Raw genomic sequence first — 57,671 nt, forward strand, 5'->3', positions numbered from 1 at the left:
CTGCTGCTGCCGCCGCCGCTGCTGCTGCCGCCGCCGCTGCTGCTGCCGCTGCTGCCGCTGCCGCTGCTGCCGCTGCCGCTGCTGCTGCTCGAACCCACTGTAGGAGCTGCCGCAGGCTGCGATCTTTTGATCTTGATCTTGGGCAATTGAAGATCAAAAGATCGCAGCCTGCGGCAGCTCCTACGGGTTAGGTTAGTCAGGGTTCGAGGTTGTTTGCGCTATCGGTCCGCCGCCCGCCGTTACCACCTGCACGCTCATCCGCGGCGTTGCCAGATCCATTCCTGCCTCATCCAGATGGCGTTTGAGCGACAGGTTGAACGCCCGCGACACTTCCCACTGCTTGATCGGTGCCGTCTTGAACCGGGCGCGCAGGATCGCGTTGCCTGACTCGAAACTCTCGACGCCCTGGATCTCCAGCGGAGACCAGATGTTGCGCCGCTGCAGCGGGTCGGTGCGCATTTTCTGGCCGACATCACGCATCAGCTTGATCGCTTCGTCGATGTCCATGCTGGACGGCACCGCCACCCGGAAAATCGCGTAGCCGAACTCCCGGGAGTAGTTCTTGATGCTTTTGATTTCGCTGAACGGGATGGTGTGCACGATACCGTCGATGTCCCGCAGGCGTACCGTGCGGATCGTCAGGCCTTCGACGGTCCCCAAGTGCCCGCCGACGTCCACGTAGTCGTCAATGGCCAGTGAGTCTTCAATGATGATGAACAGGCCGGTGATCAGGTCGGCGACCAGGGACTGTGCGCCAAAACCGATGGCCAGGCCGATTACGCCGGCACCCGCCAGCAGCGGCGTGACGTTCATGCCCATGTTGGCCAGGGCGACGATCAGCGCGATGATGAAAATGGCCACGAACAGCACGTTGCGAATCAGCGGCATCATCGTCTGCGCCCGGGCGTTGGCCAGGCCTTTGCGCGAGCGGGTCAGGGCGTGGTGCACCGCGGTGTCGCTGAGAATCCAGATCAGCCAGGCGAACATCAGCGTGCCGGCCACGCTTAACAGCTTGACGCTGATTTCATGGCCTTCACCCTCGGTGAAGGCTATCAACGACATGCCCCAGACGCGCAGGCCCAATTCGATGAACGCCAGCCAGACCACCAGGTGGGCCAGGGTGTAGAAGAAGCTTTTCAGACGATCCGAATACAGTGCATGGCGCTTCACCCCGCGTTGCGGCCTGAGCGAGTGACGCCGCACCAGGCCGTTGATCACCATGCACAACACCAGCAGCACGGTGCAGATCAGCGACTGGCGCAGTGCGGTGCTGGTATCACCGGCGGATACGAACGTGGCAAACAGCGAGATCGCTACCAGCACCAGCGCCGGTACATACCAGAAGGTGCCCAGGATATCGATGCTGTCGCTGAGTGCGCGGCGGGTCAGGCGGCGCGACAGTGGCTGGTTGCGGATCAGGTGGGCGATCGGGCGGCGGAAACGCAAGATGAACAGTCCCGTGGACAGCGCTGCCAGGACATTGGCTATGGTCGCGGCGGTGTGCGCCAGGTGGCTGCCAAGACTTTCCACCAGGCGCGGGTCGCTCAGTGCCTCACCAAACGCGGCAAAACTGCCGATCAGCCACAGTGGCCGGAAGGCCTGGTGCCGCAAGATGAACAAGGCGCGGTGCCGGTGCGGGCCGTCCAGAACGGAAAAGGCGATCACGCAGATAGCCGAGAAACAGGTGCCCACCACCAGCGCATAGGCAAGGACCATGGCCAGGCTTTTGCCCAGTGACGAGGGCAGGGCGTAGGTCATGTACACGGTCATGACCAGGGCGATCAACCAGGGCCCGAGTTTGCGCAGGGCGAAGCGCAACATATCGAGGGCCTTGGGGTGTTGGGGCAGCTCTTCGGTCAGGCCGAAGCGCATGCGCACGCGGTGGCCGAGCCAGATCAGCACGGCAGCAAGCAGGCTCCAGACCATCAGGATCATGGCGAAGGCGAAGATGATCGGCAGCCATTCGTTGGCCGGCAGAATCAGCGCTTGCAGCTCGTCCTTGGCCAGGTCGTACTCTTGGGACCAGCGGGTAATCGGGCTGTCCTCCCCGGAAAACTGTTTCTCGAAACTGGCCAGCGTGCCGCCGATCAAACCAAGCACACCTTGTTCGGCGGCTGGCTGGACTTGCTTGGTGGCATCGCGGAGTTTTTTCAGGTCGGCCAGCAGTTTGCTGCGCTGCTGGTCGTTTTCCAGCGACTTGATGACATCGTCCAGGGACTGCCCGAGAGGCGCTTGCGCCTCCGGCTGGGGTTTCTCCGAGCCATTGAGCAGCCCGGGCAGGCCGACCGCCTCGGCAGACGCCAGCGGTAGCAGCGTCATGAGGCAGACGAAGAGGAAATACGGCAGGGCAAAAAGACGAACAAACACTAGGCGGTCAACCTTGGGAGATCAGATTGCCCGAGTGTACGAGCCCGCCAAAATCAATGCGAGTCGGGGCGAGTATTTATTCGTTGAGTTTGGCGAGGATCTTGAACACCACGGTGCCAAGGATCGTCAGCATGCCAATCCACATTGCGAACACGCCGGCATTCTTGTCGCGGAAATTGAATCCGATGGCCAGCAGGATCATCCCGGTGAGGATCGGGATCAGCATGGCGTGGAAGGATTGCATGGTGATCATGGCGACGGCCTTGTCGAAAGGGATTACTTGAATTCTAGGCGGGTTTGGTGGGTCGAGCACAGGCCGTGGGAGCCCGGCTTGCCGGCGATGGAGTCATTGAAACCGCCATCGCCGGCAAGCCAGGCTCCTACACGGGTGTCATGGCAATTCGTGACTGGCGTAGAACGCGCTCAGTACTTTCACAAGGTGCGCCAGGTCATGGCTGCCGCACAACTCGCGGATCGAGTGCATGGCGAACGTCGGCAAGCCGATGTCGACCGTGCGCACGCCCAGGTGGCTGGCGGTGATCGGGCCGATGGTCGAGCCGCAGCCCATGTCGCTACGCACCACGAAGCTTTGCACCGGCACTTCTTCAGCCATGCACAAGTGACGGAAGAACCCGGCGGTTTCGCTATTGGTGGCGTAGCGCTGGTTGCTGTTGACCTTGATGACGGGGCCGGCGTTGAGTTTCGGGCCGTGGTTGGCATCGTGCTTGTCGGCGTAGTTGGGGTGCACGCCATGGGCGTTGTCGGCCGATACCAGCAGGGATTTCTGGATGGTGCGGACAAACTCGTCACCCTCCGGCAGCAAGCGGCGCAAGGTTTGCTCAAGCATTGGGCCGTCGGCACCGCAGGCCGAGCAGGAGCCGACTTCTTCGTGGTCGTTGGCCACCAGCACGCAGGTTTCATCGGTCTCGGCGGTGAGCAATGCCTGCAAGCCGGCATAACACGACAGCAGGTTGTCCAGGCGCGCACCGGCAATGAAGTCGCCATGCAGGCCGATGATCGCAGCGGCCTGGGTGTCGTAGAAGCTCAGCTCGTAGTCGAGCACCACGTCGGCATTCAAACCATGTTCCAGGGCCAGCTGGTTGGTGAGCACAGCACGAAAATCCACGCGCTCGTCGCCGGCAAACTGCGCGAGGATCGGCGGCAGTTCGGTTTGGGCATTGATCGCCCAGCCCATGTTGGCTTCACGATTGAGGTGAATGGCCAGGTTGGGAATGATGGCAATCGGAAGCTTGAAATCGATCAGCTGGCTTTCGACCTTGCCGTCGCGGCGGAAAGTGACCCGGCCGGCCAGCGACAGGTCGCGGTCGAACCAGGGTGCCAGCAAGGCGCCGCCGTAGACTTCCACGCCCAGCTGCCAGAAACCCTGGCGCTGCAACTCCGGCTGCGGCTTGACCCGCAGGCACGGGCTGTCGGTGTGGGCGCCCACCAGGCGGATGCCGCTGTTGAGTGGGGAGTGGCGGCCCATCTTGATCGCGACAATTGAAGAGTCATTGCGGGTGACGTAGTAGCGACCGTTCGCTTCGGTGTTCCAGGACTCGCGCTCGTCAAGACGCTGGTAGCCCGCCGCTTCCAGGCGCTGTACAAGGCTGGCAGTGGCATGAAAGGGGGTAGGGGAGGCCTTGAGAAAGTCGATCAGGCCTTGGTTCAACTCTTCGCGCATAAAAAGCTCCAGACAGCAGTGGCGCCAGTTTAACGTATTGGGCGGCTAATGTGCCTATCGGGCCGATCCCTGTGGGAGCGGGCTTGCTCGCGAATACGGATTGCCAGCCGGCATAGATGTCGACTGACGCACCGCCATCGCGGGCAAGCCTCGCTCCCACAGGTTTGTGTGGTTCGCACAAGCTATGAACTGGCCAACTGTGGGAGCAAGGCTTGTCCGCGATTGGCGGGGGAAGGCAGTAGCCTAGAACGGTGCGGGACACTCGAAGCGCAGGCGTTCGCCGGATTGCGGATGGGTGAAGCTCAGCATGCTGGCGTGCAGGCACAGCCTTGGCCAGGCGGCCAGTGCCTGTTCGTGGGCATAGAGCCCGTCGCCCAGCAGTGGATGACCAATGGACAGCATATGAACGCGCAGTTGATGGGAGCGGCCAGTGATGGGCGTCAGTTCGACCCGGCACCAGTCACCGCAACGCTCCAGCACTCGCCAAAATGTCAGCGCGTGCTTGCCAAATTCGTGATCCACCACGTGGCGGGGTTTGGTCGGCGGGTCGTAGCGCAGGGGCAAGTCAATGCTGCCACTGTCCAGTTCCGGCTGGCCCCAGCACAGGGCGGTGTAGGCTTTCTCCGTTTCGCGGTCGTGAAACTGCCGGGACAACTCGCGATGAGTATCCGGGTCACGCGCCAGCAGGATGATGCCGGACGTCTCCCAATCCAGCCGGTGGACGATGCGCGCCTCAGGGTAGCCATTTTCCTGCAGGCGGGTGATCAGGCAGTCCTTGTTGTCATCGGCCCGGCCAGGGACGGAGAGCAGCAAGGTCGGTTTGTTCACCACCAGGACGCCGGCGTCCTGGTGGATGATCTGGATGTTGGACAGCGGCATTAAAACAGCCTCGTAACAAACGCCAACGGCGACTCACGCCCTTCATTGTCCCCGTAGGAGCTGCCGCAGGCTGCGATCTTTTGATTTTGCCTTTAAAAACAAGATCAAGAGATCGCAGCCTGCGGCAGCTCCTACACGGTCCCGAAGGGCCTGAGCCGCCGTGGCTCCAGCCGGATCGACTCAGCGATCAGGCAGAGTGATATTGAGTTCCAGAATCGAGCAGCTGCCCTGGTTTTCCAGAGCGACATGCACGTCATCGGACCCGATATTGACGTACTTGCGGATCACCTCCACCAGTTCCTTCTGCAAGGCTGGCAGGTAGTCCGGTGTACTGCGTTGGCCGCGTTCATGCGCCACGATGATCTGTAGACGCTCTTTCGCTACCGAGGCTGTGCTTGGCTTCTTGTTGGCTCGAAAGAAGTCAAAAATGTTCATTACCTACCTCCAAACAGGCGCTCGAAGAATCCCTTCTTCGTGACATCGAGGAAACGATGCTCCACGGTTTTGCCCAGCAGACGATCGACGGCATCGCTGTATGCCTGGCCGGCATCGCTCTGGTCGTCGAGAATCACGGGCACACCCGAGTTGGAGGCCTTGAGTACAGCCTGGGATTCCGGAATCACGCCAAGCAGGGTGACAGACAGGATTTCCTTGACGTCTTCCACGCCGAGCATCTCACCGTCATTCACGCGTTGCGGGTTGTAGCGGGTCAGCAGCAGGTGTTCCTTGATCGGATCCTCGCCCTTTTCAGCGCGGCGCGACTTGCTGGCCAACAGGCCCAGCATGCGATCCGAGTCACGTACCGAGGACACTTCCGGGTTGGTCACGATGATCGCTTCATCAGCGAAGTACATCGCCAGGTGAGCGCCCTTCTCGATACCTGCCGGGGAGTCGCAGACCACGAACTCGAAGTCTTCCTTCAACGCCATCAGGACTTTTTCCACGCCTTCGACGGTCAGCGCGTCTTTGTCGCGGGTCTGGCTGGCGGCCAGTACGTAAAGGTTTTCCAGGCGCTTGTCTTTGATCAGGGCCTGTTGCAGGTTGGCTTCGCCGTTGACCACGTTGACGAAGTCGTACACCACGCGGCGTTCGCAACCCATGATCAGGTCGAGGTTACGCAGGCCTACGTCGAAGTCGACGATAACTGTCTTGTGGCCGCGCAGTGCGAGGCCGGTACCGATAGCGGCACTGGTGGTGGTCTTACCCACACCACCCTTGCCGGATGTAACCACGAGAATCTTGGCCAAGGTGTTTCACCCCTAAGGAAAAAGGACATTTAGCCCCTGAAAAAACATCTCTGGAAAACTACTGCAGTCGGACAGCCTTGGCTGGAATCCGGCCCTGAACGGCGCTTACCTTCGGTAAACACTGCTTTCTGGCCATTTTCCCACTTCGTTCAAGCCGTTTTCGCTACGTTTTAGAGATGCTTGGAAAATGCGGCAGTATCCGTTAAAGCCGAATGATGTTCAACACATCGCCCGACAGGCTGACCTGAACGCCTGAACCCCATAAAGGGTCGCGTCGCAGGTCCTCCGAAACCTTGTAGTGGCCTGCAATGGAGACCAGTTCAGCGCTCATCTGCTGACAGAAAATCCTGGCCTTGGTGTCGCCTTTGACCCCGGCCAGCACGCGACCGCGCATCGGGCCGTATACATGGATGTTGCCATCGGCGAGAAGTTCCGCCCCCGGGCTGACGGAGGAGATCACCACCAGGTCGCAACCCTGGGCGTAAATCTGCTGGCCGCCGCGCACGGGGGAGGTGATGATTTTGGTCGGCTTGATCGTCGGCTCCGGTGGTTTCTCCGGTTTTTTCACGACAACGCCTTCATTCGGGTCCAGGGCTCGCTCACGGGCACCGGACGGTGGCAGCACCGGCAGGTCGACCGCAATGGCCGCAGCAATGTCCTCGATGCGACTGGCACGGATTGCCAGGGTGCGCAGGCCATGCTGGCGGCACACGCGCATCAGGCCCGGCAGATCAACGGCGCCTTCACCCGGTGGAAGTTTGTCCAGGGCCAACACCAGTGGCGCGTTGCTGAAGAAGTTAGGCGCCTGGGCGACCTTGGCGGCCAGTTGTCGATCGAGGTTCTCGAGGTCGTTACGGGCCAGTTCCAGCACCGTAATGGCGAGCATGCTGCCCTTCAACTGGAACACGGGATCTTTGTCTAGCGGTTCGGTTTGGCTCATGGTCGGCATACAACGACTTGTCACTAAAAGTGCCGAGACTTATAACGAGAACGCCCGCAGGCCGCAAGCCGGGTCTAACGATGTAGAATGCGCGGCCATTGTCTTGACGGAACCTTTAATGGATCGCCCGCGTTTTCGAAGAGCATTTCTTTACCCGCGTTTCTGGCCGCTGTGGTGTGGTCTGGGGCTATTGTGGCTGATTGTCCAACTGCCTTATCCGGCGTTGCTGTCCATCGGTCGGCTCCTGGGCGCCGTCATGTATCGCCTGGCGGGCGACAGACGGCGCATCGCCAAGCGCAATCTCGAATTGTGTTTTCCGGAAAAATCCGCCGCCGAGCGCAAACACCTGCTCAAGGAAAATTTCGCTTCCACCGGCATCGCCTTCTTTGAAATGGCCATGAGCTGGTGGTGGTCGCGCGAGCGGCTGGCGAAGCTGGCGCATGTCGAAGGCCTGGAGCATCTGCAAAAAGCCCAACGCGAAGGCAAGGGGGTGATCCTGATGGCCGTGCATTTCACCACCCTGGAAATCGGGGCAGCGTTGCTCGGCCAGCAGCACACCATTGATGGCATGTACCGCGAGCACAAGAACCCGCTGTTCGATTACATCCAGCGCCGCGGCCGCGAGCGCCACAATCTCGACTCGCTGGCCGTGGAGCGTGACGACGTGCGCGGCATGCTCAAGCTGCTGCGGGCCGGACGCGCGATCTGGTATGCACCGGACCAGGACTACGGCGCCAAGCAAAGTATCTTCGTGCCGCTGTTTGGCATTCAGGCCGCTACTGTGACGGCCACCAGCAAGTTCGCACGGCTGGGCAAGGCGCTGGTGGTGCCGTTCACTCAGGAGCGCCTGGCGGACGGCAGCGGCTATCGACTGATGATCCATGCGCCGCTCGAAGGCTTCCCGGGGGAAACCGAGGAAGCCGACTGCATTCGCATCAATCAGTGGGTCGAAGGCGTGCTGCGCGATTGTCCGCAGCAATACCTGTGGGCGCATCGGCGTTTCAAAAGCCGCCCACCCGGTGAACCCAAGCTGTACGCCAAGCGCGGTTGAGACATGATCCCCTGCAGGAGCGGACTACCAACAAGTACCATGGAGCGTTGCGATGAGTCCCGTTGAACCGGTTACAGGCTTGATTCTTTCCGGCGGTGGGGCTCGGGCGGCCTATCAGGTGGGAGTGCTGGCGGCGATTGCCGAGTTGCTGCCGCAGGGTGCACGTAATCCGTTTCCGGTCATTGTCGGTACCTCGGCGGGTGCGATCAATGCGGTCAGCCTGGCCAGTGGCGCGCTGGATTTTCGTGCCGCCATCGAGCGCCTGACGGCGTTCTGGCAAGGCTTTCGCAGTCATCTGGTGTTGCGCAGCGACTGGCCAGGGGTGATCCATCAGGCCAGCCGCTTTGTCGGTCACAGCCTGCTCGGGATTGGTGCCCAGGTGCCGGTGGCCTTGCTTGACAGTTCGCCATTGCGCGGGCTGCTCGACGACAAGCTGCAGTTGTCCGGGATCGCTGAGGCGATCGCGCAGAAACAGTTACAGGCCGTGGCGGTCACTGCGTTTGGCTATGAGTCGGGTCAGGCCGTCACGTTCTACCAGGGCGGCGGCACCATCGACGCCTGGTTACGCCATCGTCGCATCGGCGTGCCTACGCAATTGACGATTGAGCACCTGCTCGCCAGTTCCGCGATTCCGCTGCTGTTCGCGCCGGTGAAAATCGGTGAAGAGTATTTCGGCGACGGCGCGGTACGCCAATCGGCCCCGATCAGTCCGGCCCTGCATCTTGGTGCCAGCCGCGTGCTGGTGGTGGGGGTCAGCGGCAACCCGCGCGGGGTCGATCCCGAGCAGCCGCTGCAACGCGCCTATACCGGCCAGCAGCCGACCCTCGCGCAAATTGGCGGGCACATGCTCAACAGCACGTTCATCGACAGCCTGGAAAGCGACATCGAGCTGCTGCAGCGTCTGAACCAGTTCAGTCACCTGATGCCAGATGGCACGCCCACCCGAGCGCTTGGCGTGGCGCCGGTGGAGGTGCTGGTGATCTCACCGAGCCAGCCGATCGATGAGATCGCTGCGCGGCATCGGCAGGAATTACCAGCGGCGCTACGCCTGTTCCTGCGCGGACCGGGGGCGACCAAGACAAGTGGAGCGGGGGTGTTGAGTTATCTGTTGTTCGAGGCGGGGTATTGCAGCGAGTTGATTGATTTGGGGCGGCGCGATGCGCTGGCCAAGCGCGGGGAGTTGTCCCGGTTTCTGGGGTTGCTGTAGGAGCGAGCTGGCTCGCGATGGACGTTAACGATGACGCTGGGAGCCTGACACCCCGTGGCGCTCTCTGGTCCTTCGCGAGCAAGCTCGCTCCTACAAAATCATGGCGCTCTCTGGTCCTTCGCGAGCAAGCTCGCTCCTACAAAATCATGGCGCTCTCTGGTCCTTCGCGAGCAAGCTCACTCTTACAAAATCAGAAGTGAACCTTGACCAGGAAGCTGGTCACGCTCTGATCGGTTTTGAAGCCCTGGCTGTCTTCGATACCGTACTTGTTTTTCCAGTAGTCATACTCGACACCGACGTACAACTGCTTGGCACCCAGACTCAGGGCCTTGCCCAGGTCGTATTTGACTTGCGGATTGAAGTGCAGGTTGGCGTGGTATTCGCCTTTGTCGTTCACGTCGTTGTCGACCACCCAGTCCATGAAGCCGTCGATCAGCACGTCCGAGTCACCCACCGGGATGGTGTAGGACCAGGCCGGCGTGATCTGCCAGACATCGTCACCCGCACGGTCGCCTTCGGTGTGACGGTTATAGAAGTTCAACTGGAAGTAGTCGAAGCCGGGGATGGCCAGGTCAAAACCCGGACCGATCAGGTACGACTCGGTGTCGTCTTCGCCGAACTCATAGGTCATGGCCAGCAGCACGTCCTTGATCGGGCCGAACTCCAGCTTCTGGTTGAAAATCTTGTTGAACGACAAGCGCGGGCTGAATTCGCCGTAGTGAGTGTTCTTGCCGGCGAAAGAGTCTTCCTTGCCGTTGTAGAAAATCTTGTCGATGAAGAAGAAGTTGTCCCCGTATTTCCAGCCGTCGGCGTGTTCGAATGTCACGGTCTGCTGGATGCGCGGGTTGACCTGGAAGTCTTTGCCATACAGGTAAGTCAGGCTGTTGTCCTGCCACTGCAGCAAGTCGCCGGCCATGGCCTGGCCCCCGGCCAGCAACGATCCTGCCAGCATCAGGCTAGTGCACGTACGTTTCATTCGGTTGCTCCCAAAAAGTAGTGGTATCACGTTATTTTTTTAAGGTCGGCGCTCTGGTGTGGCGCCTTTTTCTTTAGCTGCAAAAAAATCATCCATTCGGTCAGCTTTATTGCTGTTAGCAAAAGCTGCGCCAAGGCTTTGCGAAAACCAAAAAACTCCCGCTCGGCTGCTCGAAAACAGTCGATTGAGAGTGGTTCGGGGATGCCTTGATACCGTCCAGAGCCGGGATAAGTTGGCTTTCTGGTCAGGATTTAAATCCGGGCTTTTTTTTAAAGTGGATTCAGGCGGCCGCGGAGAATACTGACTCCTTGGCCAGGTCTCAAGTGCCCCGCAACAGCGCACCGACGACAGGTTTGGGGCACGGTTGCGGGTCATCTTAGAAGTGCACCTTCACCAGCAGGCTGGTGGTGTTTTCATTGGTGTCGAAATTGGCGCTGTTTTCGATGCCGTACTTGTCTTTCCAGTAGCTGTATTCGATGCCGACGTACACCTGTTTCTCCCGCCAACCCATGGACTTGCCCAGGTCGTACTTGATCTGCGGGTTGAAGTGCACGTTGGCGTGATAAGTGCCACGGGCGTTCTGGTCGTTATCCACCACCCAGTCCAGGTAGCCGTCGATCAGTACACTCGAATTGCCGAGTGGAAGGGTGTAGGACCAGGCCGGGCTGACTTGCCAGACATCGCTGCCGGGGCGCGAGCCTTCGGTCTGGCGATAATACAAATTCAAGGTGAAGAAGTTGAAGCCCGGTATTGCGAGGTTAAAACCGGGGCCGATCAGGTAGGCCTCGCTGTCGTCTTCGCCATTCTCGTAGGTCATGGCCAGCAACACGTCCTTGATCGGGCCGAATTCGAAGCGTCGGTCAAGGATCTTGCCCAGGGACAGTCGCGGGCTGAACTCGCCGTAATAGGCGTGAACGCCTTTGTTGCGGTCTTGCTCGCCGTTGTAGTAGGTGCTGTCGATGAACATGAAGTTGTCGCCGTACTTCCAGCCATCGGCGTGCTCGAATGTCACCGTCTGCTGGATCGACGGGTTGACCGCAAAGTCCTTGCCATAGAGATAGCTCAGGCTGTTGGTCTGCCACAGCAACAAGTCGCCGGCCATGACCTGGCCAGTGGTCAGCAGGGCGGCGCCCAGCAGCAGGTTTTTCTGAGTCCGGATCATCTGGTGCTCCTTCTTGTTTTTATTGTTCAAGGCACGGGGGCTCCAACCCTGTGGGAGTGAGCCTGCTCGCGATGGCGGTGTATCAGTCAATGAAGTGTTGATTCCGATAACGTCATCGCGAGCAGGCTCGCTTCCACCTGGCGGGGCGTGTACTTATTTGTCAGTGCGCGTGGCAGTCGTTGATGGCGGCGCGTTCCTTGCCGCCGAGGATGTTGAACAGCAGGTTCAGCGACAGCGCGCTCAACGTCGCCATCGCGATTCCGCTGTGGGTGATCGGGCTCATCCACAAGGGCAGGTGGGCGAAAAACTCCGGCCGCACCACCGGGATCAACCCCATGCCGATGCTCACCGCCACCAGCAACTGGTTGCGACGGTCACCGATGTCGGCTTCCTGCAGAATCTTGATCCCGGTGGCCGCAACCATGCCGAACATGGCAATGGCTGCACCGCCCAATACCGCCGGTGGAATCGACGCCACCAGAAACGCCGCTTTGGGCAGCAGGCTCAGCACGATCAGCAAGCCGCCGGCGACGATGGTGACCGAGCGGCAGCGTACGCCGGTCATCTGCACCAGGCCGATGTTCTGGGCGAACGAGGAGTGGGTGAAGGTGTTGAAGAAACCGGCAAAGAATGAAGCACCGGCGTCACATAACAGGCCGCGGCGCAGCATCCGCGGGCAAACTTCCTGCCCGGTGATCTTGCCCAGGGCGAGAAACATGCCGGTGGACTCGACGAAGATGATCACCACCACCAGGCACATGGACAGGATCGGTGCGAGCTCGAATTTCGGCATGCCGAAATGCAGCGGGGTGACGATCTGTACCCAGGGCGCCTGGGCCATGCCGCTGAGGTCGACCATGCCGATCAGGCCGCAGATCACATAACCCAGGCACATGCCGATCAGCACCGAGATATTGACCCAGAAGCCGCGCATGAAACGGTGCACCAGCAAAATGGTGCCCAGCACCAGGGCGGCGATGGCCAGGTAGATCGGTGAGCCGAATTGCGCCGCGCCGGCGCCACCGCCGGCCCAATTGACGGCCACGGGGAACAGCGACAAACCGATTGAGGTGATGACCGTGCCGGTTACCAGGGGCGGGAAAAAACGTACGACCCTGGACATGAACGGCGCGATGATCATGCCGAAGAAGCCCGCGGCAATGGTCGCGCCGAAAATGCCTTGCAGGCCGATGCCAGGCATTCCTGCCATGGCAACCATGCTGCCCACGGCGGCAAAGCTGGCGCCCATCATCACCGGCATGCGGATGCCCATCGGGCCGATGCCCAGGGACTGCACGATGGTGGCGATGCCGGCAACCAGCAGGTCGGCGTTGATCAGGAAAGCGATTTCTTCGCGACTCAGGCCTGCGGCCTGTCCGATGATCAGCGGCACCGCAATGGCGCCACCGTACATCAGCAGAACGTGCTGCAGTCCAACCAGGATCAGTTGCAACAGGGGCAAACGCTGAATAGCGGGTGCGTCGGGGATGCGCGCTTCGGATAGCTCGGACATGCAACACCTCGGATCTTTTTTATTCTTGTGATTTTGTGCATCAGGTCGACCGTGCGGCGGCCAATCGCGGGCAAGCCTTGCTCCTACAGAATTCCTGGGAATCCAGTGGGAGCAAGGCTTGCTCGCGATGCTTTTCAGCGGTTAATTGGTCTGGGCTCCCTGCACGATCCAAGCACCAATCAGGTCACGTTCCTGCTGGGTCATCTGGGTGATGTTGCCCAGTGGCATGATCTGGCTGGCGACCGCTTGCGCCTGGATACGCGAGGCGTTCTGGCGGATCTGGTCGGGGGTGTCGAACATCACGCCAGCCGGTGCGGCACTGAACAGCGGGCTGGTCGGCTTGGCGGAATGGCAAACCGTGCAGCGTTCCTGGATCACGTTGTGCACCTTGTCAAAACCCGGGCCGGCATTCGCTGCCTGGGTCGGTGCCGTTGCAGGAGCCGTCGCGGGTGCAGCTTCAACCGGCTTCTTGTCACCGCCCAGGGCGGTTTCCGGCAGTGGCTGGTACTCGATGGCGGCCTTGGCGACTTCAGGCGCGCTGGACATCGGCTTCGGACCGGACACATAGGCCAGGCAAATCATGCCCACCGCTGCCACCGGCAGGGTCCAGGCAAATTTGTGGCTGTCGTGACGGGTGTTGAAGTAGTGACGCACCAGCACTGCCAGTACCGCGATCCCGGCCAGGATCAGCCAGTTGTACTGGCTGCCATAGGTGCTCGGGAAGTGGTTGCTGATCATGATGAACAGCACGGGCAAGGTGAAGTAGTTGTTGTGCCGTGAGCGCAGCAGGCCTTTGGCCGGCAGTGCCGGATCGGGCGTGCGGTTCTCGGCAATCGCCGCCACCAGCGCACGTTGTGCTGGCATGATGATGCGGAACACGTTGCCGACCATGATGGTGCCGATGATCGCGCCGACGTGCAGGTAAGCACCACGACCGCTGAACACTTTACTGAAGCCGTAGGCGGCGCCAATGATCAGCACGAACAGAATGAAACCCAGCAGCGCAGGGCGCTTGCCCAGGGCCGAGTCGCAGAGGAAGGAGTAGACGAACCAGCCAACGAACAGCGAGCCGATGCCCAACAGAACGCCTTCAGGACCGGTCAGGCTGCTGCCGGGAGCCAGCAGGTAGAGCGTCGGGTTGGAGTAGAACACCACGCACAGCAGCGCGATCCCCGACATCCAGGTGAAGTAGGCTTCCCATTTGAACCAGTGCAGGTTGTCCGGCATGGTTGGTGGAGCCAGTTTGTATTTTTCCAGGTGGTAGATACCGCCGCCATGGATCGCCCACAAATCACCGGCCAGACCACTTTTTGGGTTGACCCGATTGAGGTTGTTCTCCAGCCAGACGAAATAGAACGACGCACCGATCCAGGCCACGCCAGTAATCATGTGAACCCAGCGCACGCTCAGGTTCAGCCATTCCAACAGATGTGCTTCCACAGTCTTTACCTCTCGCCTGTCACTCTGTATTCGAGTGATCAGACCTTCTCTTATTGGTGGGGGGCGAGGATCAAACGCTCATCCTCTTTGAAAAAATGCTCATCGCAGTTATTGCCTGTGCCACTGCGATCAACCACCAGGAAGTCATCCCGCTTTTCGATCGTCAGCACCGGATGGTGCCAAACGCCGCGATGGTAATTAATGCCCTGCCTGCCGTTGGTGACGAAGGCGCGGACCAAGCCTGATACAGGTTCATCGCCAACTGGCGCGACCACGATCAGAAAGGGGTTGCCGAGCAGCGGAATGAAAGCCTGGCTGCCCAGCGGATGGCGCTCCAGCATGCAAACGGTCAGTGGCATGTCCTGCGCGTCGGCGCGGAAGATGCTGATGATGGCGTTGTCCTCAGGCGTAGCGGTTTCAACCGTCGCCAGTTTATGGAAGCGCATGGTCGAACCGTTGTTGATCATGAAGTGATCGCTGCCGTCGGTTTCAATGACGTCACCGAAAGGGGCGAAGGCTTCTTTGGTCAGCGGTTCAATCGTCAGTGTGCGCATGCTGTTCTTTTCCGAATTCTGTGTTGTTGGTTCTGTTGCTATCGCCAGCAGGCTGGCTCCCACAGGGGAATGCATTGCCAATGTGGGAGCCAGCCTGCTGGCGATTGGGTTCAGCGCTTATTTAGCGACCTTGCCCAATACTCGCAGGCGGCTCACACCACCGTCCGGGAACACGTTCAGGCGGATGTGGGTGATTGGCCCCAGTGCCTTGATCTGCTCGGCGAAGGTGTGCTCGGCGTGCATTTCCAGCTTCTGCGCCGGCAACAGCTCACGCCAGAACAGCGACTGGGTTTCGATCTGGCTGTCGGTACCGCCTTTCACGAACGCGCCCTGGATGGAGCAGGTGTCCGGGTAGTTGCCCTTGAAGTGCAGGGTGTCGACGATGATTTTTTCGATCTCGCCCGGATGACCCAGCGCGACGATGACCCAGTCATTGCCCGGGGTACGACGACGTGCGGTTTCCCAGCCGTCGCCCATGTTGATGCCACGGCCCGGGTTCAGGATGTTGCTCATGCGACCGAAGTGTTCGTCGGAGCAGGCGAGGGCGCGGCCGCCGTTCAGGGCTGCAGCCAGGTCAACTTGCTCGTTGTCGCCCACGGCCGACCAGTCGCGGAACGGAATGCCGTACACGCGCAGTCGAGCCACACCACCGTCCGGGTAGATGTTGAAACGCAGGTGGCTGAACGACTGGTCGTTGCTGATTTCGTGGTAGTGATGGCTGTTGCCCTGCAGCTCGACGGCCGACAGCACTTCAGTCCACTGGGTGTTGTCGTCTGGTTCGCCCGAGGCCAGGAAGCAGGCTTCCAGGGACGCCGATGGCGGGAAGTTGCCGGTGAAGAATGAAGTGTCGATGTCCACGCCCTTGATCGAACCTGGTACACCCAGGCGGATCACAGCGCTGTCGTAACCTTCGAAACGCTTGCGGCGCGACTCCCAGCCGTCCATCCACTTGCCGTTGTCATCGAACACGCCCTCCTTCCATACGGCCGGGGTCGGTTGGAACAGACGATTGGCGTCTGCGAACCAGTCATCGGTGACCGAGATGATCTTGGTGCCCAGGCGGGCATCGGCCAGGTTGACGAACTTCTCGAAAGGTACGGCGTAAGCTTTCATTCTTCTTGTCTGCCTTTAATAAGTTGGCTTGGGATGCTTGCAAGGCCCCGGGTGTCATTTGCGTTTGAGAACACCTGGGCCAGGCTCGCTTATAGGGTCAGTAATCGGAACAGGGCGATCTTGTTGATCTCCGCCAGCGCGCACTTGAATTCGGTGTCGACCGAGTTGTTGATGCGCGTTTCGAACGCCGCGAGGATCTGATGCCGGTTGCTGCCTTTTACCGCCATGATGAAGGGAAACTTGAACTTGGCTTTGTAGGCGTCGTTCAGCTCGGTGAAGCGAGAAAACTCTTCTGCCGTGCATTGGTGAATACCGGCGCCAGCCTGTTCATTGGTGCTGGCTTCGGTCAGCTGGCCCTGGACGGCAGCTTTGCCGGCCAGGTCCGGGTGAGCGTTGATCAATGCCAGCTGGCTGGCGTGATCGGCGCTCAACAGGATGTCGCTCATGCGCTGGTGCAGGGTTTCGATCTGGTCGATCGAGGCGTCCTGGCCCAGGTCAAAGGCCTTCTCGGCCACCCATGGCGAATGTTCGTAGATGTCGGCAAAGGCTTTGACGAAGGCGTCGCGGCTCAGGGTCGAGGGTTTGAGAGTTTGAAAAGTGCTCATTTTGCAGGCCCTTGGTACGGGTGGGTTTCGTGCCAGTGGCGAGCGATGTCGACGCGACGGCTGAACCACACCTGTTCATGACTTTTAGCGTATTCGATAAAGCGTTTGAGCGAAGCCAGACGCGCTGGACGGCCGATCAAGCGGCAGTGCAGGCCGATGGAGAGCATTTTCGGTGCTTCGGCGCCTTCGGCGTACAGCACATCGAACGCGTCTTTGAGGTATTCGAAGAAATCATCGCCCTTGTTGAAGCCCTGGACCTGGGTGAAGCGCATGTCGTTGGTGTCCAGGGTGTAAGGGATCACCAGGTGCGGCTTGCCGGTCGGATTGTTCGGTTCCCAGTAGGGCAGGTCATCGTCGTAGGTGTCACAGTCGTAAAGGAAACCACCTTCTTCCATGACCAGGCGCCGGGTGTTCGGGCCGGTGCGGCCGGTGTACCAGCCCAGTGGGCGTTCACCGGTGATCTCGGTGAGCACGCGGATCGCTTCGAGCATGTGCTCGCGTTCCTGGGCCTCATCCATGTACTGGTAGTCGATCCAGCGATAGCCGTGACTGCAGATTTCGTGGCCGGCATCGACCATGGCGCGGATCACGTCCGGGTGACGCTGGGCGGCCATGGCCACCGCGAAGATCGTCAGCGGAATGTCGAATTCCTTGAACAGTTTCAGGATCCGCCAGACGCCGGCGCGGCTGCCATACTCGTAAAGCGATTCCATGCTCATGTTGCGCTCGCCTTGCAGCGGCTGCGCCGAGACCATTTCCGAGAGGAACGCTTCAGACTCTTTATCGCCATGCAGAATGTTGCGCTCGCCACCTTCTTCGTAGTTGAGTACGAAGGACAAGGCGATGCGGGCATTGCCCGGCCAGTGTGGGTGCGGAGGGTTACTGCCGTAACCGACCAGGTCGCGTGGGTAGTCAGCGCTCACTGCAGTCTTCCTTCTTGTTCGTTGACAGGTTGTGTGGCGGCCTGGCGATGGAATCACAGGCTGGCGTCACAGCGATGGGATGATTGTATACAACTTTATATCCACATTGTAAGTCTGAATTTTCGCATTTTTCACTCGCTGTCATCTTGCAGTGGTAGTGCAAGAAACCTGCCTGAATGGTCAGCTAATGGATCGAAGGTCCTGAGGTGGCCTGCCGAGCAGGCAGATACAGCACTGATCGGCAGTGGGCAGGAGTGACACGAAAAATGTCGTTTTTATTGTGTACAATTTTTTTGAAAAGTGTCTTAATCAGTTCCTCGCCGCAGCGTTTCGTGCTCCGAATCGGTGCGGTCTCCTTTTTAACTGACTTCGGGAGGCGCGAGGCCTGACGGTTCGATACCGCAGGCGCGCAGAATCAATGGGACGTTTGACTACTCACGTTTTGGACGCAGCACACGGTTGCCCGGGCAGCTCGATCAAGGTCGAGCTCTACCGCGTTGAAGGCTCGCAGCTGGAATTGGTCGCCAGCGCGATAACCAACAGCGACGGGCGGGTCGATGCACCGCTGCTGCAAGGCGATGACTACCGTACCGGGGTTTATCAGGTGCAATTTCATGCAGGCGACTACTACCGCGCCCGTGGCGTGCAGTTGCCGGAGCCAGCGTTTCTGGACGTCGTGGTGTTGCGGTTTGGCATCTCTGCCGAGCAGGATCACTACCACGTACCGCTGCTGATCTCGCCGTACAGCTATTCCACGTATCGCGGCAGCTGATCCCCCAAGCAGCTGCCCCAACCGGGAAGCGACTGCGCATATAGCTTCTTTGGTCTTTCGCCCGCTCACACTGCGGGCTTTTTTTTGCCTGCTGGAAAGTCAAAAGAGCACCACAATCCACTGTGGGAGCGGGGTTGCCCGCGATGAGGCCCCAACAGGCAACATCACCTCCAGATCGTCCGAAGGCTCGGGCCGCGTTCGGACGATCTTTTGATTTTGCCTTGCTAACGGCTCAACAGCGACGCAGCACCCGCACCACTGAACAGGCCGGCACTGATCCGGTTAAACCAACTCTGCCCCTTGCCGCTTCGCATATACCGCGCCGCGCCGTGCGCACCCAGCCCATAAGCCAACTTGCACAGCAGATCCAGCACCGTCCACGTCGCAATCATCACCAGTAATTGCGGCAGGAACGGTTGTTCGGCGCTCAAAAACTGTGGCAGAAACGCAGCGAAGAAAAGAATGTCCTTCGGATTACTTGCGCCCAATACAAATGCGCGCCCGAACAGTGCGCGAAAGCGCGGAACAGCGGCCGTCTGGGGCACTTCAGCGCCCACCGACGGTTGGCGCGATTGCTGCCAGCTCTGCCAGGCGAGGTAGAACAGGTACAGCGCACCGACGATCTTCAGCGCGCTGAACAGCTGTTCCGAAGCCAGCAGCAGGGCGCCCAGGCCCAGTGCAGAAGCGCTGAGCAGGCAGATCGAGGCAATCACTCCCCCGAGGAAGGCGGGGTAAGACCGTCGCAGACCGTAATTCAGGCTGTTGCTGATCATCAGCAACGACAGCGGTCCCGGGATCAGGATCACCACCAGTGCAGCGCCGCTGAACAGCAGCCAGGTTTCCAGACTCATCACTTTCCTCCATTTGCGCAAAAGCCCCACCCGACGGGGTGAGGCTGGTTCGTAACGCTTACTGCGTAACGCTTACAAGAAAACGAACTTGGCGATGAAGATCGCGCACAACACCCACAGGCTGACGGAAATTTCCTTGTACTTGCCCGTGCCGGCCTTCAGTGCCACGTAGGTGATGAAACCCAAGGCGATACCGTCGGCAACCGAGAACGTCAGGGGCATCATGATCGCGGTGACAATCGCCGGGATACTATCGGTCGCTTCATCCCATTCGATGTGAGCCATGCCGCCCATCATCAACATGGCGACATAGATCAGCGCGCCGGCTGTGGCGTAGGCGGGAATCATCCCGGCCAGCGGTGCGAAGAACATCGCGGCAATAAATAGCACACCTACGGTGACTGCGGTAAGACCAGTCCGACCACCTGCGGCAACGCCAGCGGCACTTTCGACGTAGCTGGTGACGGGCGGCACACCCACCACCGCACCGAATACACTGGAAGCACTGTCGGCCTTGAGGGCACGGGAGAGGTTTTCGATCTTGCCGTCGGCATTTACCAGGCCGGCGCGCTGGGCCACGCCCATGAGGGTGCCGGCGGTGTCGAACATGTGCACGAAGAGAAAGGCGAGTACCACGCTGATCATGCTGACATTGAACACGCCGGCGACGTCCATGGCCATCCAGGTCGGGGCCAGGCTCGGCGGGGCCGACATGATGCCTTCATAATGCACAAGGCCCAGGCCCCAGCCTGCCAGTGTCACGGTGATGATGCTGATCAGAATCGCGCCAAATACCCTGTGGTAGCTGAGAACAGCAATCATCAGGAAGCAGATGGCTGCCAGCAGCGGGCCAGGTTCGCGCAGGGAGCCCAGTTTGATCAGGGTAGCCGGGCTATCGACGACGATGCCCGCGGTTTTCAGGCCGATCAGCCCCAGGAACAACCCAACGCCGGCGCCCATGGCGTAGCGCAAACTCACTGGAATGCTGTTGAGCAGCCATTCGCGGATCCGCGAGAAGGTCAGGAACATGAACAGCACGCCAGACACGAAGACCGCGCCAAGGGCCGTTTCCCAGTTGTAGCCCATGGTGCCGACCACGGTGTAGGTGAAGAACGCGTTAAGCCCCATGCCCGGCGCCAGGCCGACCGGCCAGTTGGCATAAAGGCCCATCAGCAGGCAGCCCAGCGCAGCGGCGATGCAGGTGGCGACAAAAGCCGCACCGTGATCAATCCCGGCATCGGCCATGATGTTGGGGTTGACGAAAATGATGTAAGCCATGGTGATGAAGGTTGTCAGACCGGCAATCAACTCGGTCTTCACCGTGGTGCCATGCAAGCTGAGTTTAAACAGACGCTCCAGCCAGCCGGTGGGGGCGGGCGGCGAGAGGTCCAGCGTCGATGCTTCGGATTTGCGGCTTTCCACAGCGAGTACTCCTCAAGAGTTTTATTGTTATTTCCAGGACCGGACCCATGAGGGCGGCAGCGGTCCTTTGAGGCACTTGCGAATTTGTTGACCGCTTGGTCAGGAACTCGCACGAGGTGGATTATGCTTTTGTGTACAAATAAAGCAAATATTGTTTTTGCTCTTGTAGACGAAAACTTTGCAGATCGGAGTATATCGCCTGGCATGCCGCCTTCGCGAGCAAGCCCGATCCCACAGTGATATCCGCCGAACGCAAATGCTGCGTCCATCACCAACACCCTGTGGGAGGGGGCTTGCGATGGCAATCTCCCTGCCACATCAATGTCGAATGTGCAGACGCCATCGCGGGCAAGCCCGGCTCCCACAGTGATATCCGTCGAACATAAATATGGCGTCCACCACCCAAATCCTGTGGGAGCGGGCCTGCCCGGGTAGAAACCGGGGACTTCCTTTACGTTTTAAACCAGAGGCATCGTTTACAGGTGCAAAAATGCGGTCAGGAGGTGCTTGACCATGCCCTGGAATCGAGAGTCCCCGATGGATCAACGAATCAAACTCATAGGCGTCTGGCGGCGGTCGTGCGTCAGGCCGGAGTCGCCCAGGTGGCCTGAAGGTAGAACTAATAAACCGGCCAATTGTACGGTTTATTTTAATCCTGGTTTTGTTCTGAAAATGGATTGCGTATGGCGACATGAGTTTGCCAGCCAAACCGCGGCAATACGTAGTAGCACTCTAATAGGGTCAGGTTTTGGAGGGTAGGCGCACTCGGGAGCGGAATATCTCCACCTGCTGCTTACGAGCACGCGATAGCGTTCAAACCACCTGGGGAATGGAGTTAACTGACCATGATGGCGCTCAGAATGATAAAGAGCGTATTTTGCAAGATACCCTTATCCATTACATCGTATATTTATTTAAGATTTTTATGTAATTGCTTATAAAAAATTTCAAGGGTGGGGTAATTATGCAGTCTTCAGGTTTGTCCGGTCCAGCGCAAGGACCACTCAGTCGTAAATTAGATGAACTGCACGCAGCCGATAAAGTTTCAAAAAAGAACTTGGGCAAGCTCGATAAAATAGTCGGTGAGCTTGATAACACCAAAAATAATCCCGCATTGATGAATGCAATTAAATCAATGGGAAAAAGTACAGGTGATCTGAAGGGGCTGTTTATTTCGCTGCGTGTAAAACTCGTCGATCAGAACTCTCGTATGTTCGATAAAAAACAGGGGCAGTTAATATCTATCGAGGAAAAAATTATACCGATCGCCAAGAAAGTTGATGAGAAAAACATACGGCTTAGAATGCGTAGTATTGACGCTGAGATTGACGACAAAGAAGGAGAAATTAAAAGGCTTGATGGTAAAAATCGCAGAAACGCAGAAAGAAAAGCACCCCTTGAAAGAAAGATTGAATGGGCAAAAGCCAGTGATAGCGACTTGGAATCTATTCGCAACAACCTTCGGAAGAAAACCGCTAAGCTCATTGCTAATGTTCAGAAACCACATGAAAAGAAAATTTCCACGATAGACAGTCAAATTCAGAGTCTGAAAAATAGCAAAGATCTAGCTTTGGAGCACGCGTCAAGGAATGGCGTCGCGGTAAGTCATCGTCTGGATCGGGCCGTCGAGGGCGAGATCTATGATCATACAAATACTGGTTTTGGAACAGAAACGTGGTCCTCTTACATACAAAGAGATGAATTTGTTATCAAGACATTCGGTTCTGTGGAAAAAGAGGGCGATGGGAAATATCCACAATACATTAAAGTCCCAAATGCTGCGGGTGAGGAGTGGAAAAGACTTGTGAAAGACTTTTTGGATTCTCCAGCTAAACTAGAGAAGTTGCAGTTGGATAAAGACAAGCTTGAAAAAGACCATAGGCAACTAGTTGAATTAATGACGAGCGAAGCGGAAAGTCCGGATAACAAAATTTCTGAGCAAGAAATTACTGAAATAAATAATTCTATCTCTACTTTCAAGAAAGAAAATGAAAACCGTGAGAAAAAAATTAAAGAATTTAAGGACTCTATTTCCAAGCTTAAGCAGGAGCGAACGAGATTGGTTGAAGAGTTTATGTTTTTGCAACGCATGAGCCCCGCATCCTGAAGCCGAATTTATTTTCGTGCCGCATGCAAGTAAAGCCCACAATCTGGTGGGCTTTACTTGTGTGCGGCATGCATGTCGTGTTGCGCGCGAGCGCAACCAGGCTTGGCTGTGCTGGCCCACTTACGAGTACGCGAAGGCGCCAGATCAAACATCCAAATGGATCAAGCCGCTGCAAACCGCTTATCCAGATAATCAATGATCACCTTGGACTCATACATCCAGGTGGTCTGCCCATTCTCTTCGATGCGCAGGCACGGCACCTTGATTTTGCCGCCTTGATCCAGCAGCGTCTTGCGATCCTGTTCGTTGTTCTTCGCATCGCGCAACGCAACCGGCACATTCAGGCGGCGCAGGGCGCGGCGGGTTTTGACGCAGAACGGGCAGGCGTGGAATTGATACAGGGTCAGGTCCCTGGCGGCGGAGTTGACCTTGGCCTGAACCTCGGCCGGGCGCTGCTTCTTGCCCGGGCGGGTGATGAAGTCGATGAAGATGATCAGTTGGCCAAGGCCGACACGAAGCGCTTTTACGAACACGGTACAAGCCTCACGGTGGGAATTGATAAAGGCGCGCAGCTTACCTGATTTTTGCCGGACGAAAAAAAACCGGCGATGAATGCCGGTTTTCTCCGTGTTGCGAATTACTTGATGAGGCTGAGGAATTCGCTGCGGGTCGCGGCGTTCTCACGGAACTCACCGAGCATCACAGACGTGATCATCGACGAATTCTGCTTCTCCACACCGCGCATCATCATGCACATGTGCTTGGCCTCGATCACCACTGCAACGCCCAGGGCGCCGGTGACTTCCATCACCGCGTCGGCGATCTGGCGGCTGAGGTTTTCCTGGATCTGCAGGCGGCGGGCGTACATATCGACGATCCGCGCGACTTTCGACAGCCCCAGCACCTTGCCACTCGGAATATAGGCAACATGGGCCTTGCCGATGAACGGCAGCAGGTGATGCTCACACAACGAGTAGAGCTCGATGTCCTTCACCAGCACCATTTCGCTGTTGTCGGAGCTGAACAAGGCACCATTGGTGACTTCTTCCAGCGTCTGTTCATAGCCGCGGCAGAGATACTGCATGGCTTTGGCGGCACGCTTTGGCGTGTCGAGCAGGCCCTCGCGGGATACGTCCTCGCCCAATTGGCCGAGAATCGCGGTGTAATTCTGTTCCAGGGACATGAAACTACCTGTGGGATTCTACGCAAAGGGCAAGGGTACGGTGGCGGACACGGCGCTGCAAGCGTGAAGCGACAGGTTTAATCGTCGCGACCTTCCATCATGGTGCGCTTGAGCATCACATAAACCGCTCCGGCACCGCCGTGTCGGGCCTGGCACGAGGTGAAGCCGAGCACTTGGGAATGCTGGCGCAGCCAGGTGTTGACGTGGCTTTTGATCATCGGGCGCTTGCCGTCCAGGCGCACGGCTTTGCCATGGGTGACGCGCACGCAGCGGATTTCGAATTTGGTGGCTTCGGCGAGGAAGGCCCACAGGGTTTCCCGGGCTTTTTCCACGGTCATGCCGTGCAGGTCGAGGCTGCCTTCAAAAGGGATCTGGCCGACCTTGAGCTTGCGCATCTGGCTTTCCTGCACCCCGTCACGGGCCCACATCAGCTCGTCTTCGGGGCCGACGTCGATCACGAACTGGTCGGACAGGCCGTCAACGGTGGTGGCATCGGTGCGCACGGTGGCGGCCTGGCGCAGCGTGGCTATCTGCGCGCGGTCAGCCTTGGGTTTGCCGGTTTCGGCGCGATCGTGCTTGATCGGCTTGACGCCTTGGATCGCACTTTTGAACAGGGAAAAATCGTCGTCTTGCATGTCAGCCTCCGCGAAGGGCGGCCAGTTTACCCAAGTCGGGGCTTGAGCCATAACAATTGAGGCCCGTCAGCAGGCGGGCCTTTGCATCAATCGTGTTTTTTCATCAGGTGCGGCGACATGTTCAGTTCCCGTGATTGCCGCGCGCGACGACGGCAGCGGCGCCACAACCATACGCCCAGGTACAAAACGAACAGCCCGACAGCCAGGATGATCGTCGAGCCCAATGGGCTTGCATTCAGTTCGCCGAGTGCGGGCGGGCGGCCGAGCAGGCTGGCAGCGCCGGCCATCGCGAGCAGCACGCCGCAGGTGGCCAGCAGCGCAGCGAATGCGGCACCAAAACGAAAACGCCAGTTGCTCTGGCCTTTGGGGCGCAGGCGCCGAGCGTCAAAACCATCGGATAACTTCATTCCGACCTTCCTCAATGGGTATCGGCCCTTCGACCGGGAGTTGACCGGGATGTTCCTGAGGCTAAGACAATTACAGCAAATGAGAGGCTTTTGCGGATGAGCGGCGATATGCACCGCTCGTCAGGCATCGGTCAAATCAGTTCGTGAGTCAGGGCGAGGGTGGCGAAGTTGTCCGCCATGATCGCCATTTCTGTCTGCTGCACGTGTTCGGCGCTGAGGACTGTGCCCTTGTAAGGCAGGTCGCGGGTGGCACAGGCGTCTTCGACGAGGGTGCAGCGAAAGCCCAGGTTTTTCGCCGCGCGTACGGTGGTGCTGACACTGGAATGGCTCATGAAGCCGCATACGATCAGGTCCAGCGAGCCCAGATTCTGCAAGCGCTCCAGCAATTCGGTGCCGTGAAACGCGCTCGGCAGCAGTTTGCCGATGATGGTTTCGTCGGCCAGGGGCTCCAGGCCTGGAATGAATTCACCGCGTTCGCCCTGGGGGTCAAACAGACCACCCACGGTGCCAAGGTGACGCACATGCACGATCGGCCGGCCGGCGGCGCGGGCAGCGCTTACCAGTTGCTTGATGTTCGCGACGGCAGCATCCATGCCGTTCAGGGCCAGGGGACCACTGAGGTATTCCTTCTGGGCATCGATGATGACAAGGGTCGCATGACTCAGATTGGCTGCTGCATAACCGCGGCCGCTGAGTTGAAACATCGTTTTTGGAACGGACATTCTGGGGCTCCTTCGGGTGGGGCTTTTGCGACATTGTCCTCTGGCTGAGCGATTCTGTGAATCGCTACCATCGCAGATGCCGTCTTTACTGGCTTGCAGCCTTGTCATTACTCACAATTTGTTCATCGGCCTGGCGAAAAAACAGAAAAGTCCTACATTTGCCGGGATGTTTTTACGGCGTCGTCGCCAGGCGTTTTGGCTGGTAGAATCGCCAGTCGTTTTTTCAGAGAGTTTGCCCCCGTGATCACTTCCCGACTTCGTACCCTGCGCGACCATATCCGTTGGGCCGTCAGCCGCTTCCATGGGGAGGATCTGTTCTTCGGCCATGGGACCGACAACGCCTGGGACGAAGCTCGTCAACTGGTGTTGGGTGCATTGCACCTGCCGTGGGAAATGGCGGACAGCTACCTCGACTGCAACCTGGAAGAGGACGAGTTGGTCAACCTCCAGCGATTGCTCAAGCGGCGCATCGAAGAACGTATTCCCACCGCCTATTTGCTCGGTGAGGCCTGGTTCTGCGGCATGTCGTTCATCGTGGACGAACGCGTGCTGATCCCGCGCTCGCCGATCGGCGAGCTGATCGAAAAACGTTTCGAGCCATGGCTGGGCAGCGAGCCTGCACGAATCCTCGACCTGTGCACCGGTTCCGGCTGCATCGGGATTGCCTGCGCCTACGAATTCCAGAACGCCGAGGTGGTGCTGGCCGACCTGTCCTTCGAAGCGCTGGAAGTGGCCAACCAGAACATCGAGCGCCATGGCGTCGATGAGCGCGTGTACACGGTGCAGGGCGATGGGTTCGATGGGTTGCCAGGACAGCGCTTCGACCTGATCGTGTCGAACCCGCCTTATGTCGATGCCGAAGATTTTGCCGACATGCCGGACGAGTACCAGCATGAGCCGGAACTTGGCCTGGCGTGCGGCGACGATGGCTTGAACCTGGTGCGCCGCATGCTCGCACAAGCCGGCGAGCATTTGACCGAGAAGGGTTTGCTGATTGTCGAAGTAGGCAACAGCCAGGTGCACGTCGAGGGGTTGTACCCGGAGGTCGATTTCGCCTGGCTGGACTTAGAGCGCGGTGGACACGGGGTGTTCATGTTGACGGCGCAGCAGTGCCGGGAGCATCAGGCGCTATTCGCGTCCCGCGTCTGACCCGAGGAAGCCATCGCTGGCAAGCCAGGCTCCCACAGGTTTTTGTGTCGTTCAGCCATTATCGCAACGACAGTAATCCTGTTGGAGCCTGGCTTGCCAGCGATGGCGGCACCATAGCCCCCAAGCCCTACCTGTGCGTAGCAATCCAGATCAACAACCCCGCCTGAAACACCGCAAATGCCACCAGGCATGAGATGGTAAAGCGCAGCGCCGTGTCCTCGCGCCGGTACTTGCTGACCTTTTCCTCGTGTTGCTTGAGTTTGACCTCCTGCTCGGCCAGGTTCTGCTCGGCCTGCTGGAGCATCTGCGCCGCCTCGAGAATCTCCACCACCTGCACCTTCTCGCTGTTCCACTGCGCCTTCAGGTCGCCGACGGGCACGTCCTTGACGCTGCCCTTGAGATGCTGGGCATCGGCATAGACCACTTCAAAACCGTGCCCCTTGAGGAAGTCATCACGACGCAGGCGGGTGTCTTCGTTCAGCGCGTCCTTGTTATTGAGATCGCGGCCGTTGACCCTGTACCCGGGCCAGCGTTGCTTCAGCCAGGTGATGCCGTGGGTCGCCATGAAGCGACCGACGCCACGATTCATCGGTTCGATCTGCAAGCCGCTGTCGGGGCCGAAGTGCACGCTTTTGTCCTGGTGATCGACCCACACATCCAGCAGGTTCTGTTCCTTGCGCACTCGCTGGCCGGGCAGGGTGATGCTCATGCGCATCAGGCTGCGTTCCTTGTCATGACGTTCGGCGTAGCCGAATTCGACAAAGCGCAGCGGTCGCCCACCGGTGTTGCGATCAGTCTGCAGGGGAGCCAGGCGCAGCATCTGGCGATGCTCGGCGTGCACGTCCGCCCACGGCAGCTCGACCGCTGGGGGCGCGTCCTGTTCAGCTGCGGTGGCGGGTGAAGTCGGGGTGTCAGTCATAACGGCAAGGTCCTGTCCAAGCTCGGCGTGTCGCCAGGCTTATTGCTGGCGACACCGGCTTATCGGCCGTTTTTTGCAGGACTGGAGGGTCAATAGCGCTTAACTGGCACGAAGTCCGTCAATAAACCCGATGATGCGTGAGCCCAGCTCGGCGGCTAGCGGCAAATTCGGATCCTTGTACGACGCCAACTGGCGCTTCACGTCGTTGGGCACGATGCGCATCACGTGGTTCATGCCTTCAATCAGTGCCAGTTCGGCGTCCGGCTTGGCCGCCTTGAGCAGCTTGGCGTCACCGACGCCGACCTGGATGTCGTTACTGCCCTGGATGATCAGCGCCGGCATCGCAAGCTTGGCGAACGCCGCTGCCGGATCCTGGCGAAACAGTGAGATCAGGTACGGCTGCACGCTCGGGCGGAAAATCACCTGCAGTTGCGGCGGCACGTTGTCGTCGGTGTGGCCGGCCTTGAGGCTGTCGAGCAATTCATTAGCGCGCAACATCAAGGGCGCAGGCAGACGGTTGCTCAATTGCTGGCGCAGTACCTGGTCAATTGGGCGAGCGCTGCCGGACATGGAAATCACGGCTGCGGCATCGACATCGGGCGCGGCGAGGCTGGCGATCAAGGCACCTTCGCTGTGCCCCAGCAGAATCAACTGGCCGAATCGCGGGTCAGCCTTGAGCTTGCGCCCCCACGCCTGGGCGTCGGACACGTAGCCCTCCACTGACAGATTGCGCTCGTCCGGGGTGGCGGGCAGGCTCGCGGCAACGCCGCGCTTGTCGTAGCGCACGCTGGCGATGTTGTGTTTGGCCAGCACCCAGGCCAGGCGCTTGAGGCTGTCATTGCGCCCGCCGTCGGGGTTATTGCCGTCGCGATCGGTCGGGCCGGAGCCGGAAATGATCAGCACCACGGGCACGGGGGTGTCGGACTTTGGCAGCAACAACGAACCAAACAGTTCGCCGCTGCCGGTGTCCAGCGAAATGGGACGTTGCAGGACAGTGGCCTGCACAAATCCGGTAAACAAGGTAAGGCTCAAGGCTAGAACTCGCAGCATCATCACGCCATCATTCACAAAGGTGCCGGTTGGACTCGCGGGCACCCATAAGGTTCGAGGATGAACTACTTGGGTAGCCTGCGTATACTGGCGCGCATTACGTATTCACGTTCAATTCACGGAGCGTCCTGCATGTCCGGCAATACCTACGGCAAGCTGTTCACTGTCACCACCGCTGGCGAAAGCCATGGTCCGGCGTTGGTCGCCATTGTCGACGGCTGCCCGCCGGGCCTGGAAATTTCCCTGGAGGATTTGCAGCGCGACCTCGATCGCCGCAAACCCGGCACCAGCCGTCACACCACGCAACGTCAGGAAGCCGATGAGGTGGAAATCCTTGCTGGCGTGTTCGAAGGCCGCACCACCGGGTGTGCCATCGGCTTGTTGATTCGCAACACTGACCAGAAGTCCAAGGACTACTCGGCGATCAAGGATCTGTTCCGTCCGGCCCACGCCGACTACACCTATCACCACAAATACGGCGAGCGCGATTACCGCGGTGGCGGCCGCAGTTCGGCTCGTGAAACCGCGATGCGCGTAGCGGCCGGCGCGATCGCAAAAAAATACCTGGCGACCCAGGGCATCGTCATTCGGGGCTACATGAGCCAGCTGGGCCCGATCGAGATCCCGTTCAAGACCTGGGATTCGGTGGAAGACAACGCCTTTTTCAGCCCGGACCCGGACAAGGTGCCCGAGCTTGAGGCCTACATGGACCAGTTGCGCCGCGACCAGGATTCGGTCGGCGCGAAGATCACCGTGGTTGCTGAAGGGGTGATGCCAGGCCTGGGCGAGCCGATTTTCGACCGTCTCGACGCCGAGCTGGCCCATGCGCTGATGAGCATCAACGCGGTCAAGGGTGTGGAAATCGGCGCCGGCTTCGCCAGCGTCGCCCAGCGTGGCACCGAACACCGCGACGAGATGACCCCCGAAGGTTTCCTCAGCAATAACGCCGGGGGCATTTTGGGCGGCATTTCCTCCGGCCAGCCGATCGTTGCGCACCTGGCGTTGAAGCCGACGTCCAGCATTACCACGCCAGGCCGTTCGATCGACGTCCACGGCAACGCGGCGGATGTGATCACCAAGGGCCGTCACGACCCGTGCGTGGGCATCCGCGCCACGCCGATTGCCGAAGCGATGATGGCCATCGTGCTCATGGATCACCTGCTGCGCCACCGTGGGCAGAACGCCGATGTGCAAGTAAGCACGCCGGTGCTGGGTCAGCTTTAATGGCTGGCCTCAAGGCCGCTGCTGTCTGATGACGACAGCGGCACTCCCGTACTGGCGGCTTTCCAGTTTTTATCTGTTCTATTTCGCCTTGCTCGGTTCGACGGCGCCGTTTCTGGCGCTGTACTTCGATCACCTGGGGTTTTCCAGCGCGCGCATCGGCGAGCTGGTGGCCATCCCGATGCTGATGCGGTGCGTGGCGCCCAATATCTGGGGCTGGCTGGGTGACTACAGCGGCCGACGCCTGGCGATCGTGCGCTTCGGTGCGGTCTGCACGCTGCTTTCATTCTCGCTTATTTTCGTCAGCAAGACCTACGCCTGGCTGGCCATGGTCATGGCCTTGCACGCGTTCTTCTGGCACGCGGTGCTGCCGCAGTTCGAAGTCATCACCTTGGCGCACTTGAAAGGCCAGACCTCGCGCTACAGCCAGGTCCGTTTGTGGGGCTCCATCGGTTTTATCATCACCGTCGTCGCGCTGGGGCGCTTGTTCGAGTGGTTGAGCCTGGACATTTATCCGTTGGCGCTGGTGCTGATCATGGCCGGGATCGTGATCAGCAGCCTGTGGGTGCCCAATGCCGAGCCGGTGCAAAGTGAACGCATCGCCGGCGACGGTTTTCTGCAACAGCTGCGCAGCCCGGGCGTCCTGGCGTTTTACGCCTGCGTGGGCCTGATGCAACTGAGCCATGGCCCTTATTACACCTTCCTCACCCTGCACCTTGAGCAGTTGGGCTACAGTCGTGGACTGATCGGCATGCTCTGGGCATTGGGGGTGGTGGCCGAAGTCCTGATGTTCCTGGGCATGAGCAAGATTCTTGCGCGGTTCTCCGTGCGCCGGGTGCTGCTGGCGAGTTTCCTGCTGGCGGCGCTGCGATGGGTGCTGCTGGGCTCGTTCGCCGAATATGTGTGGGTGCTGCTGTTTGCCCAGGTGCTGCACGCGGCTACCTTCGGCAGTTTTCATGCCGCTGCCATCCAATTCGTGCAACGTAGTTTCGGTGCGCGCCAGCAAGGGCAGGGCCAGGCGTTGTACGCAGCCCTGGCTGGCACTGGCGGCGCATTGGGTGCGCTGTACTCCGGCTACAGCTGGAATGCCCTCGGGGCCACGTTCACCTTTAGTATCGCCAGTCTCGCAGCCTTCGCCGCTGCCGTTATCATAGCCACACGCATGCAAGAGGACCGGCCATGAGCCTTACCCGTGAACACCTCGCCCAGGAAATCATTGATGCCGGGCGTTTTCTGTATGGCCGCGGCTGGTCGCCGGCCACCAGCAGCAACTATTCGACCCGTCTGTCGCCCACCGAGGCGCTGCTGACCGTGTCCGGCAAGCACAAAGGCCAGTTGAGCCTGAACGATGTACTGGCCACCGACCTGTCGGGCAACAGCCTGGAACCGGGCAAGAAACCCTCCGCCGAAACCCTGCTGCACACCCAGCTGTATAGCTGGCGCGGGGACATCGGCGCGGTGCTGCACACCCATTCGGTGAACGCCACGGTGCTGTCGCGCCTGACGCCGCAAGCCTTCATCGAGTTCGAAGATTACGAACTGCAAAAAGCCTTCAGTGGCGTATCGACCCACGAATCCCGGGTGCGCGTGCCTGTCTTCGACAATGACCAGGACATTGCGCGCCTCGCCGCCAAGGTTCAGCCTTGGCTGGAGGCGCACCCTGATTGCGTGGGTTACCTGATTCGCGGCCACGGCCTCTACACCTGGGGCGCGCGCATGAGCGATGCGTTGCGGCAGATCGAGGCCTTCGAATTTTTGTTTGAGTGCGAGTTGAAGATGCGCTCGCTCTCCAACCGTAACGCATGAACCGTTAAGGAGTTGCCCTGATGAGCAGCCTGTCCGTTTACCACGTCTCAAGCCCTGACATTCCGAACAAGGTGCTGACCCATTTCGAAGACATCGCTTCGACCCTGGCCGAGCAGGGCGTGCGCTTCGACCGCTGGCAAGCGGCGGCGAAGATCCAGCCCGGCGCCAGCCAGGAAGAAGTTATCGCGGCGTACCAGGAGCAGATCGACAAGCTGATGACCGAACGAGGCTACGTGACGGTCGACGTTATCAGCCTCAACAGCGATCACCCGCAGAAGGCCGAATTGCGCGCCAAGTTCCTCGACGAACACCGGCATGGCGAAGACGAAGTAAGATTTTTCGTCGCCGGCCGTGGATTGTTTACCCTGCACATCGACGATTACGTCTACGCCGTGCTGTGCGAGAAGAACGACCTGATCTCGGTGCCGGCCGGTACCCCGCATTGGTTCGACATGGGCGAACATCCGCACTTCGTGGCAATCCGCCTGTTCAATAACCCTGAAGGCTGGGTGGCCAACTTCACCGGCGAAGACATCGCCAATCGCTTCCCGCGACTCGAGGACTGAGCCGATGCCGATCAAAGCAATCCTCACCGACATCGAAGGCACCACCAGCGCCGTGAGCTTTGTGTTCGACGTACTGTTTCCCTATGCGGCCAGGCACCTGCCGGATTTCGTACGGCAACAGGCCGGGCGCGCCGATGTGGCCGAGCAATTGGACGCAGTGCGCCAGGACAGCCATGAGCCGCAGGCGGATGTCGAGCGTGTCATCGAGATACTCCTGGGCTGGATTGCCGAAGACCGCAAGGCCACGCCGTTGAAGGCGTTGCAAGGGATGGTCTGGGAGCAGGGGTACAAGGCAGGGCAGTTGCAGGGGCATGTGTACCCGGATGCTGTTGAAGCGCTCAAGGCGTGGCATCAGGCGGGTTTTCAACTTTTTGTTTATTCGTCAGGCTCGATTCAGGCGCAGAAGCTGATTTTCGGCTGCTCGGAGGCAGGGGATTTGTCGCCGTTATTCAGCGGTTACTTCGATACGACCTCGGGGCCAAAGCGTGAGGCGCAGTCTTACCAGCGCATCACTCAGGCGATTGGCCTTGAAGCGGCGCAAATTCTGTTTCTGTCGGATATCGTCGAAGAACTGGACGCGGCGCGGGAAGCCGGCATGGCCACCTGCGGCCTGGCACGTGAAGGCGGGACGCTGACTGGTCACCAGACTGTCGACAGCTTCGCGAGCATCGATCCGACCAGATACTAAACAGTCTCCGAATAGACTATGGACTGTAGGAGCGAGCTTGCTCGCGATGGTCGTCAACGATGACGCGGGAAGCCTGAGTGGCCAAGGCGCCTGGTAGTTTTTCGCGAGCAAGCTCGCTCCTACAGGGGCGCGTCTCAGGAATCAGGCAGGGGCGTGTTAAGCCTTACAAACTTCAGAAACAACTCAGGCCGTGAAGCGAAAGCTCTCACGGCCTGACTGTTTGCAGCCCTGCAACAATTTACGCCGAATGATAAGTCGGCAGAGCGAACCGTTGCTGGCTTTGCAGCATCGAAATCTGTGGCAACTCGCTGGCTTGCTCAGCCAGGTCACGACGGATCGCGCTGATCACCCAGGACAACTGGTCGCCAGCATGCAGTTGCTGGTAGGAAATCGAGCGTTTGAAGACTTTGCCTTCCTGACTGCGCAGTGTCAGCAGGATGCCGCCGTCGGGGCGTGGCTGAGTGTTCACTTCGAAGTTGGAGAACAGGGAGGTAAATTTTTCTTGGATCAGGCTCATGTCTATCAGCTCCGTTAGCACTTGATTGGCAAGCATGGAGAGGTAGTTGCACCCTTTGTGCCAGCATTTGAAAATAATAAAAACCCTTACAAATCAATAAGATAAAAAATCAGCCAATTTTTGCTTTCGTGCAATCTGCATGAAAGGCCATCGTGCATCCTGCATTTTGCGAGATTCGTTCGGTTTCAATGGAACCATTCGCAAAAACCGGGCTCACGTTGTCGCCGGTCTGTTGTGCGGATACAAAACATTGCAAAAACTGCGTGTACAGCCCCTGAATCACTCACGTACTTTCGGCCACCACCCGACAATAAAAAGATCGAACGGGAGCAACGATGAGCCGCGCGCTGAACGACACGATTACCTGGGGCATGATGCTGCGCAAACTGCCCACCATCGCCAAGGCCCTGCCACGAGTGGTCCGGGGCATGAAGGCTGCCAACGTCAAGGATCCAACCCAGTCCTGTGGCCTGGGCTGGAGCTTCGAGCAAGCGACGTTGCGCAATCCCGACGGCCCGGCATTGCTTCAGGGCGATGTGCTCCTGACCTACGCCCAGGTGAACGAGTGGGCCAATCGCATGGCTCACCATTTGAGCGCGCAGGGCATCCGCAAGGGTGATGTGGTGGCGGTGTTCATCGAGAATCGTCCGGAACTGCTGGTGACTATCCTGGCGGTGGCCAAGACGGGTGCGATCAGCGCGCTGCTCAATACCTCGCAAACCCGTGACACCCTGGTGCACAGCCTGAACCTGGTAGCGCCTGCGGCGATCATTGTCGGCGAAGAACTGGTGCCGGCGTTCTCCGCTGTTCGCGAGCGCGTGGCGCTGGAGCCTGCCCGCACCTGGTTCGTAGCCGATCAGGACACCTGCCGGCACCCGGGCATTGCGCCCGATGGTTTCATCAACATGATGGCGGCCATCGCCGACAGCCCAAGCGCAAACCCGGTGACCAGCCAGCAGGTATTCTGCGACGATCCCTGCTTCTACATCTACACCTCAGGCACCACCGGGTTACCCAAGGCCGGGGTGTTCAAGCACGGTCGCTGGATGCGCAGTTCCGCCAGTTTTGGCACGATCGCGCTGAACATGAGCCCGGACGATATCGTCTACTGCACCCTGCCGCTGTACCACGCCACCGGGCTGTGTGTGTGCTGGGGCTCGGCCATCAGTGGCGCCTCAGGTTTCGCCATTCGCCGCAAGTTCAGCGCCAGCCAGTTCTGGGATGATGTGCGCAAATACCGTGCGACCACCCTCGGCTATGTCGGTGAACTGTGTCGCTACCTGGTCGATCAGCCGCCCACTGCCCAAGACAGCCAGCACCGGGTCACCAAGATGATCGGCAACGGCCTGCGCCCCGGCGCCTGGGCTGAATTCAAGACCCGCTTTGCGGTGCAGCACATCTGCGAGCTGTACGCTGCCAGTGACGGCAATATCGGTTTCACCAACGTTCTCAACTTCGACAACACCGTAGGTTTTTCCCTGATGTCCTGGGAGCTGGCTGCCTACGACCACGACAGTGGCCAGCCTCTGCGTGACGCCAAGGGGTTCATGCGCAAGGTTGCCAAAGGCGAGCAAGGGTTGCTGCTGGCGAAAATCGACGACAAGGCGCCACTGGATGGCTACACCGACGCGCAGAAGACCGCAAAGGTGGTGCTGCACGACGTGTTTGAAAAGGGCGACCGTTATTTCAATACCGGCGACCTGTTGCGCAACATCGGCTTCGGTCACGCCCAGTTTGTCGATCGACTGGGCGATACCTATCGCTGGAAAGGCGAGAACGTCTCGACCACCGAGGTGGAAAACATCCTGCTGCAGCATCCGAATATTTCCGAGGCGGTGGCCTACGGGGTGGAAGTACACAACACCAATGGCCGTGCCGGCATGGCCGCGATCACCCCGGCCGAATCCCTGGCGACCCTGGATTTCAGTGAGCTGCTGGCATTCGCTCGCGAACAGATGCCCGCGTATGCCGTACCGTTGTTCCTGCGGGTGAAGGTTAAAATGGAAACCACCGGCACCTTCAAGTACCAGAAGACCCGCCTCAAGGACGAAGGGTTTGACCCCGGTAAAACCGGTGACGATCCCATCTATGCCTGGTTGCCGGGAACTCACACCTATGTGCAGGTGACTGAACAGGTGCTGGCCGAGATTCATGATGGCAAACACCGTTATTGAATCTGGCTATGACCCTTGATCAGAAAAAAGAAGTGACAGTCTCCAGGCTGCTCGGGAAACTGTCGCCCTTTGCACCTACACAGAAAGTGGAGCCACCATGTCAGACCAAAGCCGCCAGATGACCCCCGAAGAAGCCGCTGAATTCGCCGAACAGGTATTCAACAAGGCGCGCGAGGGCGATGCGGCCATGATGGCCGCATTGCTGTCCAAAGGCCTGCCGCCGAACTTGCGCAACCACAAGGGTGACACCCTGTTGATGCTTGCGGCCTACCATGGCCATGTCGACACGGTGAAAGTGCTGCTCGAGCACAAGGCCGACCCGGAAATCCGCAACGACAATGGCCAGAGCCCGATCGCCGGCGCTGCGTTCAAGGGCGATCTGGCGGTGGTCAGCGCGTTGGTCGACGGTGGCGCGCAAGTCGAAGGCTCATCCTTCGACGGCCGTACCGCGCTGATGATGGCGGCCATGTTCAACCGAGTTGCCATCGTCGACTATCTGATCAGCAAAGGCGCTGATCCGAAAGCCAAGGATGCCAACGGCGTATCGGCGCTGGATGCGGCCAAGACGATGGGCGCAGTGGACACCACGGCGCAGCTGGAGAAGTTGCTGAGCTAATGGCTCAAGCCGGTTGAAAAACCCGTGGCGAGCAAGCCAGCTCGCCACGGGGGCTGTGACAGATTCCAGTTATATTCAGTAAACCCAGACCTCAACCCGCCGATTCCTGATCCGTCGCTCATCCGCGCTGTTCGCCGCCACGGGCATCTGCGCGCCAAAACCGCGGATCTCGCGCAGCACCACGCCGCGCTTGGCCAGCTCGCGCCGCACGGCCATGGCCCGCAGCTTCGACAACAGGTCGGCGCGTGCAGGGTCAGTCTTGGCATCGCCAAATCCCACCAGCGTCACCTGCCGATCGGCCTTGTCGCGCTGGTTTATATAGTCCAGTACTCGCGACAGGTCCTGGCGCGCCTTGTTGTCCAGGGTGGCACTGCCTTCTTCAAAGCGAAAATTCACGGTCAGACGCTGCGCATGTCGGCTGAGGGTTTGATACTCCTCTGGCATCAACGCATTGGGGCTTACCGACATGGCCTGGACGGTCTGCGCGATAAACCCGTTGGCTGCGACAATCTCCTGGCCCTGACTGCCCTGGGCGAATTTCACCAACGCCTGTGCCCAGGGATTATTGCCTCTGGGCGGCAGGTAAAGGAACAGTCGACGTGACAGCGGATAGTCTTCGGTGGCGATCAGATTGTTCAGTGGCAGCATCGCCTGGGAAGCACCGTCGGCAATCGCCACGGCTTTGGCCTGGCGCACGTACGGCAAACCGATAAAGCCGATGCCCTGAGGGTCCTGGCTGACGGCGTCCGACAATTGCTCGCTGGACTCGAAGCGTTGTGCGCTGGCGCTCAGGGTTTTCCCACGACCGTTGAGGACCAGTTCCTTCAAGGTGTCGTAAGTGCCGGAGTGATCATCGCGCGCATAAAGATGGATCGTCCCGCCGCTGCCACCGACTTCTTCCCACGTCCTGATGTCATCACTGAAGATGCGCGCCAGTTGATCGGTGGTCAGTTGTTTCAGCGGGTTATCCGGATGCAGGATGATCGCCAGGCCGTCGATTGCAATGACCTGCTCGGCACCGGCACTCTTCAGGTCGCCCAGGGATTGCAGGCTGGCGAGTTCGCTGTCCTTGATCGGGCGCGAGGCGGCGGCGAGGTCGGCAGAGGCGCTTTGCAGCGCAGTGAAGCCGGTGCTGGAGCCGTGCGCGGCGATCTCGACCTCCACCCGACGCCCCTCGACGGTTTCGCCGACGACGCGCACTTCGTTGGTCTTGCCTGGCGCTTCGCGATGAACCTTGAGCACACCTTGTTCGCGCAGCAGCCCTTCGACCAGCGCCGGGCCCAAGGCTGCGCCGATGGTGTTGGAACCCTGGATGCGTAACACCGGGCCGTGCTCGGGCAGGGGTAACGCAACCGCCAACGCCGATACGGGCGTGACAACGCCCAGCAGCAACAGGAACAAAACGCGCAGCAGCATGCTGGCACCCTACAAGAGCAAAGGAAGTGCCCGCAGATTAAGTCAGTAGGGTTTCATAAAGATGACAGCTCAAAAGATCGCAGCGTGCGCAGGAGATGTGTAGGAGCTGTCGAGTGAAACGAGGCTGCGATCTTTTAAATATCAACTCAACTCAAGCCAGATCGGCGCATGATCCGACGGTTTTTCCATCCCGCGCAATTCATAGTCCACACCCGCATCCTTCACCCGTGGCAACAAGCCATGGGACGCCATGATCAGGTCGATCCGCAGCCCACGCTTGGGTTCATCCTCAAAGCCACGGCTACGGTAATCGAACCAGCTGAAGCGATCAGTCACGTGCGGGTTCAGGTGCCGGAAGCTGTCCACCAGCCCCCAGTTCTTCAACCGCGCCATCCACTCACGCTCTTCCGGCAGGAAGCTGCACTTGCCGGTCTTCAACCAGCGCTTCATGTTGTCCGGCCCGATGCCGATGTCGCAGTCTTCCGGGGAGATGTTGACGTCACCCATGACTACAACCGGCTGCTCATTGCTGAACTGACTTTCCAGCAGTTGCTGCAAGTCATTGTAGAAGCGTTCCTTGGCCGGGAACTTGGTCGGGTGATCGCGGCTTTCACCTTGTGGGAAGTAGCCGTTCATGATCGTCACCGGCACGCCGTTGGCATCAGCGAACTTGCCCCAGATGAATCGGCGCTGGGCGTCTTCGTCATCGGTGGCGAAACCTTTGTGCAGCTCCAGGGGTTCCTGGCGAGAGAGCAGGGCCACACCGTAGTGGCCTTTTTGCCCATGGAAATACACGTGGTAGCCCAGCGCTTGCACGTCGGCCAGCGGGAACTGGTCATCGTGGACCTTGGTTTCCTGCAGCCCGATCACGTTGGGCTGATGCTTCTCAATCAGCGCCGCCAGCTGATGCGGGCGAGCACGCAGCCCGTTGATGTTGAAGGAGACGATCTTCATGGTCGGCAGTCCTGGCGCAAAAGGGCGATGCTAACTGACATGCCTTCGAGGGGCCAGCCGTTGGTGTGTTTTCGGCTGTACTTGTCCATCCCGCGGCTCGCGGGTCGGCGAGCCCCGCGCACACCTGCGATCCACTTGGTCTATACCTTGTTAGACCCAGCGCACCTGCTGTTTTCAAACCAGCAAGGAACTGTGCCGGTACCCAGAGGCTCGTACCAACAAGAGCGCCGCCATTTTGAGCGGTGCCCCGGGGAGATTTGCCGTTATGCCCGAAACCTCGACCGCCATTGCCGATATCCACATGCTCGACAGTGGCTATTCCCGCGAAGCCCGCTCGTTGCTTTACCAGGCCTACCGCCACGAGCCGACGTTCAGCTATCTGTTCGAAGCCGAACGTCCCGGCTACGAGCAGCGAGTGCGCGCCACCGTGCGCGAGCTGGTCAAGCAGCATTTCCTCCAGGACTTGCCCGCCATCGGCCTGCTGGTCAACGACCGCCTGATTGGCATCGCCCTGATCGCGCCGCCGCAACGTCGCCTGGGGATCACCGAAAGTTGGGCATGGCGTTTGCGCATGGTCCTGAGTACCGGGTTTCGCTGCACCCGCCGCTACCTGGAATACCACGATGCGGTCATGGCGTGCGTGCCGTCCGACTCGGTGCACCTGCTGCCCTTGCTGGGTATTCATCCGCAATTTCAGGGCAAGCACTTCGGCGAACAATTGTTACAGGCTGTGCACAACTGGTGCGCCGTCGATGAGCACTCCCAAGGCGTTGTGCTGGACACCGGCAACCCGCGTTACCTGGAATTTTACAAGCGCCAGGGCTATGAGGAGATCGGTGAAGTGGCTATTGGCCCGGTACGTGAGCACGTATTTTTTCACGCCAACCCCCAGGTCCTGCAAACCGCCACCGCATAAAGGACGAACTTTGCGCGCAAACCAGGCTCTATCACGCTCCCAAGCTCGTGATAGCATCCGCGCCTATGAAGTTTCCAGGAAGAATTACCAGTAGCGTGCTGATGCTGATAACCAGCTGCACAGCGCTGGCGCAAAGTGAATTGGATGTGCGGGTCAAACCGTCCAACGATGAACTCAAGGCCAATATAGAGGGCTATATCGGCAGCCTCGGCGATCGTGACGAAGAAGCCTTGTTGCGCTTCAGCCGCGGTGCCGAGGAGCAGGCGCGCAAGGCTGCCCAGGCCCTGGGTTATTACCAGCCGCAGATCGAGACGGACGTGAAGGGCGGCAAGAGTCCACGGCTGATTCTCAACGTCGATCCCGGTGAGCCGATTCACCTGCGCAATGTCACTATTCGAGTCGAAGGACCGGCGGCGTCGCTGAGATCCTTTCGTGTTCCCAAAAGTGCTGCGCTGAAAACCGGCGCAGTGCTCAACCATGGCAATTACGAAGACGCCAAGCGCCTGATCCAGAACCAGGCGTCGCGTTTCGGTTTTTTCAGTGGGCATTTTTCCCGCCAGACTCTGTCGGTCGACCCGAGGGCGGGCGTAGCCGATATCGATCTGGTCTACCAGAGCGGCCCGCGTTACTCCCTGGGCAAGGTCAATTTCGAGGGCGACACGCCATTCGACGAAGATTTGCTCAGGCGCATGGTGCCCTTCAAGGAAGGCGCTCCGTACGACTCCGAGCTGATCGCCGAACTCAATCAGGCGATGCAGTCCAGTGGCTATTTTGAAAGTGTGCGGGTCGATGCAGCCCCCACCGCTTCGACAAACAATGTGATCCCGGTCGACGTCAAGCTCGACACCCGCAAGCCGCGCACCATGGGGCTGGGCCTGGGTTATTCGACCGACGTCGGCCCGCGGGTCAAGGCCAACTGGACGCGTCACTGGGTCAATCCCCAGGGCCACAGCTACGGCTGGGAAACCGAAATATCGGCACCCCGGCAGAACGTCGGGATTTTCTACGACATCCCCCTGGACCCGCCCCTGACGGACAAGCTGCGTTTCGCTGGCGGCTACCAGAGCGAAGAAATCGCCGACAAGGACTCACTCAGCAAGCTGCTGACCATAGGTCCCGAGTGGCACAGCAAGCTGCCCAGCGGTTGGCAGCGCGTGGTGTCGCTGAAGTGGCAGCGCGAGGAATATCGACTCGGCGACGACTCGGGTCTCAGTACCCTGTTGATGCCCGGGGTCAGTTATTCCTATTTGAAAAGCGACAACCGCATCGACCCGCACAACGGCTATCGCCTGCAATTCGAGACCAAGGTGGCCAAGGAGGGATTGGGCTCGGACAACAACCTGCTGTACGGCACGGCGCTGGTCAAAGGCCTGACCACGGTATTCGACAAACACCGCTTCCTTGGCCGGGTCCAGGTTGGCGGTAGCGCCACCAACGGCTACAAATCGATACCACCGTCGCTGCGGTTCTTCGCCGGTGGTGATCAGAGCGTACGTGGTTACGACTATCAGAGCCTGTCCCCGGAAAACTCCGAGGGCGACCGGATTGGTGGCCGGTACATGGTCACCGCCAGTGCCGAGTACCAATACTCGGTCGCCGAAAAATGGCGGGTGGCGACCTTTGTGGATCAGGGCAACTCCTTTAATAAGCTCGAATTGCCGAACCTCAAGACCGGCGTGGGTATCGGCGTGCGCTGGATCTCGCCAGTGGGGCCGATCCGCCTTGACCTGGCCCACGCGCTGGATGACGAGGGTGGCGTTCGACTGCACTTTTCCATGGGGCCCGAGTTGTGAATCGTGGTTTGAAGATAACGCTGCTGGCCATCCTCGGCCTGTTGCTGCTGACTATTCTGGCTGTCTCCACCGTGCTTGGGACGGCGGCGGGCAGTCGCTGGGCGCTGGGTTTCGTGCCGGGCTTGAGTGTGGACAATTTCCAGGGTCGCCTGGGCGGTCAATGGAGCGCCGATCATCTGGTATGGCAGCAGGACAGCAGCCGGGTTGAGTTGAACAAGGCGATCTTCGCCTGGTCACCCGGTTGCCTGGCCCGCCGGACCCTGTGCATCGAGCAGTTGCAGGCCGAGCAGGTCAGCCTGCAGTTTCCACCGGGCACCGACCAAGACAGCAGCGGGCCAATCAGCCTGCCTGACCTGGACCTGCCGCTGGCCATCGAGCTGGGTGATGTCAAGGTCGGGAGCCTGCTGTTCAACGGCAGCGAAGAGCTCAGGGGCTTGCAACTGGCCGCACACTGGACCGCCCAGGGCTTGAAGATTGACTCGGTCAAGCTGCAGCGCGACGAACTAAGCCTGAATCTGTCCGGCCTGCTGCAACCCAGCGGCAACTGGCCACTGACCGCTGAAGGCCACCTGACGTTGCCCGCGCCTGGCACCGGTCCTTGGGCCCTGGCCCTGAAAATCGATGGAGACCTGCTCAAAACCCTCAACCTCAAGGCCGACAGCAGCGGCTATCTGAACGGGCAGTTGACGGGTGAACTGCAGCCGCTGGTGGAGAACCTGCCGGCCAAGGTGCGCATTACGGCGGACGGCTTCAAGGCCAGCGCCGATCTTCCGGATACCCTGCAACTCAATCAGCTTGAACTCTCGGGCGCCGGTGACCTGAAAAACGGCTACCAGCTCCTCGGCACGGCTACGCTGCCGGCGGAACAAGGCCCGGTCGCCCTGGCGCTGCAAGGCAAGGTCGACGCTCAGGGCGCGCAGATTGCCGGTCTGGACCTGAGCGCAAACGACAAACAGTACCTCAAACTCACCGGCCAGCTGGACTGGAGCAAAGGCCTGAGCGCCGATGCCAAGATCGACTGGCTGGACTTCCCCTGGCACCGCGTCTATCCGCTGATCGATGAGCCACAAGTGGCATTGCGCAGCTTCAACGGCGAAGTCTCCTACACCGACGGCAAATACCTGGGGCACTTCAAGGCTGCGCTGGATGGCCCGGCCGGTGCCTTCAGCCTGCAGAGCTCGTTCGCAGGCGACCTGACTAAAATCTACCTGCAGCAAATCCAGCTGGAAGCAGGGCAGGGCAAGGCCCAGGGCCACTTGAACCTGCAATTTGCCGATGGCATCGCCTGGGATACCGCGCTGGATCTGTCGGCAATCGATCCGGCGTACTGGGTCGCGGAGCTGCCGGGCACGTTGGCCGGCCCGCTACGCAGTACTGGCGAGATGAAAAATGACAAGCTCAGCCTCAACGCCGACCTCGACCTCAAGGGCAAGCTGCGTGGTCAACCTGCGGTCATCCAGGCCAAGGCCGATGGCGCCGGCGAGCAATGGAACCTCAGTGCCTTGCAGATTCGCCTGGGCGACAACAGCATCAATGGCAAGGGCAGCCTGCAGCAGAAACTCGCCGGCCAGATCGATATCAAGATGCCGCGTCTGGCGCAGCTGTGGCCACAACTGCGCGGCCAGCTCAATGGCCGGATGGACGTCGCCGGTACACTCAAGGCGCCACAAGGCAAACTCGGCCTGCAAGGCACTCAGCTGGCTTTCCAGGACAATCGTTTGCAAAGCCTGAACCTGGACGCGACCTTGGACAGTGCGCAGCGGGCGAAAATCGATCTCAAGGGCAGCGGCATCCGGGCCGGTGATACCGCGCTGGGCACGCTCACTGCCAGCGGTCAGGGTGACATCAAGAAGCAGAAACTCAGCCTTGCCCTGCAAGGGCCGCAGCTCAAGCTCGCCCTCGGTCTGGACGGCGCGCTGGACCAAGGCAACTGGCGCGGACGCCTGGCCACTGGTGATATCCAGGCCGGCGGCCAGGCCTGGAGGTTGCAGGGCCCGGCGAAGCTTGAACGCCTGGCCGACGGTAAAATCAACTTCGGCGCCCATTGCTGGCGGTCCGGCCCGGCCAGCCTGTGCGGTGAAGACCAGCGCCTGATGCCCGAGCCCAAGCTGCGCTATCACCTGAAACAATTCCCGATCGAGAGCCTGGCGCAGTGGTTGCCCAAGGACTTCGCCTGGAAAGGCGCGCTTAACGCCGACCTGCAGCTGGATCTGCCGGCCAGCGGTCCGAATGGCCAGATCAGCATCGATGCCAGTGGCGGCACGCTGCGAGTGCGCGACAAGGATCAGTGGCTGGACTTCCCGTACCAGGCCTTGCTGCTCACCAGCAAAATGACCCCCAAGCGCATCGACACCGACCTGAACTTCGTCGGCGGCAAGCTGGGGGAGCTGCGGGTTCAGGCCCAGATCAACCCGCTGCCGGCAAACAAACCCATGAGTGGCACGTTCCGCCTCAATGGCCTGGACTTGTCCGTGGCCCGGCCGTTTGTGCCGATGGTCGAAAAAATCACCGGGCGCCTGAATGGCAGCGGCACGATCGGCGGCACCCTGATGGCGCCTTTGGTTAACGGCAATCTGCTGTTGAGCGATGGCGAAGTGTCCGGACCGCAATTGCCGATCGAACTGCAAGCCCTGCAGCTGCAGGCAGTGATCGCCGGGGAAACCGTGCAGTTGAACGGCGGCTGGAAAAGCGGCAAGACCGGGCAGGGCACGCTCAATGGCAACATCGCCTGGGGCCAGGCACTGGTGGTGGACCTGGCACTCAAGGGCTCGCAGCTTCCGGTGTCCGTCGAACCCTATGCAAAGCTTGAGGTGGCCCCGGACCTGAAAATCTCGATGAAAGGCGATGAGCTGGCGGTCGCCGGCAAAGTGCTGGTGCCCAGAGGGGAAATCACCGTGCGCGAGTTGCCGCCATCGACGGTCAAGGTCTCCGATGACACGGTCATCGTGGGTCAGCAGACCGAGCAAGGCAAGCCGCCACTGGCGATGAAAATGGACATTGATGTGGAGGTGGGCGCCGACAAACTCAGCTTCGCCGGTTTTGGCCTGACGGCCAACCTACAGGGCCACGTGCACATCGGCGACAACATGGACACCCGCGGCGAGCTCTGGCTCAACGACGGTCGTTACCGCGCCTACGGCCAGCGCCTGACCGTGCGCCGGGCCCGTTTGTTGTTTGCCGGGCCGTTGGATCAGCCGTTCCTGGACATCGAGGCCATCCGCCAGACCGATGACGTTATCGCCGGCATTCGCCTGAGTGGCAGCGCCGAACAGCCCACCACGCAGATCTTCTCCGAACCAGCATTGAGCCAGGAGCAGGCCCTGTCCTACCTGGTGCTGGGGCGGCCGCTGAGTACGGATGGCGGCGATAACAACATGCTTGCCCAGGCGGCACTGGGCCTGGGTTTGATGGGCAGTGCCGGGGTGACCAGCGGGTTGGCCAAGAACCTGGGCATTCAGGACTTCCAGCTCGACACCCAGGGCAGTGGCGACCAGACCGCCGTGGTCGCCAGCGGCAATATCTCGGAAAAACTCAGCCTGCGGTATGGGGTTGGGGTGTTCGAGCCGGCCAATACCATTGCGTTGCGTTACAAGCTGAGCAAGAAGGTTTACCTGGAAGCGGCGGGTGGCGTGGCGAGTTCACTGGATATCTTCTACAAGCGCGATTTCTAAGCCGCGTTCCCTCTAAAACCGAGTCGCTGCCTTCTCGGGCAAGCCCGCTCCCACAGGGATCGGATGTCCTGCAGGGATCTCACTTCAAGAGTCACCAATCCCACAGGTGTAACACGGAACCTGTGGGAGCGGGCTTGCCCGCGAAGGCGTCGGTACGGCCACCAATGCCTCCTCCATTTATCACTCAAATACAAAGCATCCTAACTATTACGTTGACATTCGCTGCCTAGGCAGTAACATCTTGTCATACATTCTCTGCCTAGGCAGCTAATCGGTGGCCAGATGAAACACTTCACCCCGGACGACTTCAAGAACTGCCACCTCGGGCTCCTGCTCGGGCGAGCTGCGCTGCTCAAGGACCGGATCATCGACACCCACATGGAACCTCACGGCATCACCGCCGCGCAGTTCAAAGTGTTGATCATCATGGCCCAGTTCGGCGTCGACACCCCGGCCGAGCTTTGCCGGCACCTGTCCCTCGACAGTGGTTCGATGACCCGAATGCTCGATCGCCTGGAGCACAAAGGTTTCCTCGCCCGCCAGCGCTCCGAAGCCGACCGTCGTCAAGTGCAGCTGGTACTCACTGCACAAGGCCAGCAGCTGGCTGACCGCCTGCCAGACATCGGCGCGGCAGCCATGAACGAACTGGCTGGCGCGATCACTGAGCAAGAGCTGGCGACCCTGGAACAGATCCTGAAGAAAATTTTAGTCGCGGCGGGTGACTCCATCACCTTGCTGCGGGTAGGTGATAAATGAGCAGTAAACTCTCGCGCACCCGCTTGAGCCTGGTGCTGGTGGCCATGACCCTGGCGGGTTGTGCCAATTACAGTGGCTTGAAAACCGAAGGCGTCAGTCTGGATGCAAAAAGTCTCAAGGCCGGGCAGTCGCTGACCGGCGTCACCTTGTCGCCTGCCGCCTGGCCGAAAAGCGCCTGGTGGACGAGCCTCGGCGACCCGCAACTTGACGGGCTGATCCGCGAAGCCCTGCAAGACAGCCCCGACATGCAGATTGCCGAGGCTCGCGCGCATCAGGCCAGCGCCGCAGCCTACGCCGCCGATGCCGAGCGCATGCCGACGCTCGATGCCAGTGCCGGGGTCAGTCGGTCCCGCCTGGCTCGGGATCAGGACCCGCAGGGGCAGGGCGGGGCGTATTCCACCCTGCGTAACCTCGGTGCCAGTTTCAATTACAACTTCGACCTTTGGGGTGGGCAGCGGGACGCCTGGGAAGCTGCACTGGGCGAGGCCCGTGCCGCCGAAGTCGACCAACAGGCCGCGCAGTTGACCCTGGCCGCCGACGTCGCCCGGGCCTACAGCGATCTGGGCCAGGCCCACATCATCCATGACCTGGCCAGCGAAGACCTCAAGCGTACCCGGCAGATGCTCGACCTGAGCAAGCGCCGCCTGAGTTCGGGTATCGACAGCCAGTATCAGTTCCAGCAGACCGAAAGCCTGGAAGCCAGCTCGCAGGCCAGCCTGATCGATGCTGAAAAACGCCTGAACAGCGCGAAGATCGCCCTGGCGGTGCTGCTCGGCAAGGGCCCGGATCGCGGCAATGAAATCCCCCGGCCCAAAGTCCTCCAGGCCAGCGCCGTGGCACTGCCATCGGTGCTGCCGGCCGAACTGCTCGGTCGCCGGCCGGACCTGATCGCCGCGCGCTGGCGGGTCGAAGCCGCGAGCAAGAACATTGCCGCCGGCAAGACCCGCTTCTACCCCAACCTCAACCTGAGTGCTGCCGCTGGCTTCGAATCGTTGCTGGGGGATGCAATGTTCGGTTCGGCCAGTCGTTTCTTCAACGTCGGGCCGACGATTTCCCTGCCGATTTTCGACGGCGGCCGCCTGCGTGCCGACCTCGATTCCCGCGACGCCGACTATGACCTCGCGGTGGCGCAGTACAACAAAAGCCTGGTCAAGGCACTCGGCGATGTCAGCGACTCGATCAATCAGCTGCGAGATATCGGCCGACAGATCGGCGCGCAGCAGCACGCCACCGAGATCGCCCGGCAATCCTACGACACCGTGGTCCAGCGCTACGGTTCCGGCATCGGTAACTACCTGGACGTGCTCAGCATCGAGCAGCAATTGCTCCAGGCCCAGCGTCAGCTGGCCAACCTGAATGCCGAGCAGATCGACCTGTCGATCCAACTGATGCAGGCGCTGGGCGGAGGCTTCCAGGGTGACACCCTGGCGGCCGCCACTTCAGCCACGCAGCACAACTAATTCAAGGTAACCGTCATGGCCACTGCCGAAAACACTCAAAAAGCCGCCGATGCTCCTCAGGACACCGGCAATCCGCGCAAGCGCAAGATCATGCTGGTGCTTCTGGCCATTGTCGTGATCCTCGCCGGTGCTGGCGTCTGGGCCTATCACGAGCTCTACGGGCGCTGGAACGAGAGCACCGACGATGCCTATGTGAACGGCAACGTGGTGGAGATCACTCCGCTGGTTACCGGCACCGTGGTCAGCATCGGTGCCGACGATGGCGACCTGGTGCATGAAGGTCAGGTGCTGATCAATTTCGACCCGAATGACGCCGAAGTCGGGCTGCAAAGTGCCCAGGCCAACCTGGCCCGCACCGTGCGTCAGGTTCGCGGCTTGTACAGCAATGTCGACGGCATGAAAGCCCAGGTCAACGCCCAGCAGGCGGAAGTGCAGAAGGCCCAGGACAACTTCAATCGACGCAAGAACCTGGCAGCCGGCGGGGCGATCTCCCAGGAAGAACTGTCCCACGCCCGCGATGACCTGACCTCGGCGCAAAACGCCCTGGCCAATGCCCGCCAGCAACTCAAAACCACCAGCGCGCTGGTGGATGACACTGTGGTTTCGTCGCACCCGGACGTGATGTCCGCCGCCGCGCAACTACGCCAGGCCTACCTGACCAACGCCCGCAGCACCTTGATCGCTCCGGTCACCGGTTATGTCGCCAAGCGCACGGTGCAGTTGGGCCAGCGGGTTCAACCGGGCACCGCGCTGATGGCGGTGATTCCCCTGGATCAACTGTGGATCGACGCCAACTTCAAGGAAACCCAGCTGCGCGACATGCGCATCGGGCAGCCGGTGGACATCGAAGCCGACCTCTATGGCAGTGACGTGAAGTACAGCGGCACCATCGACAGCCTTGGCGCCGGAACCGGTAGCGCGTTCGCCCTGCTGCCGGCGCAGAACGCTACCGGTAACTGGATCAAGATCGTCCAGCGGGTGCCGGTGCGGATTCATATCAACGCCGAAGAGCTGGCCAGGCATCCATTGCGCGTCGGGCTGTCGACCCAGGTCGATGTGAACCTGCATGACCAGAGCGGTCCGGTGCTGGCGCAACAGCCGCCGCAAAAGGCCTCGTTCAGCACCAACGTCTACGACCGTCAGTTGGCCGAAGCCGATGCAATGATCGCCCAACTGATTCACGACAACAGCGCCGCGGCGAGCAAGACCGCGCAACGCTGATTCGCAACCACACAAACCCTGTGGCAGCGGGCTTGCCCGCGCCCACAGGGTCTGAAGCTCCAAAGGATTTGCGATGAGCAATAACGCGTCTTTCACGCCTCCCAGCCTGCTGCTCAGCACCATCGGCCTGTCGCTGGCGACTTTCATGCAGGTGCTCGATACCACCATTGCCAACGTGGCGCTGCCGACGATCTCCGGCAACCTGGGGGTCAGTTCGGAGCAGGGCACCTGGGTCATCACCTCGTTTGCCGTGAGCAATGCGATCGCCCTGCCGCTGACTGGCTGGCTCAGCCGGCGCTTCGGTGAGGTGAAGCTGTTTCTCTGGGCGACCATCCTGTTCGTGATTGCCTCGTTCCTGTGCGGCATTTCCACCTCGATGCCGGAGCTGATCCTGTTTCGGGTGATCCAGGGCCTGTTAGCAGGGCCTTTGTACCCGATGACGCAGACGTTACTGATTGCGGTCTATCCACCTGCAAGGCGCGGCATGGCCCTGGCGTTGCTGGCGATGGTCACGGTGGTGGCGCCGATTGCAGGCCCGATCCTCGGCGGCTGGATTACCGACAGCTACAGCTGGCCGTGGATCTTCTTCATCAACGTACCGATCGGTATCTTCGCGGTGATGGTCGTGCGTCAGCAACTGAAGGCGCGCCCGGTGGAAACCAGTCGCCAGCCGATGGATTACGTCGGCCTGATCACCCTGATCATCGGGGTCGGCGCCTTGCAGGTGATCCTCGACAAAGGTAATGACCTGGACTGGTTCGAATCCAACTTCATCATCATCGGCGCGGCCATTTCGGTGATTGCCCTGGCGGTGTTCATCATCTGGGAGATGACCGACCAGCATCCGGTGGTCAACCTGCGCCTGTTTGCCCACCGCAACTTCCGTATCGGCACAATAGTGCTGGTGCTGGGGTATGCCGGGTTCTTCGGGATCAACCTGATCCTGCCGCAGTGGCTGCAAACCCAGATGGGCTACACCGCGACCTGGGCCGGGCTGGCGGTGGCGCCGATCGGGATCCTGCCGGTGATCCTGTCGCCGTTTGTCGGTAAGTACGCGCACAAATTCGACCTGCGCCTGCTGGCCGGCCTGGCATTCCTGGCGATTGGCCTGAGCTGCTTCATGCGCGCCGGTTTCACCAACGAAGTGGACTTCCAGCACATCGCGCTAGTGCAGTTATTCATGGGCATTGGCGTGGCACTGTTCTTCATGCCAACGCTGAGCATCCTGATGTCGGACCTGCCACCGAGCCAGATCGCCGATGGCGCCGGGCTGGCGACTTTCCTGCGCACCCTGGGCGGCAGCTTTGCGGCATCGCTGACCACCTGGATCTGGATTCGCCGGGCGGATCAACACCACGCCTACATGAGTGAAAGCATCAGCACCTACGATCCCGCCACCCGTGACGCGCTCAATGCCCTGGGCGGCCCTGGCAACCCGGCCTATGCGCAACTCGATCATGTGCTGACCAGCCAGGCGTACATGCTCTCCACCGTGGACTACTTCACGCTGCTGGGGTGGGGATTCATGGGGTTGATACTGATCGTGTGGCTGGCCAAACCGCCATTTGCCGCCAAGGCCGGGCCTGCGTCGGCAGGGCATTAATGGTTGTGGCTGTAAAAGGATCGCAGCCTGCGGCAGCTCCTACAGGTGTACACATGACCCTGGAGGAGCTGCCGCAGGCTGCGATCTTTTGACCTTAAGAGGCTGTAAAATCAAACGGGGACAACGCAAACCCGTTCTCATCCACCTGCAACGCCCACCCCTGGCGATCCCAGTCCCCCAGCACAATGCGCCTGGCCGCCTGCTCGCCAATCTGCAATTTGTGAATGGCTGGGCGGTGAGTGTGGCCGTGGATCAGGGTTTTCACCCCGTATTGCTGCATCACCCGCGGCACTTCCTCGGGGGTCACATCGACAATGTCATTGGCCTTCATTCGGGTCTGGGCCCGGCTTTCGCTGCGCAGTTTGCGCGCCAGCTTGTGCCGCGTGCCCAAGGGCAGGTGGCGCAGGATGAACAGGGTGACGGGATTGCGCAGGTAGCGACGCAGCTTCATATAGGCTTCGTCGCGGGTGCACAGGCTGTCACCGTGCATCAATAGCACCGGTTCGCCTGCGAGTTGCACGATGCTCGGGTCTTTCAACAGCGTGCAGCCGGCCTGTTTGCAGAAGGCCTGGCCGAGCATGAAGTCGCGATTACCGTGCATCAGAAAAATGGCCGTGCCGCTGTCGCTGAGATCGCGCAGGGCCTGGCAGATGGAACGCTGGAAGGCGGTCATGGCATCGTCGCCAATCCACGCTTCGAAAAAGTCGCCGAGGATGTACAACGCACTCGCCGAGCGGGCGCGCCCGGTGAGCAAATCCAGAAACGCCCGGGTAATGTCCGGGCGCTCCTCTTCCAGATGCAAGTCTGAAATCAGCAGTATCACTCAATGATCTCGGCTTTCTCGATGATCACGTCTTCTGCGGGAACGTCCTGGTGGCCGGACTTCATGGTGGTGGAAACACCTTTGATCTTGTCGACTACTTCTTCACCGGCCACCACTTTGGCGAACACGGCGTAGCCCCAGCCCTGGGTGGTCTTGGCGCTGTGGTTGAGGAAGCTGTTGTCGGCCACGTTGATGAAGAACTGCGCGGAAGCCGAATGCGGCTCCATGGTGCGGGCCATGGCTACGCTGTACTTGACGTTTGGCAGGCCGTTGTCGGCTTCGTTCTGGATGCTTGGGCGCTTGTCTTTCTTTTCTTTCATGCCTGGCTCGAAACCGCCGCCCTGGATCATGAAGTTACCAATGACGCGGTGGAACACGGTGTTTTCGTAGTGGCCGGCCTTGACGTATTCGATGAAGTTGGCAACGGTCAGCGGTGCCTTTTCAGCGTTCAGTTCCAGGACGATGTCGCCATGGTTGGTGGTCAGTTTGACTTGGGTCATGATCGGTACTCTTGATGAATTAAAGCTTCATGAGATAAAGCGTTTTCAATGAATTCGTGGTTTTGGGCATTGGCGCCTGCAACCGGTTCAGCCTGTATTGGGCCAAGAAACGCAGTTTAGCGCGACAGACGCGAATTTCGAGGCTGTTTTTCATTTGCAGGAGATTAAATGCAGCCGTTTTCGGGCCTGCTCTGTCAGCAGCTTGACGGCATCGGCTATGATAGCGGCTTTGATTTGTCAGGCCCCGTCTGCGGCCGCGCACTTGTACGTTCAAGGATCCTATGAGCAAGCCCACTGTCGAACCTACCTCGAATTCCAAGACCGGCCCAGCCGTGCCGGCCAATTTCCTGCGCCCGATCATCCAGGCGGACCTGGACTCGGGTAAGCACACGCAGATCGTCACCCGTTTCCCGCCCGAGCCCAACGGCTACCTGCACATCGGTCACGCCAAGTCGATCTGTGTGAACTTCGGCCTGGCCCAGGAATTCGGCGGCGTCACGCACCTGCGCTTCGACGACACCAACCCGGCCAAGGAAGACCAGGAATACATCGACGCGATCGAAAGCGACATCAAGTGGCTGGGCTTTGAATGGTCCGGCGAAGTGCGCTACGCCTCGCAATACTTCGACCAGTTGCACGACTGGGCAGTCGAGCTGATCAAGGCCGGCAAGGCCTACGTCGATGACTTGAGCCCCGAGCAGGCCAAGGAATACCGCGGCACCCTGACCGAGCCGGGCAAGAACAGCCCGTTTCGTGATCGCTCCGTGGAAGAGAACCTCGACTGGTTCGCGCGCATGAAAGCCGGTGAGTTCCAGGACGGCGCGCGGGTACTGCGGGCCAAGATCGACATGGCCTCGCCGAACATGAACCTGCGCGACCCGATCATGTATCGCATCCGTCACGCCCACCACCACCAGACCGGTGACAAGTGGTGCATCTACCCCAACTACGACTTCACCCACGGTCAGTCGGACGCCATCGAAGGCATCACTCACTCGATCTGCACCCTGGAATTCGAAAGCCACCGTCCGCTGTACGAGTGGTTCCTCGAGCACCTGCCGGTACCGGCCCACCCGCGCCAGTACGAGTTCAGCCGCCTGAACCTGAACTACACGATCACCAGCAAGCGCAAGCTCAAGCAACTGGTGGACGAGAAGCACGTGCATGGCTGGGACGACCCGCGCATGTCCACGCTGTCGGGCTTTCGCCGCCGTGGCTACACGCCCAAATCGATCCGCAACTTCTGCGACATGGTCGGTACCAACCGTTCCGATGGCGTGGTCGACTTCGGCATGCTGGAATTCAGCATTCGTGATGACCTCGACCACAGCGCACCGCGCGCCATGTGCGTCCTGCGTCCATTAAAAGTGGTCATCACCAACTACCCGGAAGGCCAGGTCGAGAACCTCGAACTGCCGTGCCACCCGAAGGAAGACATGGGCGTGCGCGTCCTGCCATTCGCTCGGGAAATCTACATCGACCGTGAAGACTTCATGGAAGAGCCGCCAAAAGGCTACAAGCGCCTGGAACCCAACGGCGAAGTACGCCTGCGCGGCAGCTACGTCATTCGTGCCGACGAAGCGATCAAGGACGCCGACGGCAACATCGTCGAACTGCGTTGCTCCTACGACCCCGAAACCCTGGGCAAGAACCCTGAAGGCCGCAAGGTCAAAGGCGTGGTGCACTGGGTGCCGGCCGCGGCCAGCGTCGAGTGCGAAGTGCGCCTGTACGATCGCCTGTTCCGCTCGCCGAATCCTGAGAAGGCCGAAGACAGCGCCAGTTTCCTGGACAACATCAACCCTCAATCGCTGCAAGTTCTCACCGGTTGTCGTGCCGAGCCTTCGCTGGGCAACGCACAGCCGGAAGACCGTTTCCAGTTCGAGCGCGAAGGTTACTTCTGCGCGGATATCAAGGACTCGAAACCAGGTCATCCGGTATTCAACCGCACCGTGACCTTGCGTGATTCGTGGGGCCAGTGATTCAAGGAAACAACTAAAGTGCTATCGATCTACAACACGCTCACCAAGAGCAAAGAAGTCTTCAAGCCGCTGGATGGCAACAATGTGCGCATGTACGTCTGCGGGATGACCGTGTATGACTACTGCCACATTGGCCACGGCCGCAGCATGGTCGCGTTCGACCTGGTGACCCGCTGGTTGCGGTTCAGCGGTTACAACCTGACCTACGTGCGCAACATCACCGATATCGAAGACAAGATCATCAACCGGGCGCGGGAGAACGGCGAGCCGTTCGACGCGTTGACCGAGCGCATGATCACCGCCATGCACGAGGACGAGGCGCGCCTCAACATCCTCAAGCCGGACATGGAGCCGCGTGCCACGGATCACATTCCGGGCATGCTGAGCATGATCCAGACCCTGATCGACAAGGGTTACGCTTACGCACCGGGCAATGGCGACGTGTACTACCGCGTGGCCAAGTTCATGGGTTACGGCAAGCTGTCGCGCAAGAAGATCGAAGACCTGCGCATCGGCGCCCGTATCGAAGTCGACGAGTCGAAACAGGACCCGCTGGACTTCGTACTGTGGAAGGCCACCAAGCCGGGCGAGCCAAGCTGGCAATCGCCTTGGGGCGACGGTCGTCCGGGCTGGCACATCGAGTGCTCGGTGATGTCCACCTGCTGCCTGGGTGAGACCTTCGATATCCATGGCGGCGGCAGTGACCTCGAGTTCCCGCACCATGAAAACGAAATCGCCCAGAGCGAAGCGGCCACCGGCAAGACCTACGCTAACGCGTGGATGCATTGCGGCATGATTCGCATCAATGGCGAGAAGATGTCCAAGTCCTTGAACAACTTCTTCACCATTCGCGACGTGCTGGAAAAGTACCACCCGGAAGTGGTGCGTTACCTGCTGGTATCGAGCCACTATCGCAGCGCGATCAACTACTCCGAAGACAACCTCAAGGACGCCAAGGGCGCACTCGAGCGTTTCTATCACGCCTTGAAAGGCCTGCCGAGTGTTGCTCCGGCCGGCGGCGAAGCCTTTGTCGAGCGTTTCACCCAGGTGATGAACGACGACTTCGGTACACCGGAAGCCTGTGCGGTGCTGTTCGAGATGGTCCGCGAGATTAACCGCTTGCGGGATACAGATATCGACGCGGCGGCGGGTCTGGCGGCGCGCCTGAAGGAACTGGCCAGTGTGCTGGGTGTGTTGCAGCTTGAGGCCGATGACTTCCTGCAGGCTGGCGCTGAAGGGCGGGTTGATGCGGCTGAAGTCGATGCGCTGATTGCTGCGCGTCTGGCCGCTCGGGCTGGTAAAGACTGGGCCGAATCGGACCGCATCCGCGACCAGCTCACCGCCATGGGCGTGGTGCTGGAAGATGGCAAGGGCGGGACTACCTGGCGTTTGGCTGACTGATAGCGATCGTCGTTGAAAACAAAACCCGCCTTGTGCGGGTTTTTGTTTTTTGGGTGCGTGTGGTCGAGGGGTAAACGCATTTTAGTGGTAAGAAGTGTTGGCGTTGTTCAACGTGTGCAGCGGTTAGTCTTGAGTGGTTGACTTTGTGTGTCGTTTCGGTGTTTCGAACTGGCAATAAGTTCGTTAGTTTTTTTGTGAGGTTTTTCCGAAGAGCGAGTAGGAAGTTTCCTTTTTGGTTTTTTAGTAAAGACAGGCGTGGTTAAGTAAGAGAAGTGTGTGATCCAATGGATGATATTTCTTGAGCTAGCACTTGTCCGCGATTCAGGTGCAATCAACTTTAGAAATGCCGTTTTCGCTTCTGGGAGGTTAATGTGCAAGACCTGATTACTTCTGAGTATCCCGATCATGTGTGCATCCACAATTTCTTCGAAGAGCAGGTTGCGCGCGGTCCGGGGTCAACGGCGCTTATCTTTGCGGGCCAAGTGCTCAGCTGAATAATAACATCCGGTCACCGATACCTTCCCATTAGTTGCGTCAAATACTGTGGGCTACTTATTCAGTGTTAAATTCAGAAAGGACAAATCATGGCTAATCCTTATCGCGAACTTCTCACCACCCCGGGCGTCATGGGGTTAGTGATCGCGAGTTCCATTGCCCGTCTGCCCCAGGCAATGATCGGCATCGGCGTCATTACCATGTTGGTGCAGCAGACGGGTCTTTATTGGCTGGCGGGCTCGGTCGCCGGTACTTTTACCTTGGCGAATGCGCTTATCGGCCCGCACGTATCAAAACTCGTTGATCAACGGGGCCAGAGTCGGGTTCTGCCGTTTGTGACGGCCTTCAGCATTGGCATGTTGCTGGCGCTAATCATTGCTGTCTCTCTGAGGGCTCCGGCCCCACTGCTTTTTATTCTTGCGGGATTGGCGGGCACGATGCCGAGCATGCCCGCGATGATAAGAGCACGCTGGACGCAACTTTTCCGCGGCAAGCCGCAATTACACACGGCCTTCTCTTTGGACACGGTTCTAACTGAACTCGCCTTTATCATCGGCCCACCACTCGCCATTGGTTTGAGCGTCAGCTTTTTCGCCGAAGCCGGGCCGCTTGTAGCCGTCTTGTTGCTGGTTGTCGGCGTGACGGCTTTTCTTATGCAACGGCAGACAGAACCGAAGGTGGTCGTTGGCGTTAAAAGGAACGCTAGCTCGATCCTGCTTATCCCCGGCGTTCGTACCATCGTGCTGGCGCTCTTGGCCATGGGTGTGATTGGCGGATCAATCGACGTTGCGGTTGTTGCCTTCGCCAACGCTCAAGGCTGGCCAGCGTCCGCCAGTTTCACCCTGGCAGCCTATGCGCTCGGTTCAATGATTGCGGGCCTGACGTTCGGCGCGATAAGGATTTCCTTACCGATTGAAAAGCAGTTCTTTATCGGAGTTCTGATAACAGCAGTCACAGCCGTGTTGCCCATTTTCTCACCGGACGTCTACATCCTTTCGGGGATGCTGTTTGTGGCAGGTGTGTCATTTGCGCCAACTATGGTCGTCGTCAAGAACCTCGGTACTATCATTGTTCCGCCGTCTAGGATCACCGAAGGACTGACATGGATGACAACGGGTATCAGCATAGGCGTAGCGCTCGGTGGAGTACTATCGGGCTTGATCATCGATACTTATGGTGCACGAGCAGGGTTCGGTGTAGCCATTGCCGCAGGGCTAATAATGGTGGTCATCGTGCTGCTTGGCCTGCGCACCCTTCAAGCCGCGTCAGCGACGTATGCCGAGCCGATCTTTCAATAATTGGCAATGTCCAGGCTGGACAAATGGACGCAGCACTGCAAGAGGTGATTCAACTCAGCTAAGGCAATGAGTTTGCTACGCCCATCGTGAATTGATTCATCACTCAGCCTGACGCAACCGCTTGTAAAGCGTATTACGACTAACCCCCAACCGCCGGGCCAGGTGCGAAATATTCCCGCCCACTGCCTGCAACTGCCGATTTAAATCCTCGGCATCATCCAGATCCACTGCCAGCGGCTCCGGTCCATCCACCGGCTCCATCTGCATATCGACAAAAAAATCATCGGGCAAATGCTCCGGGCGCACCGGTTGCTCCTCGGCCATGGCCAGCGCCACCTGCATCACGCTGCTGACCTGGCGCAAATTCCCCGGCCACGGGTGGCGAGCGAACAACTCCAGCACCTCACGACTTAAACCCGCCCACTGCGACGGTTCGCGATGCTGTTCCCACAATCGTTTGAACAGCTCCTGCTTGTCACTGCGTTCCCTTAACGGCGGCAACTCCAGGGTCAACCCGCCGATGCGGTAATACAAATCTTCGCGAAACCGGCCCAATTGAACCTGTTCGCGCAGGGATCGATTGGTCGCCGAAATAATTCGAATATCCACCGGAAACAATTCACTGCTGCCCACCGGTTGCACGCAACGCTCCTGTAACACCCGCAACAGACGTGCTTGAGTCGGCAGCGGCATGTCGCCGATTTCATCGAGGAACAGGGTGCCTTTGTCGGCCTTGCGAATCAGCCCGATGCTGCCTTTCTGGTTGGCGCCAGTGAACGCGCCTTTTTCGTAGCCGAACAGTTCAGACTCCACCAATTCGGCGGGGATCGCTGCACAGTTCACCGCGATAAACGCCTGTTTGCTGCGCGAGCTGGCCTGGTGCAGAGCCTTGACGAAAACTTCCTTGCCCACACCGGTCTCA

At 59.6% G+C, this 57,671-nt stretch carries 53 protein-coding genes (1 of these 53 running past the window's edge); 22 read left to right on the forward strand and 31 right to left on the reverse strand.

The window, feature by feature from the left end:
* Positions 1–192 precede the first annotated feature (192 nt).
* The 7 genes from IMW75_RS08590 to minC all read right to left on the reverse strand — a co-directional run bounded on the left by IMW75_RS08590 (position 193) and on the right by minC (position 7,114).
* Positions 193–2,367: a mechanosensitive ion channel domain-containing protein gene (locus tag IMW75_RS08590; protein ID WP_045060219.1), complete on the reverse strand. Its 2,175-nt coding sequence runs from the start codon at positions 2,365–2,367 to the stop codon at positions 193–195.
* Positions 2,368–2,443: 76 nt separating this feature from the next.
* The gene (locus IMW75_RS08595) at positions 2,444–2,620 is read right to left on the reverse strand and encodes a hypothetical protein (protein WP_163019418.1); all 177 of its coding nucleotides are present in this window, start codon (positions 2,618–2,620) and stop codon (positions 2,444–2,446) included.
* Between the two features lie 138 nt (positions 2,621–2,758).
* Complete coding sequence (locus IMW75_RS08600; protein ID WP_045060220.1) at positions 2,759–4,048, reverse strand: M18 family aminopeptidase; 1,290 nt, start codon at positions 4,046–4,048, stop codon at positions 2,759–2,761.
* A gap of 243 nt (positions 4,049–4,291) precedes the next feature.
* Entirely contained in the window at positions 4,292–4,927 is a 636-nt protein-coding gene (locus IMW75_RS08605) for an RluA family pseudouridine synthase (protein ID WP_205892376.1), read from the reverse strand.
* Positions 4,928–5,107: 180 nt separating this feature from the next.
* Positions 5,108–5,362: a cell division topological specificity factor MinE gene (minE, locus tag IMW75_RS08610; protein WP_007944431.1), complete on the reverse strand. Its 255-nt coding sequence runs from the start codon at positions 5,360–5,362 to the stop codon at positions 5,108–5,110.
* Positions 5,362–6,174, reverse strand: coding sequence for a septum site-determining protein MinD (minD, locus tag IMW75_RS08615; protein WP_045060222.1), 813 nt, complete (start codon positions 6,172–6,174; stop codon positions 5,362–5,364). The genes minE and minD overlap by 1 nt, the downstream gene beginning before the upstream one ends.
* A 202-nt stretch (positions 6,175–6,376) precedes the next feature.
* Positions 6,377–7,114 carry a septum site-determining protein MinC gene (gene minC / locus IMW75_RS08620; RefSeq protein WP_045060241.1) on the reverse strand — a complete coding sequence of 246 codons (738 nt, stop codon included), beginning with the start codon at positions 7,112–7,114 and terminating at the stop codon, positions 6,377–6,379.
* A gap of 118 nt (positions 7,115–7,232) precedes the next feature.
* On the opposite strand from minC, the gene IMW75_RS08625 reads away from it, so the two are divergent.
* On the forward strand, positions 7,233–8,165 hold the full coding sequence (locus tag IMW75_RS08625) for a lipid A biosynthesis lauroyl acyltransferase (RefSeq protein WP_205892377.1): 933 nt from the start codon (positions 7,233–7,235) through the stop codon (positions 8,163–8,165).
* A 52-nt stretch (positions 8,166–8,217) separates the two neighbouring features.
* Complete coding sequence (locus IMW75_RS08630; RefSeq protein WP_045060224.1) at positions 8,218–9,372, forward strand: patatin-like phospholipase family protein; 1,155 nt, start codon at positions 8,218–8,220, stop codon at positions 9,370–9,372.
* A 190-nt stretch (positions 9,373–9,562) separates the two neighbouring features.
* Here the strand turns inward: IMW75_RS08630 and IMW75_RS08635 are convergent, their stop codons facing one another.
* From IMW75_RS08635 to puuE, 9 genes are all read right to left on the reverse strand, one after another.
* Positions 9,563–10,348: an outer membrane protein OmpK gene (locus IMW75_RS08635; RefSeq protein ID WP_045060225.1), complete on the reverse strand. Its 786-nt coding sequence runs from the start codon at positions 10,346–10,348 to the stop codon at positions 9,563–9,565.
* A 39-nt stretch (positions 10,349–10,387) separates the two neighbouring features.
* Entirely contained in the window at positions 10,388–10,723 is a 336-nt protein-coding gene (locus IMW75_RS08640) for a hypothetical protein (protein WP_205892378.1), read from the reverse strand.
* Position 10,724: 1 nt separating this feature from the next.
* Positions 10,725–11,510 carry an outer membrane protein OmpK gene (locus IMW75_RS08645; protein WP_205892379.1) on the reverse strand — a complete coding sequence of 262 codons (786 nt, stop codon included), beginning with the start codon at positions 11,508–11,510 and terminating at the stop codon, positions 10,725–10,727.
* Between the two features lie 160 nt (positions 11,511–11,670).
* Positions 11,671–13,023 (reverse strand): nucleobase:cation symporter-2 family protein, encoded by a 1,353-nt coding sequence (locus IMW75_RS08650; RefSeq protein WP_045060227.1) that lies wholly within the window; start codon positions 13,021–13,023, stop codon positions 11,671–11,673.
* 141 nt (positions 13,024–13,164) lie between these two features.
* Positions 13,165–14,463, reverse strand: coding sequence for a urate hydroxylase PuuD (locus tag IMW75_RS08655; protein ID WP_205892380.1), 1,299 nt, complete (start codon positions 14,461–14,463; stop codon positions 13,165–13,167).
* Positions 14,464–14,513: 50 nt separating this feature from the next.
* Positions 14,514–15,017: an ureidoglycolate lyase gene (locus tag IMW75_RS08660; RefSeq protein WP_016773758.1), complete on the reverse strand. Its 504-nt coding sequence runs from the start codon at positions 15,015–15,017 to the stop codon at positions 14,514–14,516.
* 117 nt (positions 15,018–15,134) lie between these two features.
* Positions 15,135–16,130, reverse strand: a complete 996-nt coding sequence (gene alc, locus IMW75_RS08665; protein WP_045060229.1) for an allantoicase — start codon at positions 16,128–16,130, stop codon at positions 15,135–15,137.
* 89 nt (positions 16,131–16,219) lie between these two features.
* Positions 16,220–16,735, reverse strand: a complete 516-nt coding sequence (uraD, locus tag IMW75_RS08670; protein WP_045060230.1) for a 2-oxo-4-hydroxy-4-carboxy-5-ureidoimidazoline decarboxylase — start codon at positions 16,733–16,735, stop codon at positions 16,220–16,222.
* The gene (puuE, locus tag IMW75_RS08675) at positions 16,732–17,658 is read right to left on the reverse strand and encodes an allantoinase PuuE (RefSeq protein WP_045060231.1); all 927 of its coding nucleotides are present in this window, start codon (positions 17,656–17,658) and stop codon (positions 16,732–16,734) included. The genes uraD and puuE overlap by 4 nt, the downstream gene beginning before the upstream one ends.
* Before the next feature lie 418 nt (positions 17,659–18,076).
* On the opposite strand from puuE, the gene uraH reads away from it, so the two are divergent.
* Complete coding sequence (uraH, locus tag IMW75_RS08680) at positions 18,077–18,430, forward strand: hydroxyisourate hydrolase (RefSeq protein ID WP_008031462.1); 354 nt, start codon at positions 18,077–18,079, stop codon at positions 18,428–18,430.
* 224 nt (positions 18,431–18,654) lie between these two features.
* Here uraH and IMW75_RS08685 read toward each other — a convergent pair whose 3' ends face one another.
* Together IMW75_RS08685 and IMW75_RS08690 are read right to left on the reverse strand one after the other, a co-directional pair.
* Positions 18,655–19,281 carry a LysE family translocator gene (locus IMW75_RS08685; RefSeq protein ID WP_205892381.1) on the reverse strand — a complete coding sequence of 209 codons (627 nt, stop codon included), beginning with the start codon at positions 19,279–19,281 and terminating at the stop codon, positions 18,655–18,657.
* Positions 19,282–19,353: 72 nt separating this feature from the next.
* Positions 19,354–20,703, reverse strand: a complete 1,350-nt coding sequence (locus IMW75_RS08690) for an NCS2 family permease (protein ID WP_045060233.1) — start codon at positions 20,701–20,703, stop codon at positions 19,354–19,356.
* Between the two features lie 964 nt (positions 20,704–21,667).
* Here IMW75_RS08690 and IMW75_RS08695 point away from each other — a divergent pair.
* A complete protein-coding gene (locus IMW75_RS08695) occupies positions 21,668–22,810 on the forward strand; it encodes a hypothetical protein (RefSeq protein ID WP_205892382.1) in 1,143 nt (380 codons plus the stop codon).
* A gap of 161 nt (positions 22,811–22,971) precedes the next feature.
* Here IMW75_RS08695 and IMW75_RS08700 read toward each other — a convergent pair whose 3' ends face one another.
* The 5 genes from IMW75_RS08700 to IMW75_RS08720 all read right to left on the reverse strand — a co-directional run bounded on the left by IMW75_RS08700 (position 22,972) and on the right by IMW75_RS08720 (position 25,757).
* Positions 22,972–23,343, reverse strand: a complete 372-nt coding sequence (locus IMW75_RS08700; RefSeq protein ID WP_205892383.1) for a glutathione S-transferase N-terminal domain-containing protein — start codon at positions 23,341–23,343, stop codon at positions 22,972–22,974.
* Positions 23,344–23,447: 104 nt separating this feature from the next.
* Positions 23,448–23,993 (reverse strand): GTP cyclohydrolase I FolE, encoded by a 546-nt coding sequence (folE, locus tag IMW75_RS08705; RefSeq protein WP_045059149.1) that lies wholly within the window; start codon positions 23,991–23,993, stop codon positions 23,448–23,450.
* A 77-nt stretch (positions 23,994–24,070) separates the two neighbouring features.
* Positions 24,071–24,628 carry a Smr/MutS family protein gene (locus tag IMW75_RS08710; protein ID WP_205892384.1) on the reverse strand — a complete coding sequence of 186 codons (558 nt, stop codon included), beginning with the start codon at positions 24,626–24,628 and terminating at the stop codon, positions 24,071–24,073.
* An 86-nt stretch (positions 24,629–24,714) separates the two neighbouring features.
* A complete protein-coding gene (locus tag IMW75_RS08715) occupies positions 24,715–25,035 on the reverse strand; it encodes a hypothetical protein (protein ID WP_045059151.1) in 321 nt (106 codons plus the stop codon).
* A gap of 131 nt (positions 25,036–25,166) precedes the next feature.
* Positions 25,167–25,757: a cysteine hydrolase family protein gene (locus IMW75_RS08720; protein ID WP_045059152.1), complete on the reverse strand. Its 591-nt coding sequence runs from the start codon at positions 25,755–25,757 to the stop codon at positions 25,167–25,169.
* 240 nt (positions 25,758–25,997) lie between these two features.
* On the opposite strand from IMW75_RS08720, the gene prmB reads away from it, so the two are divergent.
* Positions 25,998–26,906 carry a 50S ribosomal protein L3 N(5)-glutamine methyltransferase gene (gene prmB, locus IMW75_RS08725; RefSeq protein ID WP_045059153.1) on the forward strand — a complete coding sequence of 303 codons (909 nt, stop codon included), beginning with the start codon at positions 25,998–26,000 and terminating at the stop codon, positions 26,904–26,906.
* Between the two features lie 127 nt (positions 26,907–27,033).
* On the opposite strand, the gene IMW75_RS08730 is transcribed toward prmB, so the two are convergent.
* Together IMW75_RS08730 and IMW75_RS08735 are read right to left on the reverse strand one after the other, a co-directional pair.
* Positions 27,034–27,825, reverse strand: a complete 792-nt coding sequence (locus tag IMW75_RS08730) for a hypothetical protein (protein ID WP_205892385.1) — start codon at positions 27,823–27,825, stop codon at positions 27,034–27,036.
* 99 nt (positions 27,826–27,924) lie between these two features.
* Positions 27,925–28,878, reverse strand: a complete 954-nt coding sequence (locus tag IMW75_RS08735) for an alpha/beta hydrolase (RefSeq protein ID WP_122839281.1) — start codon at positions 28,876–28,878, stop codon at positions 27,925–27,927.
* 129 nt (positions 28,879–29,007) lie between these two features.
* Between IMW75_RS08735 and aroC the strand changes: the two genes are divergently transcribed.
* Genes aroC through mtnC form a run of 5 tightly spaced genes read left to right on the forward strand, consistent with a single transcriptional unit; the run spans position 29,008 to position 33,156 of the window.
* Positions 29,008–30,099, forward strand: coding sequence for a chorismate synthase (gene aroC / locus IMW75_RS08740; protein ID WP_205892386.1), 1,092 nt, complete (start codon positions 29,008–29,010; stop codon positions 30,097–30,099).
* A gap of 28 nt (positions 30,100–30,127) precedes the next feature.
* On the forward strand, positions 30,128–31,279 hold the full coding sequence (locus tag IMW75_RS08745; protein ID WP_045059157.1) for an MFS transporter: 1,152 nt from the start codon (positions 30,128–30,130) through the stop codon (positions 31,277–31,279).
* Positions 31,276–31,902, forward strand: coding sequence for a methylthioribulose 1-phosphate dehydratase (locus IMW75_RS08750; protein WP_205892387.1), 627 nt, complete (start codon positions 31,276–31,278; stop codon positions 31,900–31,902). Before IMW75_RS08745 ends, IMW75_RS08750 begins: the two co-directional genes overlap by 4 nt.
* Positions 31,903–31,922: 20 nt before the next feature.
* Complete coding sequence (locus IMW75_RS08755; protein ID WP_045059159.1) at positions 31,923–32,468, forward strand: 1,2-dihydroxy-3-keto-5-methylthiopentene dioxygenase; 546 nt, start codon at positions 31,923–31,925, stop codon at positions 32,466–32,468.
* A 4-nt stretch (positions 32,469–32,472) separates the two neighbouring features.
* A complete protein-coding gene (gene mtnC / locus IMW75_RS08760) occupies positions 32,473–33,156 on the forward strand; it encodes an acireductone synthase (protein ID WP_045059160.1) in 684 nt (227 codons plus the stop codon).
* A gap of 238 nt (positions 33,157–33,394) precedes the next feature.
* On the opposite strand, the gene IMW75_RS08765 is transcribed toward mtnC, so the two are convergent.
* The gene (locus IMW75_RS08765; RefSeq protein ID WP_045059161.1) at positions 33,395–33,673 is read right to left on the reverse strand and encodes a DUF3509 domain-containing protein; all 279 of its coding nucleotides are present in this window, start codon (positions 33,671–33,673) and stop codon (positions 33,395–33,397) included.
* Positions 33,674–34,008: 335 nt separating this feature from the next.
* Between IMW75_RS08765 and IMW75_RS08770 the strand changes: the two genes are divergently transcribed.
* Complete coding sequence (locus IMW75_RS08770) at positions 34,009–35,847, forward strand: long-chain-acyl-CoA synthetase (protein WP_205892388.1); 1,839 nt, start codon at positions 34,009–34,011, stop codon at positions 35,845–35,847.
* Between the two features lie 97 nt (positions 35,848–35,944).
* Entirely contained in the window at positions 35,945–36,463 is a 519-nt protein-coding gene (locus tag IMW75_RS08775; RefSeq protein ID WP_045059163.1) for an ankyrin repeat domain-containing protein, read from the forward strand.
* Between the two features lie 75 nt (positions 36,464–36,538).
* On the opposite strand, the gene IMW75_RS08780 is transcribed toward IMW75_RS08775, so the two are convergent.
* On the reverse strand, positions 36,539–37,879 hold the full coding sequence (locus IMW75_RS08780) for a substrate-binding domain-containing protein (RefSeq protein ID WP_205892389.1): 1,341 nt from the start codon (positions 37,877–37,879) through the stop codon (positions 36,539–36,541).
* Positions 37,880–38,020: 141 nt separating this feature from the next.
* Entirely contained in the window at positions 38,021–38,833 is an 813-nt protein-coding gene (xthA, locus tag IMW75_RS08785; RefSeq protein WP_205892390.1) for an exodeoxyribonuclease III, read from the reverse strand.
* A 265-nt stretch (positions 38,834–39,098) separates the two neighbouring features.
* On the opposite strand from xthA, the gene IMW75_RS08790 reads away from it, so the two are divergent.
* From IMW75_RS08790 to IMW75_RS08820, 7 genes are all read left to right on the forward strand, one after another.
* Positions 39,099–39,749, forward strand: coding sequence for a GNAT family N-acetyltransferase (locus IMW75_RS08790; protein WP_045059166.1), 651 nt, complete (start codon positions 39,099–39,101; stop codon positions 39,747–39,749).
* A 65-nt stretch (positions 39,750–39,814) separates the two neighbouring features.
* Entirely contained in the window at positions 39,815–41,542 is a 1,728-nt protein-coding gene (locus tag IMW75_RS08795; protein ID WP_045059167.1) for an autotransporter assembly complex protein TamA, read from the forward strand.
* The gene (locus IMW75_RS08800) at positions 41,539–45,213 is read left to right on the forward strand and encodes a translocation/assembly module TamB domain-containing protein (RefSeq protein WP_205892391.1); all 3,675 of its coding nucleotides are present in this window, start codon (positions 41,539–41,541) and stop codon (positions 45,211–45,213) included. The genes IMW75_RS08795 and IMW75_RS08800 overlap by 4 nt, the downstream gene beginning before the upstream one ends.
* Positions 45,214–45,495: 282 nt before the next feature.
* A complete protein-coding gene (locus IMW75_RS08805) occupies positions 45,496–45,969 on the forward strand; it encodes a MarR family winged helix-turn-helix transcriptional regulator (protein ID WP_045059169.1) in 474 nt (157 codons plus the stop codon).
* Positions 45,966–47,429: an efflux transporter outer membrane subunit gene (locus IMW75_RS08810; protein WP_045059170.1), complete on the forward strand. Its 1,464-nt coding sequence runs from the start codon at positions 45,966–45,968 to the stop codon at positions 47,427–47,429. Before IMW75_RS08805 ends, IMW75_RS08810 begins: the two co-directional genes overlap by 4 nt.
* 15 nt (positions 47,430–47,444) lie before the next feature.
* Positions 47,445–48,650, forward strand: a complete 1,206-nt coding sequence (locus IMW75_RS08815) for an HlyD/EmrA/EmrK family protein (RefSeq protein WP_205892392.1) — start codon at positions 47,445–47,447, stop codon at positions 48,648–48,650.
* A 73-nt stretch (positions 48,651–48,723) separates the two neighbouring features.
* Positions 48,724–50,253 (forward strand): DHA2 family efflux MFS transporter permease subunit, encoded by a 1,530-nt coding sequence (locus tag IMW75_RS08820; RefSeq protein WP_205892393.1) that lies wholly within the window; start codon positions 48,724–48,726, stop codon positions 50,251–50,253.
* 94 nt (positions 50,254–50,347) lie between these two features.
* Here the strand turns inward: IMW75_RS08820 and lpxH are convergent, their stop codons facing one another.
* Together lpxH and IMW75_RS08830 are read right to left on the reverse strand one after the other, a co-directional pair.
* Complete coding sequence (gene lpxH / locus IMW75_RS08825; protein ID WP_205892394.1) at positions 50,348–51,076, reverse strand: UDP-2,3-diacylglucosamine diphosphatase; 729 nt, start codon at positions 51,074–51,076, stop codon at positions 50,348–50,350.
* Positions 51,073–51,576 carry a peptidylprolyl isomerase gene (locus IMW75_RS08830; protein WP_045062337.1) on the reverse strand — a complete coding sequence of 168 codons (504 nt, stop codon included), beginning with the start codon at positions 51,574–51,576 and terminating at the stop codon, positions 51,073–51,075. The genes lpxH and IMW75_RS08830 overlap by 4 nt, the downstream gene beginning before the upstream one ends.
* 281 nt (positions 51,577–51,857) lie before the next feature.
* Between IMW75_RS08830 and IMW75_RS08835 the strand changes: the two genes are divergently transcribed.
* From IMW75_RS08835 to IMW75_RS08845, 3 genes are all read left to right on the forward strand, one after another.
* The gene (locus IMW75_RS08835) at positions 51,858–53,555 is read left to right on the forward strand and encodes a glutamine--tRNA ligase/YqeY domain fusion protein (protein ID WP_045062335.1); all 1,698 of its coding nucleotides are present in this window, start codon (positions 51,858–51,860) and stop codon (positions 53,553–53,555) included.
* Between the two features lie 18 nt (positions 53,556–53,573).
* Entirely contained in the window at positions 53,574–54,956 is a 1,383-nt protein-coding gene (gene cysS / locus IMW75_RS08840; RefSeq protein WP_205892395.1) for a cysteine--tRNA ligase, read from the forward strand.
* A gap of 584 nt (positions 54,957–55,540) precedes the next feature.
* Positions 55,541–56,749: an MFS transporter gene (locus IMW75_RS08845; protein WP_205892396.1), complete on the forward strand. Its 1,209-nt coding sequence runs from the start codon at positions 55,541–55,543 to the stop codon at positions 56,747–56,749.
* A gap of 99 nt (positions 56,750–56,848) precedes the next feature.
* Here IMW75_RS08845 and IMW75_RS08850 read toward each other — a convergent pair whose 3' ends face one another.
* Positions 56,849–57,671: the 3' end of a sigma-54-dependent Fis family transcriptional regulator gene (locus tag IMW75_RS08850; protein ID WP_205892397.1), read on the reverse strand. The gene runs 1,010 nt beyond the window's last position; only the last 823 of its 1,833 coding nucleotides appear in the window; its start codon lies off the right edge, out of view — the gene reads right to left on this strand; it ends in the stop codon at positions 56,849–56,851.

This window comes from Pseudomonas gregormendelii, from assembly GCF_017114825.1.
In the GTDB taxonomy this organism is placed as follows: domain Bacteria; phylum Pseudomonadota; class Gammaproteobacteria; order Pseudomonadales; family Pseudomonadaceae; genus Aquipseudomonas; species Aquipseudomonas gregormendelii.

Coding starts and splice junctions, on each gene's coding strand:
- mtnC (WP_045059160.1), top strand. CDS start 32,473: ATGCCGATCAAAGCAATCCTCACCGACATCGAAGGCACCACCAGCGCC.
- alc (WP_045060229.1), bottom strand. CDS start 16,130: ATGAAAGCTTACGCCGTACCTTTCGAGAAGTTCGTCAACCTGGCCGAT.
- uraH (WP_008031462.1), top strand. CDS start 18,077: ATGGGACGTTTGACTACTCACGTTTTGGACGCAGCACACGGTTGCCCG.
- IMW75_RS08820 (WP_205892393.1), top strand. CDS start 48,724: ATGAGCAATAACGCGTCTTTCACGCCTCCCAGCCTGCTGCTCAGCACC.
- IMW75_RS08625 (WP_205892377.1), top strand. CDS start 7,233: ATGGATCGCCCGCGTTTTCGAAGAGCATTTCTTTACCCGCGTTTCTGG.
- IMW75_RS08770 (WP_205892388.1), top strand. CDS start 34,009: ATGAGCCGCGCGCTGAACGACACGATTACCTGGGGCATGATGCTGCGC.
- IMW75_RS08650 (WP_045060227.1), bottom strand. CDS start 13,023: ATGTCCGAGCTATCCGAAGCGCGCATCCCCGACGCACCCGCTATTCAG.
- IMW75_RS08635 (WP_045060225.1), bottom strand. CDS start 10,348: ATGAAACGTACGTGCACTAGCCTGATGCTGGCAGGATCGTTGCTGGCC.
- IMW75_RS08720 (WP_045059152.1), bottom strand. CDS start 25,757: ATGTCCGTTCCAAAAACGATGTTTCAACTCAGCGGCCGCGGTTATGCA.
- IMW75_RS08810 (WP_045059170.1), top strand. CDS start 45,966: ATGAGCAGTAAACTCTCGCGCACCCGCTTGAGCCTGGTGCTGGTGGCC.
- IMW75_RS08600 (WP_045060220.1), bottom strand. CDS start 4,048: ATGCGCGAAGAGTTGAACCAAGGCCTGATCGACTTTCTCAAGGCCTCC.
- IMW75_RS08605 (WP_205892376.1), bottom strand. CDS start 4,927: ATGCCGCTGTCCAACATCCAGATCATCCACCAGGACGCCGGCGTCCTG.
- IMW75_RS08780 (WP_205892389.1), bottom strand. CDS start 37,879: ATGCTGCTGCGCGTTTTGTTCCTGTTGCTGCTGGGCGTTGTCACGCCC.
- IMW75_RS08755 (WP_045059159.1), top strand. CDS start 31,923: ATGAGCAGCCTGTCCGTTTACCACGTCTCAAGCCCTGACATTCCGAAC.
- IMW75_RS08795 (WP_045059167.1), top strand. CDS start 39,815: ATGAAGTTTCCAGGAAGAATTACCAGTAGCGTGCTGATGCTGATAACC.
- IMW75_RS08745 (WP_045059157.1), top strand. CDS start 30,128: ATGACGACAGCGGCACTCCCGTACTGGCGGCTTTCCAGTTTTTATCTG.
- IMW75_RS08695 (WP_205892382.1), top strand. CDS start 21,668: ATGCAGTCTTCAGGTTTGTCCGGTCCAGCGCAAGGACCACTCAGTCGT.
- IMW75_RS08815 (WP_205892392.1), top strand. CDS start 47,445: ATGGCCACTGCCGAAAACACTCAAAAAGCCGCCGATGCTCCTCAGGAC.
- IMW75_RS08805 (WP_045059169.1), top strand. CDS start 45,496: ATGAAACACTTCACCCCGGACGACTTCAAGAACTGCCACCTCGGGCTC.
- IMW75_RS08750 (WP_205892387.1), top strand. CDS start 31,276: ATGAGCCTTACCCGTGAACACCTCGCCCAGGAAATCATTGATGCCGGG.
- IMW75_RS08630 (WP_045060224.1), top strand. CDS start 8,218: ATGAGTCCCGTTGAACCGGTTACAGGCTTGATTCTTTCCGGCGGTGGG.
- IMW75_RS08660 (WP_016773758.1), bottom strand. CDS start 15,017: ATGCGCACACTGACGATTGAACCGCTGACCAAAGAAGCCTTCGCCCCT.
- IMW75_RS08845 (WP_205892396.1), top strand. CDS start 55,541: ATGGCTAATCCTTATCGCGAACTTCTCACCACCCCGGGCGTCATGGGG.
- IMW75_RS08595 (WP_163019418.1), bottom strand. CDS start 2,620: ATGATCACCATGCAATCCTTCCACGCCATGCTGATCCCGATCCTCACC.
- uraD (WP_045060230.1), bottom strand. CDS start 16,735: ATGAGCACTTTTCAAACTCTCAAACCCTCGACCCTGAGCCGCGACGCC.
- IMW75_RS08790 (WP_045059166.1), top strand. CDS start 39,099: ATGCCCGAAACCTCGACCGCCATTGCCGATATCCACATGCTCGACAGT.
- xthA (WP_205892390.1), bottom strand. CDS start 38,833: ATGAAGATCGTCTCCTTCAACATCAACGGGCTGCGTGCTCGCCCGCAT.
- folE (WP_045059149.1), bottom strand. CDS start 23,993: ATGTCCCTGGAACAGAATTACACCGCGATTCTCGGCCAATTGGGCGAG.
- minE (WP_007944431.1), bottom strand. CDS start 5,362: ATGAACATTTTTGACTTCTTTCGAGCCAACAAGAAGCCAAGCACAGCC.
- IMW75_RS08710 (WP_205892384.1), bottom strand. CDS start 24,628: ATGCAAGACGACGATTTTTCCCTGTTCAAAAGTGCGATCCAAGGCGTC.
- IMW75_RS08640 (WP_205892378.1), bottom strand. CDS start 10,723: ATGACCCGCAACCGTGCCCCAAACCTGTCGTCGGTGCGCTGTTGCGGG.
- aroC (WP_205892386.1), top strand. CDS start 29,008: ATGTCCGGCAATACCTACGGCAAGCTGTTCACTGTCACCACCGCTGGC.
- IMW75_RS08645 (WP_205892379.1), bottom strand. CDS start 11,510: ATGATCCGGACTCAGAAAAACCTGCTGCTGGGCGCCGCCCTGCTGACC.
- IMW75_RS08830 (WP_045062337.1), bottom strand. CDS start 51,576: ATGACCCAAGTCAAACTGACCACCAACCATGGCGACATCGTCCTGGAA.
- IMW75_RS08730 (WP_205892385.1), bottom strand. CDS start 27,825: ATGACTGACACCCCGACTTCACCCGCCACCGCAGCTGAACAGGACGCG.
- IMW75_RS08775 (WP_045059163.1), top strand. CDS start 35,945: ATGTCAGACCAAAGCCGCCAGATGACCCCCGAAGAAGCCGCTGAATTC.
- minC (WP_045060241.1), bottom strand. CDS start 7,114: ATGAGCCAAACCGAACCGCTAGACAAAGATCCCGTGTTCCAGTTGAAG.
- IMW75_RS08685 (WP_205892381.1), bottom strand. CDS start 19,281: ATGAGTCTGGAAACCTGGCTGCTGTTCAGCGGCGCTGCACTGGTGGTG.
- IMW75_RS08835 (WP_045062335.1), top strand. CDS start 51,858: ATGAGCAAGCCCACTGTCGAACCTACCTCGAATTCCAAGACCGGCCCA.
- IMW75_RS08765 (WP_045059161.1), bottom strand. CDS start 33,673: ATGAGCCTGATCCAAGAAAAATTTACCTCCCTGTTCTCCAACTTCGAA.
- IMW75_RS08715 (WP_045059151.1), bottom strand. CDS start 25,035: ATGAAGTTATCCGATGGTTTTGACGCTCGGCGCCTGCGCCCCAAAGGC.
- IMW75_RS08735 (WP_122839281.1), bottom strand. CDS start 28,878: ATGATGCTGCGAGTTCTAGCCTTGAGCCTTACCTTGTTTACCGGATTT.